General features: G+C 61.7%; 39 protein-coding genes (1 of these 39 cut by a window edge). 18 read left to right on the top strand and 21 right to left on the bottom strand.

What is annotated here, in order from left to right:
- Positions 1-89 precede the first annotated feature (89 nt).
- From QM600_RS00545 to QM600_RS00570, 6 genes are all read right to left on the bottom strand, one after another.
- Positions 90-245, bottom strand: a complete 156-nt coding sequence (locus QM600_RS00545; RefSeq protein WP_283259536.1) for a DUF6131 family protein — start codon at positions 243-245, stop codon at positions 90-92.
- Between the two features lie 107 nt (positions 246-352).
- Positions 353-550 (bottom strand): CsbD family protein, encoded by a 198-nt coding sequence (locus tag QM600_RS00550; RefSeq protein ID WP_283259537.1) that lies wholly within the window; start codon positions 548-550, stop codon positions 353-355.
- 117 nt (positions 551-667) lie between these two features.
- The gene (locus QM600_RS00555) at positions 668-931 is read right to left on the bottom strand and encodes a GlsB/YeaQ/YmgE family stress response membrane protein (protein ID WP_283259538.1); all 264 of its coding nucleotides are present in this window, start codon (positions 929-931) and stop codon (positions 668-670) included.
- A gap of 81 nt (positions 932-1012) precedes the next feature.
- A complete protein-coding gene (locus QM600_RS00560) occupies positions 1013-1282 on the bottom strand; it encodes a DUF4235 domain-containing protein (RefSeq protein ID WP_283259539.1) in 270 nt (89 codons plus the stop codon).
- Between the two features lie 167 nt (positions 1283-1449).
- Entirely contained in the window at positions 1450-1995 is a 546-nt protein-coding gene (locus QM600_RS00565; RefSeq protein ID WP_283259540.1) for a Dps family protein, read from the bottom strand.
- A gap of 98 nt (positions 1996-2093) precedes the next feature.
- Complete coding sequence (locus QM600_RS00570; RefSeq protein WP_283259541.1) at positions 2094-2237, bottom strand: hypothetical protein; 144 nt, start codon at positions 2235-2237, stop codon at positions 2094-2096.
- Positions 2238-2601: 364 nt separating this feature from the next.
- On the opposite strand from QM600_RS00570, the gene QM600_RS00575 reads away from it, so the two are divergent.
- Complete coding sequence (locus QM600_RS00575; protein ID WP_283259542.1) at positions 2602-2913, top strand: MerR family transcriptional regulator; 312 nt, start codon at positions 2602-2604, stop codon at positions 2911-2913.
- On the opposite strand, the gene QM600_RS00580 is transcribed toward QM600_RS00575, so the two are convergent.
- Together QM600_RS00580 and QM600_RS00585 are read right to left on the bottom strand one after the other, a co-directional pair.
- Positions 2904-3290 carry a hypothetical protein gene (locus tag QM600_RS00580; RefSeq protein ID WP_502942832.1) on the bottom strand — a complete coding sequence of 129 codons (387 nt, stop codon included), beginning with the start codon at positions 3288-3290 and terminating at the stop codon, positions 2904-2906. The two genes, QM600_RS00575 and QM600_RS00580, sit on opposite strands and share 10 nt — an antisense overlap.
- A gap of 272 nt (positions 3291-3562) precedes the next feature.
- Entirely contained in the window at positions 3563-4252 is a 690-nt protein-coding gene (locus QM600_RS00585; RefSeq protein WP_283259544.1) for a HemK2/MTQ2 family protein methyltransferase, read from the bottom strand.
- Between the two features lie 139 nt (positions 4253-4391).
- Here QM600_RS00585 and QM600_RS00590 point away from each other — a divergent pair, with 139 nt between their 5' ends.
- Entirely contained in the window at positions 4392-4910 is a 519-nt protein-coding gene (locus QM600_RS00590) for a flavin reductase family protein (protein WP_283259545.1), read from the top strand.
- A gap of 101 nt (positions 4911-5011) precedes the next feature.
- A complete protein-coding gene (locus QM600_RS00595) occupies positions 5012-5671 on the top strand; it encodes a response regulator (protein ID WP_283259546.1) in 660 nt (219 codons plus the stop codon).
- Between the two features lie 12 nt (positions 5672-5683).
- On the opposite strand, the gene QM600_RS00600 is transcribed toward QM600_RS00595, so the two are convergent.
- Positions 5684-6334: a hypothetical protein gene (locus QM600_RS00600; protein WP_283259547.1), complete on the bottom strand. Its 651-nt coding sequence runs from the start codon at positions 6332-6334 to the stop codon at positions 5684-5686.
- A gap of 240 nt (positions 6335-6574) precedes the next feature.
- On the opposite strand from QM600_RS00600, the gene QM600_RS00605 reads away from it, so the two are divergent.
- The 5 genes from QM600_RS00605 (at position 6575) to QM600_RS00625 (ending at position 12852) form a co-directional block, all read left to right on the top strand.
- Positions 6575-7135: an FxsA family protein gene (locus tag QM600_RS00605; RefSeq protein ID WP_283259548.1), complete on the top strand. Its 561-nt coding sequence runs from the start codon at positions 6575-6577 to the stop codon at positions 7133-7135.
- A 21-nt stretch (positions 7136-7156) separates the two neighbouring features.
- The gene (locus tag QM600_RS00610) at positions 7157-8755 is read left to right on the top strand and encodes an amidohydrolase (protein WP_283259549.1); all 1599 of its coding nucleotides are present in this window, start codon (positions 7157-7159) and stop codon (positions 8753-8755) included.
- A 49-nt stretch (positions 8756-8804) separates the two neighbouring features.
- A complete protein-coding gene (lnt, locus tag QM600_RS00615; protein ID WP_283259664.1) occupies positions 8805-10343 on the top strand; it encodes an apolipoprotein N-acyltransferase in 1539 nt (512 codons plus the stop codon).
- A gap of 73 nt (positions 10344-10416) precedes the next feature.
- The gene (locus tag QM600_RS00620; RefSeq protein WP_283259550.1) at positions 10417-11637 is read left to right on the top strand and encodes a TerD family protein; all 1221 of its coding nucleotides are present in this window, start codon (positions 10417-10419) and stop codon (positions 11635-11637) included.
- 390 nt (positions 11638-12027) lie between these two features.
- Positions 12028-12852, top strand: a complete 825-nt coding sequence (locus tag QM600_RS00625) for a hypothetical protein (protein WP_283259551.1) — start codon at positions 12028-12030, stop codon at positions 12850-12852.
- A 144-nt stretch (positions 12853-12996) separates the two neighbouring features.
- Here QM600_RS00625 and QM600_RS00630 read toward each other — a convergent pair whose 3' ends face one another.
- A complete protein-coding gene (locus QM600_RS00630; RefSeq protein ID WP_283259552.1) occupies positions 12997-13389 on the bottom strand; it encodes a hypothetical protein in 393 nt (130 codons plus the stop codon).
- Between the two features lie 314 nt (positions 13390-13703).
- On the opposite strand from QM600_RS00630, the gene QM600_RS00635 reads away from it, so the two are divergent.
- Positions 13704-14441 carry a dienelactone hydrolase family protein gene (locus QM600_RS00635; RefSeq protein ID WP_283259553.1) on the top strand — a complete coding sequence of 246 codons (738 nt, stop codon included), beginning with the start codon at positions 13704-13706 and terminating at the stop codon, positions 14439-14441.
- 392 nt (positions 14442-14833) lie between these two features.
- Here the strand turns inward: QM600_RS00635 and QM600_RS00640 are convergent, their stop codons facing one another.
- Complete coding sequence (locus tag QM600_RS00640) at positions 14834-15172, bottom strand: RNA polymerase-binding protein RbpA (protein WP_094272953.1); 339 nt, start codon at positions 15170-15172, stop codon at positions 14834-14836.
- A gap of 201 nt (positions 15173-15373) precedes the next feature.
- On the opposite strand from QM600_RS00640, the gene QM600_RS00645 reads away from it, so the two are divergent.
- The 4 genes from QM600_RS00645 to QM600_RS00660 all read left to right on the top strand — a co-directional run bounded on the left by QM600_RS00645 (position 15374) and on the right by QM600_RS00660 (position 44484).
- Positions 15374-15703 carry a hypothetical protein gene (locus QM600_RS00645; RefSeq protein WP_502942838.1) on the top strand — a complete coding sequence of 110 codons (330 nt, stop codon included), beginning with the start codon at positions 15374-15376 and terminating at the stop codon, positions 15701-15703.
- Positions 15704-15988: 285 nt separating this feature from the next.
- Positions 15989-42664, top strand: coding sequence for a non-ribosomal peptide synthase/polyketide synthase (locus tag QM600_RS00650; RefSeq protein ID WP_283259555.1), 26676 nt, complete (start codon positions 15989-15991; stop codon positions 42662-42664).
- A gap of 144 nt (positions 42665-42808) precedes the next feature.
- Positions 42809-43990 carry a lipase family protein gene (locus tag QM600_RS00655; protein WP_283259556.1) on the top strand — a complete coding sequence of 394 codons (1182 nt, stop codon included), beginning with the start codon at positions 42809-42811 and terminating at the stop codon, positions 43988-43990.
- A 50-nt stretch (positions 43991-44040) separates the two neighbouring features.
- Positions 44041-44484 carry a DUF5709 domain-containing protein gene (locus tag QM600_RS00660; RefSeq protein ID WP_283259557.1) on the top strand — a complete coding sequence of 148 codons (444 nt, stop codon included), beginning with the start codon at positions 44041-44043 and terminating at the stop codon, positions 44482-44484.
- 27 nt (positions 44485-44511) lie between these two features.
- Here the strand turns inward: QM600_RS00660 and QM600_RS00665 are convergent, their stop codons facing one another.
- From QM600_RS00665 to QM600_RS00675, 3 genes are all read right to left on the bottom strand, one after another.
- Positions 44512-45612 (bottom strand): GGDEF domain-containing protein, encoded by a 1101-nt coding sequence (locus QM600_RS00665; protein WP_283259558.1) that lies wholly within the window; start codon positions 45610-45612, stop codon positions 44512-44514.
- A gap of 489 nt (positions 45613-46101) precedes the next feature.
- Complete coding sequence (locus QM600_RS00670; protein WP_283259559.1) at positions 46102-46434, bottom strand: hypothetical protein; 333 nt, start codon at positions 46432-46434, stop codon at positions 46102-46104.
- A 147-nt stretch (positions 46435-46581) separates the two neighbouring features.
- Positions 46582-47043, bottom strand: a complete 462-nt coding sequence (locus QM600_RS00675; RefSeq protein ID WP_283259560.1) for an antitoxin Xre/MbcA/ParS toxin-binding domain-containing protein — start codon at positions 47041-47043, stop codon at positions 46582-46584.
- 109 nt (positions 47044-47152) lie between these two features.
- On the opposite strand from QM600_RS00675, the gene QM600_RS00680 reads away from it, so the two are divergent.
- Both QM600_RS00680 and QM600_RS00685 read left to right on the top strand, forming a co-directional pair.
- A complete protein-coding gene (locus tag QM600_RS00680; protein ID WP_283259561.1) occupies positions 47153-48217 on the top strand; it encodes a hypothetical protein in 1065 nt (354 codons plus the stop codon).
- Between the two features lie 137 nt (positions 48218-48354).
- Positions 48355-49206 carry a hypothetical protein gene (locus QM600_RS00685; protein ID WP_283259562.1) on the top strand — a complete coding sequence of 284 codons (852 nt, stop codon included), beginning with the start codon at positions 48355-48357 and terminating at the stop codon, positions 49204-49206.
- Here QM600_RS00685 and QM600_RS00690 read toward each other — a convergent pair.
- Complete coding sequence (locus QM600_RS00690; RefSeq protein ID WP_283259671.1) at positions 49173-49373, bottom strand: hypothetical protein; 201 nt, start codon at positions 49371-49373, stop codon at positions 49173-49175. The genes QM600_RS00685 and QM600_RS00690 overlap by 34 nt on opposite strands.
- A gap of 4 nt (positions 49374-49377) precedes the next feature.
- Between QM600_RS00690 and QM600_RS00695 the strand changes: the two genes are divergently transcribed.
- From QM600_RS00695 to QM600_RS00705, 3 genes are all read left to right on the top strand, one after another.
- Positions 49378-50166 carry an alpha/beta fold hydrolase gene (locus QM600_RS00695; RefSeq protein WP_283259665.1) on the top strand — a complete coding sequence of 263 codons (789 nt, stop codon included), beginning with the start codon at positions 49378-49380 and terminating at the stop codon, positions 50164-50166.
- A gap of 65 nt (positions 50167-50231) precedes the next feature.
- Positions 50232-50828, top strand: coding sequence for a hypothetical protein (locus QM600_RS00700; RefSeq protein WP_283259563.1), 597 nt, complete (start codon positions 50232-50234; stop codon positions 50826-50828).
- On the top strand, positions 50829-51476 hold the full coding sequence (locus tag QM600_RS00705) for an RES family NAD+ phosphorylase (protein WP_283259564.1): 648 nt from the start codon (positions 50829-50831) through the stop codon (positions 51474-51476).
- Between the two features lie 652 nt (positions 51477-52128).
- Here the strand turns inward: QM600_RS00705 and QM600_RS00710 are convergent.
- The 6 genes in view from QM600_RS00710 to QM600_RS00735 are tightly spaced (at most 29 nt apart) and all read right to left on the bottom strand, a layout consistent with a single transcriptional unit that may run on beyond the window.
- Positions 52129-52494, bottom strand: coding sequence for an SRPBCC domain-containing protein (locus QM600_RS00710; RefSeq protein ID WP_502942839.1), 366 nt, complete (start codon positions 52492-52494; stop codon positions 52129-52131).
- A complete protein-coding gene (galE, locus tag QM600_RS00715; protein WP_283259565.1) occupies positions 52487-53506 on the bottom strand; it encodes a UDP-glucose 4-epimerase GalE in 1020 nt (339 codons plus the stop codon). Before galE ends, QM600_RS00710 begins: the two co-directional genes overlap by 8 nt.
- A complete protein-coding gene (locus QM600_RS00720; protein ID WP_283259566.1) occupies positions 53503-54633 on the bottom strand; it encodes a nucleotidyltransferase family protein in 1131 nt (376 codons plus the stop codon). The genes galE and QM600_RS00720 overlap by 4 nt, the downstream gene beginning before the upstream one ends.
- Entirely contained in the window at positions 54612-55490 is an 879-nt protein-coding gene (locus QM600_RS00725; protein WP_283259567.1) for a hypothetical protein, read from the bottom strand. The genes QM600_RS00720 and QM600_RS00725 overlap by 22 nt, the downstream gene beginning before the upstream one ends.
- 7 nt (positions 55491-55497) lie before the next feature.
- Entirely contained in the window at positions 55498-55770 is a 273-nt protein-coding gene (locus QM600_RS00730) for a PqqD family protein (protein WP_283259568.1), read from the bottom strand.
- A gap of 29 nt (positions 55771-55799) precedes the next feature.
- Positions 55800-57671 carry the 3' portion of a glycosyltransferase gene (locus QM600_RS00735; RefSeq protein WP_283259569.1) on the bottom strand. The gene runs 225 nt beyond the window's last position, so only the last 1872 of its 2097 coding nucleotides appear in the window; its start codon lies beyond the right edge, outside the window — the gene reads right to left on this strand; it ends in the stop codon at positions 55800-55802.

The following is a 57671-nucleotide window of genomic DNA, read 5'->3' on the forward strand; positions in this document are numbered from 1 at the left end:
GGTGGTTTTTGGTGTGGGTTCGGCCGGGGGGGGCTTGCCCCCCCCCCGGGGGGCCCACCGCCCCACCAGTGAATTATTTACGTGGTGGATCAATACCAGACTTTGCGGCCACCCACCGCGCGGCCAGTGGTGCCGAGGAGCGTCAATACTGCGCCCACGACCACCAGTATGACGCCGATCGTAGTCAGAATGCTGATTGCAGTGAAGTAACCGACTAATGCCAATATGATGCCCAGAACAATCATTGTGAATCCTCGTCTTTCATTGTGCTGGAAGGTTCTCGAACTATGGATTGCAGAAAACGGGGCCGATTTCTTAGTTCACCGGCGTCAGCAAGAGTTTGAGGGGCTACTCAGTTGGTGAACTTGTTCTTGATATCGCTTGCGGCGTCGGAGATTTCGTCGCCGACCTGTTTCGTTTTACCTGAAACCTGATCCTTGGTGCCTTCGGCGGCGAGGTCGTCGTTGTCGGTTTTGTGACCGATCTTCTCTTTTGCTTCGCCGATGAGTTCTTCTGCCTTGTGCTTTGCCTTGTCGATGAAATCAGCCATGGTGATCGTGATCCTTTCGGGAGGGTGTCGATCTATTTGTTCGTGGATCGGTCGGTGATCGATCCACAGCTCACTCCGCTATCGATGCGCCGTGGCGCTTTTCGCCAGTGGTAGGTGTCAGCGTCGGCCGGTGACGGCTTTGACGAGGAAGAGCAAGATCACCGCACCGAGTATGCAGGTGAAGAAACTGAAGATCAGGCCGCCGCCGTTGACGTCGACACCGAACAGTTTGAGCAGGAATCCGCCGATCAGGCCGCCGATGATGCCGACGACGATGTTGAGCACGATTCCCATGGAGGCATCGGTTTTCATGATCTTGCTGCCGATCCAGCCGGCGAGTCCGCCGATGATGATCCATCCGATGATGCCTAGTCCGAGCACGGTGTATCTCCTTTGAGTGGTGTAAACAGCTGGCGAGGTGTGGCGGATCGGCAAGTGTCGACCACGCTGATCGGTCCGACCTCAGGTCGGATTCTCGTGAGCGAGTGCTCGGTAACTCCGTGCGCCTGCCCGGTCCACAGCTGCTTTCACTACGGCAAAAATTGCGCCTTGCAGCGCTGCCGCAATCAGCACCTCTTTGGTCGATCTGCTGAGGTCCTGTGGATCAGGGGCTTTGTCGTTGTGCCCGATGCGCTTCCAAACCTGTTGAAACACCGCGCCCGCGGCGATTCCACCGACAACACTCGTTGCGAGTGAAAGTGGTTTGTACATTGCTTTTGACATTGCGCTCATTGCGTGAATTCCTCTGTCGCTCGAGTAACGTCGTTTTCCGAATACCGGCGTCAAACGATGTGGAAATGAACAACTTTCGGGCGTCACCCAGCCCAGAATGGTGCACTAGGGACAGCAAGCAGTTTTGAGCACATCAGCAGGCTCGAGGCGAGCAAGCTGTGGTGGGCTCAGTTTTGGCGGGCCTTGTCGGCTGCGCCGAGTTCCGTCGAACTTCCTTCGTGCACAAGGCTTCCGCCTGAGTTCTCGAGGTGGGCTCGGACGAACCATTGGAATTTTTCCAACTGAGCACTCTGGCTGATCAACAAATCTTCGGTGATCGGATCGATCGTCCCGACGGAATCTATCGCTGCACGGCAGTCGGTGATGACGCCGGTGTACACGAGGTCCAGTGCGGCGAGGTGTGCGCTTGCGTCGTCACGGCCGACGGAGTAGTCGTCCCAGGTGCGGTCGGCGGCGATGGCGCCGGCGGTGCCCTTGGGGGAGTTGCCCAGTGCAGCAATCCTTTCGGCGACGTCGTCGGCGTATCCACGGACCAACTCAACTTGTGGATCGATCATTTCGTGGACGCCGATGAAGTTCGGGCCCACAACATTCCAGTGAATGTGTTTGAGAGTCAGATGCAGGTCGTTGTATGCGCTCAGGCGTTCCTGAAGAACTGCGGCGACACTCGTGCCGTCTTCAGTGCTCAGTCCCGGTACCGTGAAATTTGGCATGTGTCTTCCTCTCGTTGCAATCGCGAACTGTTCGCACCGATCTAGTGCGGTAGTTGCGGTGTGACTAAAGATCGAGTCTGTCGATTCGGTCGACCGAATCAATCGACGCTGTCGGCCAACTCCTCCGATATGGGATCCCCGAACATCAGCGCGATTCGGAGCTTGAGTTCAGCCGTTGCCAAGGTGGGGCTTGCGAAGTTGATCTCGCCGCTCTGAGCGGGCGGGATGTCGATCGTCGTCATCTTGCTCCCGTGGTGGAGGGGTGTGCGGAGGGAATCGGGTGTACCGCTCCCCTTGGCGTCGTGCTCTGCAGACTCACAGCACCCAAATATGCGTGTGCTTCGGTAGGTATACGTCATTCAAGGCGCCCTAAAATCTATACCAGCAGATGCAGATAATTAGCAACACAGAAAGAGTGAAAATTTGACCTCCAGGGGTGCCTGGACGCCAAATTTTCGGTCTTGATCAGCCAATATGCCGAGGATTCGAGAAACCGAAGTCTGATAATCCTCGTCCGCCGATATGAAACCTATGTCTCGGCGGCTAGATTCAATGCCCTCGGATGCTAAGGTCGTGTGGTCGCCGATTACGCCTGGGAGGTTTGCAGTGACGTTGGAGTCTCAGTCACGTTCGCTGCGCGGCGTTTACGGGATCTCGGTGATGTCTGAACTCTCCGGAGTCGGGCCGCAGACCTTGAGGCTCTATGAGCGGCGAGGGTTGTTGACGCCCACTCGCACTGACGGCGGAACCCGTCGATACAGCGAATCAGATCTGGGCACTCTGGCTCGCATCACGGCGTTGATCGATGACGGCGTGAACTTGGTCGGAATTCGGTTGATTCTCTCGCTCGAGGCCGAGAATTCAATTCTTGCGGCACGGATCGCTCAGTTGAGCGAATCGGCTGACGGTCAGGCTTGATCTCCGAGATCATGGACATCAGCTGATGTCGGGCTGATATCCCCGAAGTGTGCGTCGGCAACGATCTTGTTTCCGTCGGATTCAAGGGATTCGAGCGCGGAATCGAAAGCGTCGATGAGCCATTGATGGTTCGCTTCGGCGAGCAGTTGATCCGTTTCACCGGTGATATTGGCCTGAATGAAGCGAACCCTCCAGGAGTCGCTGGATTCAGGTTCGTCAGACAAGCCAAGGCGTGTGTTGGTGGCGACGACGTAGCGGTTGTATTCCAGATCGACACGGATCGAGTAGTCGCCGGCCACATTGACAACACTGGCGGGGCGATGGGTAGCTGCGGCCAACGCAATCAGTGCATCGTTGTATGTTTCGGAATGTTTCACCGTGAGGGGCATGGCCTGCCTATCTGTTCGACGTGGCCGATGCAGCATCGCATGGCTGGGATGAAGGCAGCCCATCGCCGCTGCTTGACGAAGAACTGAAATTGATCCTATCCCAGACGTGTATTGCCCGATTCCGGCGGTATCGGGTGATCAGGGCTGAATCCGCAGAGGGGCTCTCGAGGCCCTTGGCTACGGGTTATTCGAGCACTCGACAGTGGGTTCGTAGCTGCGATTCGGATGGCAGTGGCCGACGGCGGGATTCCGGGCAGCCTTCATTGCGCAGTACCCGGAGGCAAAGGGTTGACCTCGACAAGTGATCGGACCGCACGAAGGACAACGATCTCTTCTGTGCGTTGCCCCACGGCGATTAGTCCGCGGGCCTCGAACAGTGCTGCGCGTGCGGAAAGTACACGCCCGAAAGGTATTTCAGCTCGGGCAACGATTTCGACTGACAATCCCTGTTCTTCCAGCATGGCTTGGGTCTTTTCGACCCCGCTCAGCACCGACTGTGCGATCAACAAGATGCCCGACGCCGCGAGCACCCCGGGCGCCTCCACACAGATTCGATCCAGAAGCATTCGCCCATCCACTCCTGCATCCCATGCCCGCTTGATACCCCGAGTGGGCAAGACGTCGTCGTGTGCCGGAACGTACGGCGGATTCGACACCACTACATCGAAACGCTGATCTCGAACGGGCGACGTCAGGTCGCCGTGTACGACGCGGATCGACAGCCGGCGCAGACGGGCGTTGATCCAGGTGGTAGCCAATGCGCGGCGGGAAATATCTACCGCAGTGACGCACCCGGCGCCGGCAGACGCGGCACGCACGCTCAACGCACCTGCACCTGTGCAGATGTCGAGAACCCGTGAGCCCGGCCCCAGGCTCTCAGCTGCCAGGGCGTCAGCGAGCAACCATGTGTCTTCTTGCGGTGGGTATACGCCTGGCAGACGAAGCAGCATCGTTACTCCTCGAGGTCATGCGTACTGGTTCAGCATCTATCCGGAGTAGTGATATCGGTATACGTTTCACCTTCTCACACATGCAGTTCGGCGAGGCGTAGCGTCGGAAAACTGCCGAAGAGAACCGAGGAGACACAAGATGCAGGTTCCCGATGAGAACCCAAGACAGGCAGACAGCGGTGCCTTCGACAAGATAGTCGGATTGCTGGATTACCCGATGTTTGTCGTCACTACCTGCGTCGGAGGCCAACAGGCGGGGTGCCTCGTCGGGTTTGCATCTCAGATCAGCATCACGCCGCAGCGTTTTCTCGTTGGTCTGTCGAAAAACAACCGTACGTATCGGACTGCCTTGGACTCGGAATACCTCGCTGTCCAGCTTCTTCCCCGTCGACGAGGCGACATCGCGACGTTGTTCGGAGAATCCACTGGCGACGACATCGACAAGTTCGCTCACTGTACGTGGCTCCGCGGCCCACACGAACTACCGATTCTCGAGTACGCTGCCGCCTGGTTTTCAGGGCGGATCATCGACAAAATTGACATGGGTGATCATGTAGCTTTCATTCTCGAACCCGAAACAGGCTCTGCACCTGAAGAATTAGACGACGTGATCACCTACTCCGATGTTCGAGGGCTCGAGCCCGGACATCGTGCATGACGGTCAACCATGACCCGAAGCAGGTCAGCTGAGGTCCCGAAGTCTCCGTGGGCCCAAGGACGTCGGTGGCCTCGCCGCCGCCCGACCGATAGGTTTACGCCGTGCCTATCTCCGTGCTGATTGTCGACGACCAGGAACTCATGCGGATGGGGCTGAACATGGTCCTCGGTGCGCACGAGGATATTTCTGTCGTCGGCGAAGCGGGGGACGGGGCCGCGGCCGTAACTGCGGCAATTTCACTGAAACCGGATGTCGTCCTAATGGACGTACGGATGCCGATCGTCGACGGCGTCAGTGCGACCGAACAGATCCTGGCGTCGGGAATCGAATCCCGAGTGCTGGTGATGACAACCTTCGACCTGGACGAACATGCGCTCGGGGCATTGCGTGCCGGGGCCAGTGGCTTCCTACTCAAGGACACGCCGCCCGAGGACCTGGTCTCGGCGATCCGCAGTGTCGCCGCCGGAGATGCCGTCGTATCACCGAAGGTGACGCGACGATTGTTGGCGCGATTCATCGTCGACGGACCGGCACCCCGGCGTGATCCGATCATTCTCGACGTCTTGACCGAGCGTGAGCGTGAAGTTCTCGGTCAAGTTGCGACGGGACGATCGAACACAGAAATCGCGCAGCAACTGTTTCTTTCCGAATCGACGATCAAGTCTCATATCGGTCGAATACTGACAAAGCTGGATCTTCGTGACCGCGTTCAAGCGGTGGTGCTGGCCTACGAGACCGGATTGGTGACTCCGAGCGCGTAGGCCAGCTGTCGGTCAAGCGTCGAAGGATCCGACTGTCGGAAGTATCGTGCAGGACTTTCCGTCGATGTAATCCACATTGCCGAACATTGTGGCCAGCACCTTGCCGTCGCCGGTGTCGACCACCTTGGACAGCAGGGGAGTGTTGAGTATGGGGATCATGTCGTCCAGGGGCACGATGCCGCCCTTGAATGTGGTGGTGTTCATCCACGCGACACTCAAACCGGAGGTCTTGGGGATGGACGGGTAGGCGGGAATCGCCTGGAAGCGGAGTTGGTCGGCGTTTACCCACGGTATCGACGGGAAGTTCGGTCCTGCTTGTGCCGTGCCGAGTGTCACTGTCGCGGGAGCGCCGTCGAGTCCGCAACCCAGTGTCGGTGCGGGGTACATGAAGTTCTGCGCTTCGGTTTTCCCGGATGCCGGGAGTCCCAGCGCTGTGTTGATCTGGTCGACGGCTGCCGTGCCGATCAGTTGCTGTATAGCAGTGGTCGCATCGGGGGAAATTGCGGCGGCCTGTGCAATCAGCGCATTGAGGTCGAGAGGTGCTGCTCCGGCGGTTCCAGCACCGAACAGCGTGGATCCTGCGGTCAGGGCTACGACGGCAGCGCCACCGACGAGTGCGGCGGGAATGCGGCGGGCGAGCTTCTTGCCGGGGAGTCGGCTCATGTCGGGCTCCTTCACGTTGACGGCCGACGAAATCCGGCCTGAAGCGACTCCATCACGCACAGAGTCTAAACGTCAACTTGAGGGTTAGAATCGTTAGCGGAGCGTTAGTTAACGGCGAGCACAGTCCACGCCGCAGTGTGTGACCCATGGCATGAAATGGGTGCACGCTCCCACTGCATCTCGGGAGAAAAATCGAGGTCTCGTACGTTGTATCCCTAGACAGTCTGAAAGGGGACGTCCATGATTGCCGCCGTATTCCTGCTTTACGTCATCGTCGAGATCGCCGCACTTGTTCTTGTGGGCAACGCCATTGGCATTGCCTGGACAGTGCTGCTGTTCCTCGCGGGCTCGCTGGTCGGGTTGGTGCTCATGCGTTCGCAGTGGCGAAAAGTCATGGACGGATTCCGCAAAGCAACACGCGGCGAAGGTTCGCCCTCGCTCGCTGTCGCTGACGGGGCCCTGGTCGCAGCCGGATCGGCATTGATGTTCATTCCCGGTCTTGTCACATCAGTCCTGGGTCTACTCCTCCTGATTCCCCCGACGCGTTGGGCTCTGCGTCCACTGGCAGTACTTCTGGCAGGTAAGCGCGCGGCAGCCTTCGCGGCCGGCGGCGACGCCTTTGCCGGAACGGTTGGCTATGCAGCGCAGATGCGCGGCAACGGTGAGGTCATCGACGGCGAAATCATCGTCGAAACACCTACCGCCGCCACCGAATATGTGAGCAGCAACGGCAAGGAACTTGTCCTCGAAGGTGAGATTCTCGACACGGATACACCCACCCGTTCGCGGGGGCCGCAGTAGTAGCAGGCAGACTTGGCGTTTGTGACTACTCGTCTGCTGGTCAACGGCCGGATCTACAGTTCTTTTGCACCTGACGCGACCTCGCTCGCCATCACCGACGGCATCGTCGTCTGGGTGGGCGAAGACCGCGCCGGACGTGCACTTCATCCCGACGCGGAAATCGAGGATCTGGGCGGCGCGTTTGTCACCCCCGGTTTTGTCGACACTCACGTCCACATCACCGCGTTGGGTCTCACCATCGTCGGGCTCGATCTGGTCGGAACTACGTCACTCGACGAATGCCTCTCGCGGGTAACGGCATTCGCCGATGCGAATCCTGACGCCGTTATCTGGGGTCACGGTTGGGACGACACCGAATGGGTGCAGCCGACCGCGCCGTCGACGGTCGAGCTCGATGCCGCAGCGCCCGGCCGCAAGGTGTACCTCTCGCGGATCGACGTGCACTCGGCAGTCTGCTCGAGCGCGTTGCGCGACGGGATCGAGGGACTCGCATCCCAGGCCGGGTACTCCGAAGATGGTCCGCTCACCTTCGACGCCCACCACTTCGCGCGCGCTTCGGCCCGAAATCTCCTCACTGCCGAACAGCGCGCTGACGCACGCACCGCAGCACTCGATCTGTGCGCATCACGTGGAATCGTCGCGGTCCACGAGTGCGGTGGCCCCGACATCTCCGGTCTCACCGACTTCCAGGAACTCCTCGCGCACGACCACGGCGTCGAGGTTCGTGGCTACTGGGGCGAGCACGTCACCACGCAGGAAGATGCACGCGCCCTCCTCGACAAGACCGGTGCTCACGGACTCGGCGGCGACCTCTTTATCGACGGTTCTCTGGGATCCCACACGGCCTGGTTGCTCGAACCCTATGCAGATCAACCGGATTCGACAGGCAATGCCTACCTCGACGTCGACGCGATCGCTGCACACATCCGCGCCTGTACTCTCGCCGGAATCCAAGCGGGTTTCCATGCCATCGGTGACGGGGCGGTCTCCGCGGCCGCGGCAGCATTCCGTCAGGTCGCTGACGAACTCGGCGGACCCAAGGTCGCTGCTCTCGGGCATCGCCTCGAGCACGCCGAGATGATGTCGATCGCCGACGCCGAAACATTTGCGACGGTGGGCGTCATCGCCAGCGTCCAACCGGTCTTCGACGCACTCTGGGGCGGCACCGACGGCCTGTACGCGACGCGTCTGGGCGCCGAGCGCGCCGTCGCTCTCAACCCCTTTGCCCCGGCCGCCGCCAAGGGTGTCTCACTGGCCTTCAGTTCCGACGCTCCCGTCACTCCGGTCGAACCGTGGGCGATGGTCCGAGCCGCAGTGCATCACCGAACCGACGGCAGCGGCATCTCGCCGCGCGCAGCGTTCTCGGCAGCGACCCGAGGCGCGTGGCGCGCCGGGGGAGTCCGCGACGGCGCTGCCGGAACGCTCAATCCGGGTGCGCCGGCGTCGTACGTCATCTGGGAGGCCGGTGACCTCGAAGTGAGCGCGCCCGCCGATTCGGTGCAGCGCTGGTCTACCGATCCGCGGTCTCGGGTTCCGGCGTTGCCGCGACTGAGCGACGACGCTCCGGTCCCGGTGTGCGTTCGATCGGTGCATCGCGGACGCGTCGTCTATGAGCGTTGAGCAGTCGGCTGGTGAACGCACGCGCCTAGTCGAGGTGCTCACCGGTTCGATGTGGTTGCGCTCGCTGTATTCGGTGGCCGGCGGGTATCTGATCTTCGCGGGATTTCCGCCAAGGCCTCTGTGGTTTCTCGCGCCGATCGGCATTGCACTCCTGACCTGTGTGCTGACGAACTTCGGCCGCGGGGGACTGCGACTGCGTGCAGGTTTCGGATACGGCTACCTCGCCGGCCTCGGTTTCCTGGTGCCGCTACTGCCGTGGATCGGCGTGTTTGTCGGCGCCGTGCCGTGGATAGCGCTCGCTGCCGTGGAGTCGTTGTTCATCGGATTGTTCGGGCTGCTGGCCGTACTGGTGTCGCGGTTGCCGTGGGCGCCGCTGTGGATTGCTGCCGTGTGGACATTGACGGAATGGCTCCGATCCAGTGTTCCGTTCGGCGGCTTCCCTTGGGGCAGGCTCGCATTCGGGCAATCCGAAGGATGGCTGCTTCCGCTCGCGAGCATCGGCGGTGCGCCGCTACTCAGTTTTGCGGTGGCGCTGACCGGAACCGGGTTGGCGGCAGTAGCGATTGCGGTTGCTGCCAAACGTTGGGACCGAGGATTTTTCGGCGCTGTTGCGGCTGCGATCGTTCCCGTCATTCTGGCTGGCGTCGTCGCACCGTTTCTCGCCACCATGGATTCCGGTGATCGCACGATTACCGTGGCAGCCATTCAGGGCAGCGTGCCGCGGTTGGGGCTGGACTTCAACTCGCAACGCAAGCAGGTTCTCGACAACCACGTCGCCGAAACTCTGAGGTTGGCGGCGGAAGTCGACGCCGGACGCGTCACACAACCCGACATCGTCATCTGGCCCGAGAATGCGTCGGACATAGATCCGTTGCGCAACATCGATGCCGCAGCCGACATCACCCGCGCGTCCGTATCGATCGGTGCGCCGATTCTGGTCGGTACCGTGCTCGTCAACGCCGACCGCACGACCACGAACTCCGTGATCGTCTGGGACGGAAACAAAGGCCCACAGGAGCAGCACGACAAGAAGATCATCCAACCGTTCGGCGAGTACCTGCCCTACCGAGACTTCTTCCGGAAATTCTCGGAATACGCGGATCGCGCCGGCAACTTCGTCCCCGGTGACGGCAACGGTGTCGTCCAGGCCGCGGGCGTGCCGATCGGTATCGCCACCTGCTACGAAGTGGCATTCGACCGGGCATTCCAGGAATCCGTTCGTAACGGAGCGCAACTCTTGGCCGTACCGACCAATAACGCCACCTTCGGTGACACCGAGATGACGTACCAGCAGTTGGCGATGTCCCGCGTACGGGCCGTCGAACACGGCCGCGCCGTTGTCGTGGCAGCCACCAGTGGCGTCAGCGCGATCATTTCTCCCGACGGTTCCGTAACCTCGCAGACCGATCTTTTTGTCCCCGAATTCCTGGTTGCCGATGTACCGCTGTCGACCGACAAAACTGTGGCGTCGCGCATGGGCCCCGCACCCGAGGTAGTGCTGTGTCTCCTCGCGGCGGGCGCAATCGCGATGGCAGTGATTTCCAGGCGTCGTGAACGCACACTTCCCGAAACACGAGAGCAGCAATGACCGAGGTAGGTAAGGGTTCGAAGACCGATCTGCTCGACCGAGTTACACCATCGCGATCGGCACCGGCGGTGTCGTGGACATTGCGGCAGTTCTCCTCGGCGCAGACGGCAAGGTTCGCACCGACGACGACTTCGTGTTCTTCAACAACCCGAAAGCGCCTGGTGTCGCACTCGTTTCGGATGAGGCAATCACCGTCGACCTGGCCGCACTACCGGCCGATGTCCACCGCATCCTGATCACCGGCAGCACCGAGGCACAGTGCAAGAACTTCTCCGACGTAGCGTCGATTCAAGTGGACACGCGCGGCTCCTCGCAGCAATTATCTTTTGTCCCAACAGGTTTGACAACCGAAACCGTTCTGCAGTTGGTGGCACTTTATCGACGCGGCACCGGGTGGCGTCTCGACGCCGTCGGGCAGGGATACAGTGCCGGGTTGGCTGCGTTTGCCGCCGAACACGGTATCGACGTCGATAACGACGAACCGAGAAGTGCTCCGGTACCGGAAGCGCCCGTACCCAGTCCTGCGCCAACCATCAGCTTCGAAAAAGTGTCCGTCAGTCTCACCAAGGACTCCCCGGACAAGACAGCGCGCATCGACCTGCGTAAAAGTCAGGGCGACCCCAGTTGGGTCTTGACCGTAGGTCTGGAATGGGATGGCCGCGGCGCAAAATACGACGACAGTGGCAAGGTCAAGAAGTACGGCGAAGGTGACCTCGACGTGTACTTCTTCTGCCGCAACGAGGAGACCAACGACTACGTCGTAATCAGTGGCGAGCCGAATCATCGTGGCGGACTGGAAACCTGGCCGCACATCTACCACTACGGCGACAGTGCGGGTCCGGGTAAGGGCAAGAAGGCTGCCGTCGAGCAGGTTCGCGTCATCCCGCACGAGAATGGTGATCTGCTGGTCAACGTGTATCAGAGCGTAGATAACGGTGCGGGTGCCATCGACACCTTCGGCAAACCACGTGTTGCTATCCGGTACGGCAAGGCCGGTAAAGATGGACTGCCTGGTCCTGACGCCGACGAAATTCTTGTTTTCGTCGGCAACGGAAAGAACTCGTTCTGGGCAACGATCGCGCACATCGACGTCCAAGACGGTGTTCTGACCGTTGACGGCGAGACCCGTTACAGCAAAACGCTCAGCGAACGGATGCCTGGTCTGGACACCGACGGCCAGTGGATGCAGCGTCCCAAGTCGGGTCCGAAGGGTCGAAGCAAGAAGGCTAACAAGGGCATCGGACTCGACAAGTACTGCGGGAAATGCGAGCCCGGACCTAAGAAGCGTCGCTGACGCCGCACTCGCTCAGCCAGGAATATCGGTCCACTGAGCTTCTTCTTCGGGCGCGACCGGTATCGGGTGCACGACGCGCTCGGTCGCCGGTAACGCCTTTACGGCCTCGATTGCTTCCCATTTGCACTCACCGCATCGCCCTTGTGGGACGATCGGCCGAATACCGAGCCCCTGATCATCGATGTCGAACTATTTCCCTGTCAGGATCGGACGTAGTACATCCCGCGAGCAATGCCGCCCTGAACAATCCGACCAGTATCCTTGAAGAATCCATTACCCGAACATAGCGTGATTGCGGGTGTGCGCCGATTTTTCTTTGTGGCGGTGACTGTTGCACTTTCTGGGTATTCGGCGGTGGAAGTTCACCCCGAATGAACAGAGGCAACTTCCATGACCGAAGTGCAGAACGCCGTCCGCAAGCCCAGCATTGTCGATTCTGTTCTCAAATCTCCGCTCGCCGGATTGGCGCCCTGGATACTGCTGTCGTTGGTGTCCGGACCAGGACGATTCGAGGCCTCTGCCGCAGCGGCACTCGGGTTGACGCTGCTGATCGTCGCTGCAAGTCACCGGCGGGGCAGCACACTGAAGTTGTTGGGAATGTTCGACATTCTGTACTTTGGGATACTCGCCGCAATTGGTTTGTTCGCATCGGCCGACACCATCCGGTGGTTCGAACTGTGGGGCGGAGAAATGACCAACATCGCCCTGGTTGTCTTCGCATTCGGATCGATGCTTCTCCGCAATCCATTCACTCTGCAATACGCGAAAGAGTCTGCGCCACCGGAAACGTGGACAACACCGCTCTTTCTGCGGATCAACTACACCATCACGTTGGTGTGGGCGCTTTCGTTCACCTGGTCGGCAATCGTCGGGTTGTACGGTGACGCAGTGTTGGGCAACAGTGGCAATTTCTGGACCGGGTGGATTTTGCAGCTGGGCGGCATGATCTTTGCAGTCTCGTTCACCGAGTGGTATCCGGAGTACGCACCGAACAAAGCGCTCCAAGCGCTGGGACTGCCGACTGATCCGCCGCAACCAATCGCTCGACTGTTCGACTTCCTCCCCGTTTTTGTGGTCATCACCGGAATCGCGGGATTGGTGACGGATTCGGTGTCCACTGCAGTGGGTATCGCGCTGATCGTCGTCGGTGCGATTGCCTATGTGATCATGTGGCGCATTGCTGCGCGCGTTCTACCCGAGAGCGATGGAAGCTAGGCCCCTTTTCCTCTAGTGAGCACCGTTTTCAACGTGTTTGAAACGGTGCTCACTGTGCACAAACTGTGCCAGCTTCGTGCCGAGCACGTTGTGGCCGCTCATCCTGCTAAGGGTGAGCGGCCGCTTGTGTGCATCAGGACTGGTTTACCACCCGGAACTCCCCGGTGATCCGAAGTTCTCGAGCAAACCGGTCGGCGCCCCAGCCTGGATCATCGCGAGTGCCGCAATCGAGGCGTTGACCGCTTGAGTGACGTACGCGCTGACTGCGTCGGCAACGTCGCCGAGGGCGCCGGCAGGAGTGATCGTGACCCCGAACGGGCGTTCGGCCGTCGGGAGATCGACGGTGACGGTAGCGGTGACGACGGTGTTGTCGGCGGTGTTGGGCACCGAAATCAAGTTGGTGCTGAAATCGGTGACCGGACTGTCGGCTGACGCGGTACCAACTGCGCCGCCGAGGGTGATCGCAACAGCGAGTGCGCCGGTGCCGAATAGGGCGGCGGTCCGGGACCAAGTTGCAGGCGTTTCGAGACCATTCACAGATGTACCCCTTTTCGTGGTGACTGCATCCGTGTACAGGACGCGGAGCAGCCACGAGATTGCAACCACTATCGAGGAAGATAACGGACATTGACCTCAAAGCGGGGTTGTTCAGCCCAAAGTGTTGCGCCACGAAATAGGTTGGACGGGATTCGGTTCAGGTTGATAGCGTGTCCGAGACCGTGACATCGTGCGAGGAGGTGAGACCCATGAACGCAGTATCCATGTGGGTGCTCCCACTCGTTTCACGGATCGGCGATTGACGTAGGTGTCGCCGGGAGCGCCCGAATAAGGCAATCCCGAAAGGTAACACCATGCATTTCACCTCTGAGACATCGTCGAACGGTGTCATCGAACGTAATTTCACACTGGATGAGATCACTGGCGTGCTCTGGTCTCCTATATCCGGAACCAACGGCTCACCGCTGCTCCTGTCGGGGCACTCCGGCGGTATGCACAAGAAGGCGCCGGGGCTGGTAGCCAGTGCACTCATCAGCGTGACCACCAATGGATTCACCGTCGCCGCTATTGACGCGCCCGGACATGGTGACCGGCCGCGAAACCTTCAGGATCAACGGTGGGCCGAGGCGATTCATCAGGTCCGGGCGGCCGGCCAGTCGATTGTTCCGATCGTCGTCGACTACACCATGTCGTTGGCGGAGCGTGCGGTTCCGGAATGGCAGGCAACCCTGGATGCTCTTCAGGCACTGCCCGAGATTGGCACCGAATCGCCGATCGGCTACGGGGGCGTGTCGTTGGGTGTCGTTACGGGGCTGATGTTGACGGCAGTCGAACCCCGGATCGCTGCCGTGAGTTTCGGTGGGGTTTTTGTGGACGACGCTCTGATCGAGGCGGCGGGAAGACTCACTGTCCCGGTCGAGTACCGGATTCCGTGGGATGACGAGGATTTCGACCGCACGTCCGGGATCGCATTGTTCGATGCCTTCGCATCGAAGGAGAAGACGTTGCACGCCTACTCGGGCAGGCATTACCCAGTGCCAGAGTACGAACGCGACAGCTCGGCTCGGTTCTTCGCCCGCCATCTCGGCTGAATAGTCGACACGGCTTCGGACTGACGTGAATATGGCCGCTCACCCGGAAAATCTGGGTGAGCGGCCATATTCACATTCTGATGAGTCAGGTTGACAGTCAGCTCACCGGCGACTGAGGTGTTTGACTGCGGGTGGACCGGGGGATACAGCAAACACTGGCTCATTCATCCGTGCCGATAGTTGTCTTGCGCGATATTTGCGCCTGTCACCTGCCGGCACGGGTGTATGCCTGATTGGTGAAAGTTGTTGGAATGAAATGGTTTCGGAGTGAGTTCGTATCAGAGAAGGGCTCGCAGATGATGTCGGTATCACAGTACCCCATTCAACGACAAAGACCGCCCGGTAAGCAACCGGACGGTCTTGATCGAAGTGCTCCGGAAAGTGTTAGAGAATCAAGCTCCGCGGCGCTTGGCCTTGAGGAGATCCATACGCTCCTTGAGGAGTTCTTCGAGTTCCTCGACGGAACGACGCTCGAGCAGCATGTCCCAGTGGGTGCGCGGCGGCTTGACCTTCTTGGCTTCGGGAGCAGTTCCCTCCATGAGGGCACCCTCGAGGCCGTTGCGGCACATCCAGACGCCGGGGATCTCGGCTTCGTCGGCGAACGGGATGTCAAAGATCTCACCGTTGTCGCACTTGTATTTCGCCATACGACGGGGGGCGAGGTCATGGTCACGGTCGGTCTCGTAGCTAACAGCTCCGAGACGGCTACCTCGAAGTACGCGATCTGCCATGGTGGTGTCCTCTCTTCGTTCGTCACCGCTGGTGGGCGCCCGGTGTTGGGGCGTAGACGCTCACACTCATCTACAACGCCACGAGTCCCCGATTGGTTCCCGTGTGGCGAGAAGACGCAACCTCCCCATCTTACCGGGTACTGCACGCGCGCATCGAGGGCCTCCGAATCTCGAGTAAAGTGTGCAGACATGACCACGAGCATGCGACCGAGAAGCGCCGGGAATCCCTGCGCCTGGTGCGGTCGTGCGGTTGCGGCGGTCGGAGTTGGACGTCGGCGGCGGTACTGCTGCCAGTCGTGCCGTCAGCGCGCCTATGAGCAGCGCAATGCGGTGAAAGGCACTGCAATCCCAGCTGATGCTGTCATCTTGACGGCCGGCGAGGCATCCGAACTCTTTGATCGGATGTTCGAAGTGCGCTGCGCTGCGGAAGATGTCTCGACTGCGGTCGCGGAAGGTGCCGACACTGCCGAGCTCATTTCGATGTGCGAGCAGTTGACTGCACTTGCCCGCGAAGCGGAACGTTTCCGATGACGCTAGCTTGGGCAACCAGTTTGTAGCTGTGTGCACGGCACCTCGCCAGTGTGGTGTGCCGGACACATGACGAAACACAACTCAAATCCTTACAGTTCGGACCTTCGGGGAGGTTCGAACTCCGAGCCGACCCGTTTTCGCGGTCGATGATCTCACCGGCAGGGCTCACAAGGATCGTTCACATGGTTTCCACTCTCGATATCGAGGCGGTGCGATGTACTTCTTCAATCCCCGAACCACACTTTCTTCACTCCACACCCAGCACACCAGCCGGGGGTGGTTGTGATGAGCACCGAGAATTCGAACAACGAGGTCAGCGCCCGAGAGTCTGCACCGAGAACCCTCCCGGCCGGCGCTTTCCCCTTGTCCGCGGTGCAGCGGAGCATGTGGTTCGCGCAGCAGCTTCATCCGACGGTTCCGTACTTCGTCGCGCAGTACATCGAGATACACGGCGATCTGGACATCGGCTTGTTGTCTCGATCTGCAGCCAAGGCTGCGCGTGAGTTCGAATCGCCGTTTCTGCGGTTGATGTACCCGGACGGGGAGCCCTGCCAGATCGTCGACCCCACGATCAGCACCGCGGTCGACTACTTCGACTTCCGTGACCGCGACGATCCGCGCGTAGCTGCATCGGAGTGGATGGACAACGACCACGCGACCACCCTCGATCTCACCCGGGATCGACTGGTCGAGATGACGATCCTGCAAACGGGGGATCGAGATTACCTGTGGTACACACGAATTCACCATGTGGCGCTCGACGGCTACAGCGGCATGACCATCGTCAACCGGATTGCGGCGCTCTACACGGCTGAACTCGAAGGCAGTGAACCCACCGTCAACAAGGCACTTGATCTGGCGAAGCTCTCCGAATTGGACCAGACGTACCGTGCGTCGAGTCGCTTCGACGCGGACCGCGAGTACTGGGCGGCGCGGGTTGCCGGTGTCGAGCACGGTTCGACGCTTTCGGATCGGGAAGCGCCACCGCAAGCCCACTCACAGGTGGTGGCCGGGGAGCTGTCAGAAGATTCGCTAGCCTCCTTGGATGAGTGGAGTTCACGTTCGGGCGCCACGTCGGCGGCGGTACTGATCGCGGCTTTGGCCTGCTATTTGTCGCGTCGTACGGGTTACGGCGACGTCCTGATCAATCTGCCGGTTTCGGCGAGAACTACTGCGCCGTTGCAGCGGTCCGGCGGCATGCTGGTGAACGTCGCGCCCCTGCACATCGAGGTTCGCCCGGGGGACAGTGTCGACGATCTGGTGGGGCGGGTGCAGTTGGAACTGCTCGGCGCTCTACGGCATCAACGGTGCAGCCTCGAGGACATTCGACGTGACGCCGGATTGTCTGCCGAGGACACCCGGTTGTCCGGCCCGATGATGAACGTGATGCTCTTCCGTCAGGAAATCACGCTGGGGTCGATGACCGGCGAGTACCACATTGTGACGTCGGGTCCGGTCGAGGATCTGCTGGTCAACATCTATCAGAGCGGAACTCCGGTCAAGACGTTGATCGAGTTCCGAGCAAACCCCGATCGCTACACCCGGGAGGAACTCGACGAGCATCAGGCGAACTTCTCGGAGTTGGTCGGTGAACTGATCTCGGCAGCTCCCGGAACACCGCTCGACGAGGTGCATCGCCCCAGTGCCAAAGCCGGCGAGCAGATCACGAGGGACCGTGAACTCGAAGCGTTCTGGGCTTACGAGTTGATGGACGCTCCCGAAGGTGCCTCCGTGGTCCTCGATCGTCCCCGGTCGTCGGAGTCGCGGGCCGATTTCGGCACTGTGCGGACGACGATGTCGCCAGAGGTCTACGACCGTGTGGTGGCAATGACCAGGAGTGCCGAGACCACGGTATTCAGTGTTGTCCACGCCGCACTGGCGGTCATGCTCTCGCGCATCACGAATACCGACGACATCGTGCTCGGCGCTCGGTTCGAGTCGGACTCGCAGTTGGTCCCGGTGCGCATCACGATCACCCCGGATCGGCCCTTCACGGATCTGTTGAATGCTGTTGCCACCCATGACGACGAGATCCGCCGACATGTCAGCCCTGACGCCGTGGATGCGGCAGAGATTCATGTAGCACTGAACGAGGGGAGTCCCGATGTCAGGCGCGACGACCTCAGTCCGGCAATCGACATCAGTCTTGAAATCGACGTCGTGGAGCAAGAAGGAACGCTGACCTTCGCGGTTGCGTTCGACCAGAGCGTTCTCGACGAACAGTCCGCTCACCTGGTGTGCACGCGGATCCAGCGAATACTGGCCGGCGCACTCGAAGCCCCGGGCACCCCGGTCGGTGACCTGCAGATTCTCGACGACACGGAATGTGAACACCTGCGCTCGGTGTCCGGCTCACCCGCGTCGGAAACTCAAACACTTGATCAGTTACTTTGTGCTGCAGCCGAATTGAATCCGGACGCCGACGCGATTGTCATCGGCGACCAGGTTCTGAGTTACCGTGAACTCGACGGACGATCGAACGCCCTGGCCCGGGAACTGATCACGCTCGGTGTCGGACCGGGCACGTATGTGGCACTCGCACTGACCCGTTCGATGGAATCGGTGATTGCGACTTGGGCTGTGGCAAAGGCCGGCGGCGCATTCCTGCCCGTCGATCCCAACTATCCTCCCGGCCGTATCGAGCACATGCTCACCGATTCCGGGACACGCGTCGGGATCTGCCTGCCCGGCGTCGCCGACGGTTGGGGCGCTGACGCCTTGTGGCTTGCACCCGGAGACCTGCAGCATTCGACTGAGCCGATTGCCGAGACGGATCGCATCAGGCCACTGAGAATCGACGACCCCGCCTATCTGATCTACACCTCGGGTTCCACCGGTCTGCCCAAAGGCGTCGTGGTCACTCATCGCGGGTTGAGCAGTTTCGCGGACGAGCAGCGGATCAGGTTCGGCGTCACATCGGATTCACGGACCTTGCACTTCTCGTCCCCGAGCTTCGACGCGTCCGTTCTGGAGCTACTCCTTGCATTCGGCGCCGGCGCCACCATGGTGATCGCGCCGCCCACGGTGTACGGCGGGGAGGAACTGGCGAAAGTCCTGCGCGACGGGCGGGTAACGCACGCCTTCATCACTCCCGCAGCTCTCGCGACGGTTGATCCGGACCACCTGCCGCTTCTGCGGGTGATCGTGACCGGCGGCGACGCGTGCTCGCCGACTCTCGTCGAACAGTGGGCGGGTCACCGGTTGATGTTCAACGCCTACGGACCCACTGAGACGACGGTAGTTGCCACGTTGTCGAGACCGCTCCACAGCGACGTTCCGGTCACGATCGGAGTGCCGATGCGGGGAGCGTCGGCAATGGTGCTGGATTCTCGGCTCCATCCCGTCCTGGTGGGTGTCGCCGGGGAACTGTACGTCAGTGGCGTCGGTCTGGCCCGCGGCTATCACGGCCGCGCCGCCACGACGGCACTACGCTTCGTGCCCGCGCCGAACGGGGTGCCGGGGGAGCGGATGTACCGGACGGGCGATCTGGCTCGCTGGAACCGCGACGGCGAGTTGGAATACCTAGGCCGCAGTGACTTCCAGATCAAGATTCGCGGCTTCCGCGTCGAACTCGGTGAGATCGACGAAGTGGTGCGTCGGCATCCGAGCGTCGACGAGGCAGTGACCGTCGGAGTGACCGGCAACAGTGGTGAGACGCTGCTGGCGTCGTACGTCACGGCTGCGCCCGGGGTGCGCGTCGACGTATCCGAGTTGACGGCGCATGCGGCGGCATTCCTGGCGCCGCACATGGTTCCATCACGCATCGTCGTGTTGGACACGATTCCGTTGACTCCGGCCGGCAAGATCGACCGGAATTCGCTGCCGTCCATCGACACAGCAGCGGGCGCACGCGAGTACCGTGCCCCCGAAAGCTCCACCGAAAAGCGCATTTCCGCCGTGTACTGCGACCTGCTCGGAATTACCCGCGCCGGCGCGGACGACAGTTTCTTCGACCTCGGCGGCGACTCACTGGTTGCGACGCGCGTCGTGGCCCGCGTGAACGGCGCGCTGGGCACCTCGCTCAGTGTGCTTGACCTGTTCGAGGCACCGACGGTCTCCGGATTGGCTGCACGCGCCGATAATTCCGACTCGCGTGAAGTTCATCTGCCGGCATTGACGAGGATTCCGCAACCCGAACCGATTGCGGCGTCGTTGGCGCAGCAGCGGATGTGGTTGATCAACCAACTTGATCCGGCGTCGCCGGCGTACAACATTCCGATCGCGGTGCGGATGACAGGTGATCTTGATTTCTCGGCACTCGAGGTTGCACTACGCGATGTCCTCATTCGGCACGAGTCGCTGCGCACGGTGTTCCCGGCGGCGGCGAACGGACCCGTTCAGCACGTTCTCGACGTGGACGATGTGGCATCCGAACTCACAGTCGAGGTGTGCTCGGCCGGTGCGGTGCGTGCCCGCGCCGACGAAATCGCACGCGCCGGGTTCGACGTCACATCTGCTCCGCCGGTACGGATGGTTCTGTTGGAAGTGTCCGATCAGGATCACGTGCTGGTGATGGTCGTGCACCACATCGCCGCCGACGGATTGTCGATGGCCCCGCTGGCCCGTGACGTCATGGTCGCCTACACAGCCCGGGTATCGGGACGCGTTCCGGCGTGGCTACCGCTCGAAGTCCAGTACAGCGACTTCAGCGAGTGGCAACGCCATGCACTCGGTGATGCGGCGACACCGGATTCGATCCTCGGCTCACAATTGCGTTTCTGGACGAATGAACTTGATGCCCGCGACCAACTGCCGGAACTTCCGATGGATCATCCGCGGCCGGCGCAAGGTGCTCAGCGCGCCCACGATCTCGATTTCACGATCGACACACCGACGCATCAGCGGATAGTGGCAATCGCTGCCGATCACGACGCGAGCGTATTCATGGTCATCCACGCCGCTCTGGCGGTACTCCTTTCCCGAGAATGTGGGGGAAACGACGTCGTCATCGGCACGCCGGTCGCGGGTCGCAGTGAACGCGCACTCGACGACGTCGTCGGCATGTTCGTGAACACACTCGCGCTGCGGACCGTCATCGACGGCGAAGCGAGTTTCGAGGACACCGTCTCGCGTACTCGCGCGACCGATGTGGCGGCGTTGCGGCACAGCGACATTCCCTACGACGTCCTAGTTGACGCCTTGGCTGGTGGGGAGAGCAGCGAATCACCGTTGTTCCAAGTCATGCTGGTGATGCAAGGCGCCCCGCCGACGGAGGTGGCGTTGCCATCGCTGCACGTCGTGGTGGAGGAACTATCGACCGGCGCAGCTAAATTCGATCTTCAGGTCATCATCACCGAGCAGGCCGATCACCTCGACGGCCGATTGACGTACGCCAGTGATCTGTTCGATTCCGACACGATGTCGGGGTTGGCGGATCGATTCGTTTCCCTGCTTGACGAGGTGAGTGCGCACCCGCAATCCGTGGTCGGCGACGTCGATCTGTGTGCGCCGGGCGAGCGAGCTCTGGTGCTCGAGCGGTGGAACGCAACAAGCCGGGACCTGGGCGAACACACTCTCGATGATCTGACCCGCGCTCAGGTAGGGCGGACACCTCATACGCAGGCTCTACAGTTCGGCGACACAGTTCTGACCTATGCACAATTCGACACTCAGGTGAACGCGCTCGCTCGAACGTTGATTTCGCGCGGCGTCGGCCCTGATCAGCGCGTCGCAGTAGCGATACCGCGCTCGTTGGAACTGCTGGTCGCCATTCATGCGGTCATTCGCAGCGGCGGCGCGTACGTCCCGGTGGACCCGGATCATCCGGCCGAGCGGATCGAATACGTCTTCTCCGTCGCCGACCCGGTGTGTGTCCTCGCGATGGCCGGCAGCCACGGAAACCTACCGACGGATATCGAGATCATCGATGTCGCGCTGGCGCCGGAGGAGACTGCGCAACCCGTCACCGACGCTGATCGGATTTCACCGCTCCGACCCGACAACACCGCCTACGTCCTCTTTACCTCCGGCTCGACCGGACGCCCGAAAGGTGTTGCAGTATCGCACCGTTCGATTGTCAATCGTCTGCGGTGGATGCAGGGAACCTACCTTCTCGACGCGTCCGACGTCATTCTTCAGAAAACGCCGATCACCTTCGACGTGTCGGTGTGGGAGTTGTTCTGGCCCCTGCACGCCGGCGCCCGATTGGTAATCGCCGCACCGGACGGTCACCGCGACCCGGGCTACCTGTCCGCTTTGATCGCCGAGCACGCGGTGACTACAGCCCACTTCGTTCCGTCGATGCTCGCGGAGTTCGTTGCCGCAACGTCGCGCGTCGAGTGCGCGAGCCTGCGTCAGGTGTTCAGCAGCGGTGAAGCGCTACCGTCCGCAACTGCCCTGGACTTCACCCGCATCAGCACTGCGCGCCTGTATAACCTGTACGGACCGACCGAAGCGGCCGTGGACGTGACCGCGGCAGAGTTCTTGCACGAACCCGGCGCATCGGTTCCGATCGGCGCGCCGGTCTGGAACACACGGGTGTACGTGTTGGACTCGCGCTTGCATCCGGTTCCCGTCGGGATTCACGGCGAGTTGTACCTCGCAGGCGTGCAGTTGGCCCGCGGGTACTTCGGACGAAGCGATCTCACTGCCGACCGATTTGTTGCCGATCCCTTCACCTCGACGGGTTCGACGCGGATGTACCGCACCGGTGACATCGTGCGCTGGCGCGCCGACGGCCAACTCGACTACATCGGTCGACGCGATTTCCAAGTCAAGCTTCGCGGTTTGCGGATCGAATTGCCCGAGGTGGAAGCGGCGATGCTGCGCGCGCCCGGCGTCATTGCGGCAGCAACTCGCGTGCACCACGACGTCACACTCGGCGATTCACTGGTGGGGTATGTGATCGGGGCGAAGGGGGAGACACTCGATCACGACGAGATCCGACGTGTTCTCCGCTCGGAACTTCCCGCGTACATGGTGCCGCCCGTGATCATCGAGATGGATGCCTTCCCGTTGGGTTCCACCGGCAAACTCGATCGACCGGCCTTGCCGGCCCCCTCGTTCGGCGGCGTCCGCACCTATCTGGCGCCGAGCACACCCGTCGAAACGCAGTTGGCGAACGTCCTCGAGGATCTGTTGGGCATCGACGCGCTCAGTGTGGACGACAATTTCTTCGAGAGAGGCGGCAACAGTCTGATCGCAGCGCGTGCGATTGCCCGCATCAATGACGCTCTCGCACTGAACCTTTCGATCCGCGATCTCTTCGATGCGCCGACGGTCACCGAACTGGCCGCGACCTGCGAACGCTCCCACACCCTGGCGGCCGGGGTTCCGCTCGAATCGATGCCCCGCCCCAGCCGTATCCCGTTGTCGTTGGCACAGAAACGGATGTGGTTCATCAACCAGTTCGACACCACCTCCTCCGCTTACAACGTTGCCATCGCGATCCGGTTGCGCGGCACCCTCGATCGCAGCGCGATGGAGAGCGCGATCGGCGACGTCCTGGCGCGGCACGAGTCGCTGCGCACACAATTCCCGATGATCGACGGAATTCCGGCCCAGGTCGTCGTGGAACCCCAGGACGCGCTGGCGAGCCTTCCGCTCTCGCTCGCCGGGGCCGACGAAGTCTCGGACCGGATAACCCAGCTGACGGAGCGAGGATTCGACGTCACGAGTGCGCCGCCGCTGCGAGCGGAACTGATCCGGGTCTCCGAACGCGAGCACGTCCTCGTCGTGGTGGTTCATCACATTTGCGCCGACGGTTTCTCGATGGCGCCGCTGGCGCTGGACGTCATGTCCGCGTATTCCGCCCGTACCCGCGGAAATACGCCCGATTGGGATCCGATGCCCGTTCAGTACGCAGACTTCGCACTGTGGCAGCAGCGGGCTCTCGGGGAGATCACCGACGGCGCCAGCGTACTGTCCGGTCAACTCGACTACTGGAGCGCACGCCTGACGGGGCTCCCCGAACTGCTCCAGCTTCCTGTCGATCACCCACGCCCCCGGGTGCAGGATCTGTCCGGTGCCGTCGTGCCGTTCGAGATCTCGGCCGATATTCACCGGCGGTTGATCATGACGGCGCAGGACAATCGAAGCAGCCTCTTCATGGCAGCGCACGCTATGTTCGCGCTCCTGCTCTCACGACTGTCCGGGATGGACGACATTGCGATCGGTTCGCCGATCGCAGGGCGCGGTGACGCACTGCTCGACCGCATGGTCGGCATGTTCGTCGGAACCCTGGTGCTGCGCACCGGACTCGACCCGGCACGTTCCTTCGCCGACGTACTCACTCAGGTGCGCGGCGTCGACCTCGACGCTTTCGACAATGCCGACATTCCGTTCGAACGGATCGTGGACGCGTTGGCGCCCGAACGGTCCACGTCGCACTCTCCGCTATTCCAGGTGATGCTCGAGTTCAAGAACACCGAGAATCCGACGCTGAGTTTTGAGGGCCTGGACGTCGAGGTTCTCGATCTGGCGACGGTGGTCTCGAACTTCGACCTCCAGTTGACGCTCGCCGAGAAGTTCGACGAACACGGCGAGCCGGCCGGAATCGACGCCGGTTTCACCTACGCCACCGCGCTGTTCGACCGTTCCAGCGTCGAGCGGTTCGCGCAGTACCTGATCCGCATCGCGGAGGCGGTCACACAATCGCCGCATTCGCCGGTCGGTGACATCGAGTTGGTGGACCGCACCGAGATTTCTCCAAGCGGAAACGTCCCGGAACCCGCTCTGCTGCACCACATCCTCGAAGCGAATTACCGCAGCGATTCCGTCGCCCTCGCCTTCGGTGACACCGAAATTTCGTTCGAGGTTCTCGATCGACAATCCAATCAGCTTGCGCGAGTACTCATCTCGCGCGGGGCAGGACCTGAAACCGTTGTCGCGCTCGCCTTGTCGCGCTCGGTGGAATCGGTCGTGGCAATCTGGGCGCTCGCACGCACTGGTGCCGCGTTTGTTCCCGTCGACCCGGCGTATCCGGCCGATCGCATTCGGCACATGATCACCGATTCCGGTGCCCACACAGTGTTGACCGTCGCCGCCCACGAGGACGCGATTCCGGAAGGTGTGAGCACCGTCGTGCTCGATTCGTTGGATGTCCGCGCGGAATGCGCCGCCACATCCGGCGGCGCCATCGACGACCGCGAACTTCACGCTCCACGTTCCCTCGACCACCCGGCCTACGTCATCTACACCTCTGGTTCGACGGGACTGCCCAAGGGCGTCATGGTCACTCACCGCGGGTTGGCGGCGCTCGCCGAGCAGGAACGCACCACCTTCGGCGTCACCGCACGTTCACGGACACTGCACTTCAGCTCACCGAGCTTCGACGCATCCATCCTGGAATTGCTGATGGCGGTGAGCGGCGGCGCCGCGATGGTGATCGCGCCACCGACAATCCTCGGCGGCGACGAACTCACGGCATTGCTGCGCGATCAGCACGTCACGCACGCCTTCATCACCCCGGCGGCACTGTCGACGGTGAACGCGAGCAGTCTCGACGAACTCGAAGCCGTCGGAACCGGCGGCGACGTGTGCCCTCCGGAACTGGTCGCCGCGTGGGTCCGCCCGGGCCGCATCATGATCAACGCGTACGGACCTACGGAATCGACCGTCGTCGCGAGTATCACCGGGCCGTTGACTCCGGCGCGCACTGTCACGATCGGCCACCCCTCACTCGGAATTGGCTGCTCGGTCCTCGATGCCCGATTGCACCCGGTCCCGATCGGAGTGCCGGGGGAGTTGTACGTGCGCGGCGACGGTGTAGCACGCGGGTACCGAAACCGGGCCGCGACCACCGCCGAACGTTTTGTCGCCGACCCCTCCGGAATTCCCGGCTCGCGCCTGTACCGCACCGGCGACCTCGTGCGTTGGAACACGTCCGGTGAACTCGAATACCTGGGCCGGAGTGACTTCCAGGTCAAGATCCGCGGATTCCGCATCGAACTCGGCGAAATCGAAGCGGCACTCGCCCAGTGCCCCGGTGTGGCGCAATCCGTCGCGACCACCTTCACTCGCGACAACGGGCTCGCCCGCATCGTCGGTTACGTCGTGCCGTCCGAGCCTGCGGCGGCGCCGCTGGACCCGAGCGACATCATCGCGGTGGTCACCTCACATCTCGCGCCGCACATGGTCCCGTCGGCGATCGTGATCCTCGATGAACTGCCCCGCACATCCAACGGAAAGCTTGATCGCCGGGCACTCCCACAACCCGACTTCGCCGCCCAGCACCCACGCTCCCGCAGCGCGGAAACCGAACTGGAAACCACCTTGGCGGCGTTGTTCGCCGACGTCCTGGCCGTAGACACCGTCGGCGTGGACGATTCCTTCTTCGCACTCGGCGGAGATTCGATCATGTCGATCCAACTTGTCGCGCGCGCTCGCAGCGCCGGATTGGTGTTCTCCCCACGTGACGTGTTCGAAGCCAAAACCGTTGCGGGGTTGGCGACGGTCATCGAACTCGACGAAGGCACCGCGCCGATCGTGCTGGACGAGCTCGAAGGTGGCGACATCGGCGCCATGCCGCTGCTCCCGGTCGCGCAGTGGTGGCTCGGTAGGTTCGGCGATACCTTGAGAGACAATCCGGCCGGCCTCGACTCGTTCTCACAAGCCACCGCGCTCAACGCACCGGCCGACCTTCACTCCATCGAACAACTCACAGCGGCAATGCAAGTTGTTCTCGACCGGCACGGCGCACTGCGCGCGCGGCTCGAACTGACACCGACTCGACAGTTGATCGTCGGCGACATCGGCAGCATCGACGCCGCACATGTATGCCGGGAAGTGCGGGTGAACGCCGAACCGGGAACCGGCGACTTCGACGCTGCCATCGCGAACGCACTCAACGACGCCCGTGACGCGCTGGACCCGCGGAACGCGTCGATGATCCGCGTGGCCTGGTTGGTGGGTCCCTCGGGCGCCGGACGCCTACTGCTGGTGATCCACCACCTCGCGGTGGACGGCGTGTCCTGGCGCGTGCTGGTACCCGAACTCGCCGCGGCGTTCCATCAGCTCGACGCCGGTCTCACCCCCGTCGTGACAGACACCCCTGCTGTAATAGCCACTACTGGCGAGACGTCGTTGCGACGGTGGAGTACGGCACTCACCGAGATCGCGCCCTCTCGCCGCGGGGAAATCGGTCTGTGGCGGTCCATGCTCACCGGCGCCGATCCGCAGATCGGTGCACGCATGCTCGATCCGCGCCGCGATACCGCGTCGACGCAGGCCCGAGTGTCGGTGGAAGTCTCCCCGGAGGTGTCCGAGACTGTGCTGACGGCTCTGCCCGCCCTGTACCGGGGATCTGTCAACGACGGACTGCTGGCCGCCCTGGCACTGACGCTGGCGCAGTGGCGTTCCTCGCGGGGAGTGCGCACTCATGACGTGCTCGTTTCGATGGAGGGTCATGGCCGCGAGGCTCACGTTGTTCCCGGCGCCGATATCGTCCATACGCTCGGCTGGTTCACCACGGTGTTCCCGGTGCGGGTCGATCTTTCCGGGATAGACGTCGGTGCTGTCATGGCGGGGAGCGGAAACGCCGGCACCCTACTGAAGTCCGTGAAGGAACTGCTCCGCAGCGTTCCGGACAGCGGCATCGGTTACGGGCTGCTCCGATACCTCGATGACGAAGGGCAGCAGCAACTTTCGGGTCTTCATGCGCCGCAGGTCTCGTTCAACTACCTCGGCCGCTTCGGCGGCGGGGACGCAGATCAGGACACGACGGGCGATTGGGCGTTGACATCCGACATCGATCTCGAGGCGTCCGCACACGGATCGGACATGCCGCTCGCCTCGGTCCTCGACGTCAATGCTGTGGTCACCGATATCGACGGACGCCCACACCTGAGTGCCACGTGGGCATATCCGTCGGAGATGCTCGCCGAAAGCGACGTCCGCGAAATCGCTGACCTGTGGGTGAGCGCCCTCGGAGTGCTCGCCGAGCACACCGAGCGCACCGAACATGGCGGTTTCACCCCGTCCGACCTCACCCTCGTGAACCTCGGGCAAAGTGCGATCGAACGCTTCGAGGAACAGATCCCCGATCTCGCCGGCATCTGGTCACTCTCACCGCTGCAAGCAGGATTGTTGTTCCACGCGCGGTACGCCGAGCACACCGTCGACGCGTACACCGTCCAGTTGACTCTCGAACTCGACGGTGTCGACCCCGCTCGACTTCACCGCGCCACGCAGGCGCTCCTGGACCGCCACGAGAACCTCCGGACGTCGTTTGTCACGGACGACGACGGAAATTCCGTGCAAATCGTGCACAGCGATGCCGTCGTTCCGTGGACCGAGATCGATATCTCCCCACTACCCGCCGGCGATCAACAGGCCGAACTGCAGGACCTCATGCGAGCAGATCGCATCCGCGGATTCGACATGGCCACCGCGCCGTTGCTCCGCTTCCTGCTCCTACGCACCGGCGACGACACCTACCGGCTGATCCTGACCAACCATCACATCCTCCTCGACGGCTGGTCCATGCCGTTGCTGATCCGCGACCTGCTCACGCTGTACGCGACGGATTCCGATACCAGTGCACTCTCACGCGTGCACCCGTACCGGGCGTACCTCGACTGGCTCTCACACCGGGACACCGAAACGGCACTGCGCGCCTGGTCGCAGGCCTTGGACGGACTCGACGAGCCGACCATGCTCACGGAAGCGCGTTCCGTCGGGGAACTGTCCGCAACCTCGCGGTCGACTCTGATCTCGCTCGACGAACACCACACGCACGCATTGCGCGAGTTCATTCGCTCCCGCGGACTGACCATGGCGTCGCTCGTTCAGGTCGGCTGGGGAATTGTGCTCGCGGAACTGCTCGGCCGCGACGACGTCGTCTTCGGTGGCACAGTCTCCGGGCGCCCACATCAGGTGGCCGGTGTGGAGTCGATGGTCGGACTGTTCATCAACACCGTGCCCATTCGCGTTCGGCTGGACGCGCGAGAATCGTTGGCCGACTTGTGTGTTCGAGTCCAGGACGAGCAGAGCGCGTTGCTCGATCATCATTACGTCGGGCTGCCCGACATCTCGACCGCGGTGGGCGCCGCTGCCACCTTCGACACGTTGACGGTGTTCGAGTCGTATCCGGTGGATCGGACGGGACTATCTGCCGGCACCGATATTGCCGGAATGCACGTCCTCGACGTCCACGACGCCGAAGATGCCGCGCACTACCCCCTGGCCGTTATCGCCTCCACCGCGGACGGACAGTTCCGTCTCAAGTTCGAATACTTCCCGGGCGTCCTCGCCGACCGAGACGTCGACGCCATTGCCCATCGGCTGATGCGGACCGTCGAACTGATTGCGGCCCGTCCCGAAACCCCACTGGCGCACCTCTCACTGATGCCCGCCAGTGAAATGCGGGAGTTGGTTCCTGCCCGCGGCCGACCGGGTGGATCGTCGCGTACTCTCGGCCAGATCCTCACCGACACCGCCACGCGGTTCCCGGACCGGATCGCCCTTTCCGCCGGTAGTCGCCGGCTCACCTATGCCCAACTCGACGAGCGATCCGATCAACTCGCGCACGTCCTCATCGCCGACGGTGTGCGCCCCGAGGATCGTGTGGCCATCGGTATCAGCCGATCCGTCGAATCCGTCGTCGCGATGTGGGCTATCACCAAGACCGGCGCCGCGTTTGTACCCGTCGATCCCACATACCCGCGCGAGCGCATCATGTTCATGCTCGACGACTGCGACGCACACGTCGGCCTGACCACCGCCGAGTTCGCCGCGAACCTGCCTACCGGCATCAGGTGGATCATTCTCGACAACGCATCCGTGATGCCCCCTCGCGGTCCCGTTGTGGTCCCGACTCGCCTCGGCAACGCCGCCTACGTCATCTACACCTCCGGATCCACCGGACAACCGAAGGGCGTTGTCGTCACGCACTCCGGACTGGAAAACTTTGCCGACGCACAACGCGAGATGTACGGGGTGGACGAGCACTCCCGCACCGTCGCACTCTCCTCGCCGAGTTTCGACGCGTCCGTCCTGGAATACCTCTTGGCGTTCCCGAACGGCGGAACGATGGTTCTGGTCCCGACAACTGTGTACGGCGGGACGGAACTCGCAACCGTGCTTCGCGACAACGCGGTCACCCACGGCTTCTTCACTCCCGCTGTCCTGAACTCGGTCGACCCGAGCGGAATCGACTCGCTGACATCAGTGATCGTGGGCGGTGAAGCCTGCCCACCGGAACTGCTCCGCACCTGGGCGCAAGGCCGATCCTTCTTCAACCTGTACGGACCCACCGAAACGACGATCGGTGCCAACATCAGCGACCCGATCCCGGCAGACGGCGTTGTGGTGCTGGGTGGACCGATTCGCGGAGTCCGCGAAGTAATCCTGGACCGCAGGCTCCAACCCGTATCCGTGGGAGTACCGGGGGAGTTGTACATCGCCGGCGCCGGGCTTGCCCGGAACTACCATCGGCGCAGCGCTCTGACCAGCGCACGATTTGTCGCAGATCCGTACGGAGACCCCGGCGACCGGATGTACCGGACCGGTGACGTGGTGCGTTGGCGCAGCGACCACACCATCGAATACGTCGGACGCAGCGACTTCCAGGTCAAGATCCGCGGATTCCGCATCGAACTCGGGGAGATCGACACTGCCCTTGCCTCGTTGCCCGGCGTCGAGTTCGCCATCACCGTGGCTGTGGCGGGTCCAGCCGATCAGACCGCACTCGCGTCGTACGTCCTGATCGGCAGCGACGCAGCAGTGACCGTCGACGACATCACGGTGCACGCCCGTGGGCAACTGCCCGCACACATGGTGCCGGCGAGTGTCATGATTCTCGGCGAACTGCCGTTGACCGGAACCGGAAAAGTTGACCGAGCAGCGCTTCCTGAACCCCAGTTCGATTCTGCTGCAACAGAATTCATTGCACCCACTACAGAATTCGAACGATTGGTCGCTGCCGCCTTCGAAGAGGTACTCGAAACAGGTCCGATCGGCATCTCCACCCACTTCTTCGATGCCGGCGGAAACTCGCTCACGGCGACTCGCGTCGTCGCCCGAGTCAACTCTGCCCTCGGTACCGACATCGGCGTGCGCGCGCTGTTCGATTCCCCGACGGTGCGGGCACTCGCCCACCATGTCGAGACCACAGACCCCGACCGCGCGCCGCACCCACCGTTGACCCGACGCAAGTACCCCGACCCGATTCCGGTCTCGGTCGCCCAGAAACGGATGTGGTTCCTCAACCAGTTCGACACCACCTCACCCGCGTACAACATTCCGCTCGCTGTCCGGCTGACCGGGCACCTCGATCAGGACGCTCTAGCCGGTGCCATCGAGGATGTCCTCGCACGGCACGAAAGCTTGCGCACAGTGTTCCCATCCATCGACGGAACCCCCACGCAGCGCATTCTCGCCGTCGCCGACGTCACTCTGAACCTCGATCCCGAGCACATCGAGGAACGGGAACTGATCAACCGGATCCTGGAGTTCGGATCTGCCGGCTTCGACGTCTCACAATCGGTGCCGCTGCGCAGCGGCGTCTTCGAACTGGCTCCGGACCAACACGTCCTCGTGATCGTGGCGCACCACATCATCGCCGACGGCTTCTCCATGAACCCTCTCGCCGTCGACGTCGCCACCGCCTACGCAGCCCGCAGCGCCGGCTCAGCACCGACGTGGGCGGAACTACCGATCCAGTACGCAGACTTCACGCTGTGGCAGCTCGAACACCTCGGCAGCGAGGACGACGACAACTCGGAAATCACGCGGCAACTCGGGTACTGGACGCGTCAACTCGCGGACCTGCCCGAACCAATCACCCTCCCCGCCTCATTTGCCCGGCCGGCTCAGCAGTCGATGAGGGGAGGCGTCGCATCATTCGACATCCCCGCGAGCACACACCGCCTCCTCGCCGACGTCGCCCGTCGGCACGGTGTCACCATGTTCATGGTCATGCACAGCGCGTTGGCGACCCTCGCAGCACGCTTGTCCGGGACCGACGACATCGTCATCGGCACCCCCATCGCCGGACGAGGTGAAGCCGAACTGGACCACCTTGTCGGAATGTTCGTGAACACACTGGTCCTGCGAACTCACCTCGCGCCCGACTCGTCCTTCGCGGATCTCCTCGATCAAGTTCGTGAGGTGGACCTCGGCGCATTCCACCACGCAGATCTACCCTTCGAACGCCTTGTCGACGCCCTCCATCCCGACCGCTCGACGTCGCAGACTCCGCTGTTCCAGGTGCTACTCGAATTCCGCAACAACGTGGAACCGACGCTCGCCCTTCCCGGTCTGACCGTCTCCGGAGTGGAGATCGATCTGCCCGTCGCAAAATTCGATCTGCAACTCTCCGTCACCGAACGCTACGGCGAACGCGGTGAACCTGGCGGAATTGCCGCCGAATTCATTTATGCCCGTGATCTTTTCGACGCAGATCTCATGGCCACCTATGCTCACCGCTTTACCTCACTGCTCACGGCGGCGGCGCAGGAACCGACCGTCGCACTCGGCGACATCGAGATCCTCGACGACGCCGAACGCCGGGCGGTCCTGACAGAGTGGAATGCACCGGGATACACCGAACTCACCGGCACCGAAACCATCTCGAGCCGCTTCTCCTCCATGGTGGCTGACCACGGCGCGTCTACCGCGCTCGGCGACGAGCACACCTCCATCACCTACGCAGAACTGGACGCACGCGCCAACCGTCTGGCCCGCTTGCTCATCGTCCAGGGCATCGGTCCCGAGTCCGTCGTCGCCGTGGCGCTGCCGCGCACCGTGGACCTGGTGGTCGGACTCCTCGCCGTCATCAAGAGCGGTGCCGCGTATCTGCCGATCGACGTCACCTACCCCGCCGAGAGGATGCGCTTCCTTTTCGACGACGCCGCGCCGCGATGCTTGATCACCACCGGTGAATTCCGGGGCATGCTGCCCACCGAGGTAGTCGATTCGGTCTTCTCCGTCATCGAACTCGGATCGGGTGAGGTCGCGCTGCAGCTGGATCAACTGTCACCGTCCCCGATCGCCGATGCCGATCGCCTGGCGCCGTTGCACCCCGAGTCGATTGCGTACATCATCTACACCTCGGGATCGACGGGTCAGCCCAAGGGCGTGCTCGTCAGCCATCACAACGTCCTGACCCTGATGGACAACGCATCGCCGACATTCGAGTTCGATCACACCGACGTGTGGACGATGTTCCACTCCTACGCCTTCGACTTCTCCGTCTGGGAACTGTGGGGACCACTCCTGCACGGTGGACGCCTCGTCGTCGTCGACTACTACACCACCCGATCACCGGACATGTTCGACGAACTGCTGCGGCGCGAACGCGTCACCGTCCTCAACCAGACCCCGACAGCGTTCTACCAACTGGCCGAAGCTGATCGCGCACACCGTACGAGCGACCAAGAACCCGATCTGGCCTTGCGTTACGTCATTTTCGGCGGCGAAGCCCTCGACCTCGGCCAACTCCGCAAGTGGTACAGCCGACGACCAACAACGCCGCAGTTGGTCAACATGTACGGCATTACCGAAACAACCGTCCACGTCTCTCGCATCGCACTGACTCGCGACGACGCGGATCACGCCGCCGCCAGCATCATCGGCCGCGGACTGCCCGGGATGAAGGTCTACGTCCTCGACCAGCGGCTACGCCTCGTGCCGCCCGGTGTGGTCGGCGAAATGTACGTTGCGGGTGATCAGGTCACCCGCGGCTACCTCGGGCGGCCGGCATTGACCTCTACGCGGTTCCTACCTGATCCTTTCGGTGGTTCGGGGGATCGAATGTATCGAAGTGGGGACCTGGCGAAGTGGAACGGCGCAGGGCAGCTGGAGTATCTCGGTCGCAGCGATTTCCAGGTGAAGGTGCGCGGTTTCCGCATCGAACTCGGTGAAATCGAAGCGTCCATGCTCCGCTGCCCTGGCGTCGCGCAATCGGTAGCGACAGTGCGAAGTGACGGAGGCAACAGTGCAACCAGCGGCGGAGCCGGCGAGCGGATAGTCGGTTACGTGGTGGCCGAAGCGGGCACCACGATCGATTCGGCCTCGGTGATCAACTCCGTCTCGGCAGAGTTGGCGTCGTACATGGTTCCGACGGTCATCGTCATACTCGACGCGTTGCCGTTGACCGTCAACGGAAAACTTGATCGCCGCGCTCTGCCGGCACCGGATTTCGCGGTCCTCGCCACGAGCTCGGATTCGATCCGAAGTCCTTCCAGCACAGCAGAATCGGTGCTCGCAGATTTGTTCGCCGATGTTCTCGGTTTGCCGAGTGTCGGCATCGACGATTCGTTCTTCGGGCTCGGCGGCGATTCGATCATGTCGATCCAGCTGGTCTCCCGGGCCAAGGCAGCGGGGCTGACGTTCACTCCTCGCGACGTGTTCGAAGCCAAGACCGTCGCCGGTCTGGCGCGTGTCGCTTCGCTGGATCCCACCGATACGGTGCCGACGCTCGAAGAACTCCCCGGCGGCGGCACCGGAAGTATGCCTCTGACACCGATCATGGAATGGCTGCTGCAACGAAGCGGCGGTGATCTCGAACTGATCCGCAGCTACAGCCAAAGCGCATTGCTGTCTTTGCCGCGTCACGTCGTCGGGAGTGCGCTCGAACAGGCCTTGCAATCGCTACTCGATCATCACGACGTATTGCGCAGCCGACTCGACGTCGACGGACCGCATCGCCTGATCGTGGCCGAACCGGGCAGTATCCGGGCCGAAGAGATTGTTCAGCGCGTCGAAATCACCTCCGAGAGCGGACCCGACTTCATCGAAGCCGCCGAACATGCGATGCGCGAAGCGTCGGGTCGGCTCGATCCGACAAACGGCGTGATGATCGCTGCAGTCTGGCTCGATCCCGTCGGGGGACGCGAGCACGGCCGGTTGCTGCTCGTCATTCATCACCTCGCCGTGGACGGGGTGTCCTGGCGGATCCTCGTGCCCGACCTTGCGGTCGCCTACGGCGCCGCGCTCGAGAACACAGCGGCACCGTTGCCGGTCTCGGGGACTTCGGTCCGACGGTGGTCCACCGGACTGGCAGAACACGCACCCACCCGGCGCACGGAACTGGTCCTGTGGAAGAATACCGCCGGCAAAGACGCCCTGCTCGGTTCGCGGCCACTCGACCCCGCCGTCGACGTCGGATCCACGGTCGACCGGATCACCGTGGACATTCCGACGGCAGTCACCGACGCCATCCTGACCGCTGTCCCACGCACTTTCGGGGGATCCGTGAACGACGGACTCCTGGCCGCGCTCGCACTGGCCGTGACGGGATGGCGTCAATCGCACGGCAAACGAGGCACCGATGTCCTGATCAACCTCGAAGGACACGGACGCGAAGAAGATGCCGTGCCGGGCGCAGATCTCTCGCGCACCGTCGGATGGTTCACCACCATCTTCCCGGTGCGTCTGGATCTGGCCGGGATCAGCGTGATCGACGCACTGTCCGGCGGCGATGCCATCGCGTCGGCCGTGAAGTCCGTGAAGGAGACACTGCTCGCGATTCCCGACAACGGCATCGGCTTCGGAATGTCGAAGTATCTCGACCAGTCGACGCCCCTGCCCGCGCTGACCGCACCGCAGATCTCCTTCAACTACCTCGGCCGCTTCACCGGCGCCGACGAAGGGGCCGGGGAAGTACCGTGGTTGCCGGTTCCCGGCGTCACGCTCGACGAAGTCCACAGCGGCGACCTGCCGGCCGCTTCGGTCCTCGACATCAACACCGTCACCACCGACACCGCAGCCGGACCCGTCCTGCGCAGTACCTGGTCATTCCCTCACGGCATCCTGACCTCCGACGACGCGTCGGAACTCGCCGAACTGTGGACTCTGGCCTTGACTGCTCTGGCCGGGTACACCGCGGGCGCCGACCGCCGCGAACTTACACCGTCGGATCTCGACCTCGTGAGCCTCGACCAACCCGCGATCGAACACCTTTCGCGTAGGTTCCCCGATCTGACCGATGTCTGGTCGCTCTCGCCCCTGCAATCGGGATTGCTGTTCCACGCCCGGTTCGACGACACGGGTATCGACCCGTACATGGTGCAGCTGACCCTTGAACTGGGTGGTCGGATCGAGCCGGATCGGATGCGCCGCGCAGCGCAGGCTCTGCTGGATCGACACCCCAGCCTGCGAGCCGGGTTCATCGCGGCGCCGGGGGGACGGGCACTGCAGGTCATTCGGTCAGCCGTCGACGTTCTGTGGACCGAAATGGAACTTTCCGGCATGGGAGCTGCGGAACAAGAATCTGCCTGGACGCGGATACTCGAAGACGATCGCGCACTGCGTTTCGATATGGAAACAGCACCGCTCATCAGATTCATGCTGGCCAGAACCGGACCGGACTCCGCCCGATTGGTCATCACCAACCACCACATCCTCCTCGACGGCTGGTCGACGCCCCTGGTACTGCGTGATCTGCTCACGCTCTACGCCACCGACGGCGATCCCGAAATCCTCCCGCGCGCCCCGCACTATCGCGACTACCTGAGCTGGCTCCGCGGACAAGACGCCGAAGTGTCCCTCACAGCCTGGCGGGCGACTCTGCGCGGTATCGACACACCGACACTGCTCGCCCCCACCACCGACGACGCCGAACGAGTGAGCGAAGTCGTCTCCGTCAGCCTTCCGGCGGACCGAACCGACATACTGCGCGCCTTCGTCCGCTCCCACGGACTGACGATGCCCACAGTCGTCCAGGTCGCCTGGGGGATTGTGCTGGGGGAGTTGCTCGGCCGCGACAACGTCGTCTTCGGCGGCACCGTCTCCGGGCGCCCACCCCAAGTTGCGGGTGTGGAGTCGATGGTCGGACTGTTCATCAACACCGTTCCCGTTCGAATTCAGCTCAATGCGCGAGAATCGCTGGCCGAGTTGTGCATTCGCGTTCAAGGTGAACAGGCAGATGTACTGGACCACCACTACGTCGGGCTCGCCGACATCTCTGCCGCAGTAGGCCCCGCCGCATCCTTCGACACGTTGACGGTCTTCGAGTCGTACCCCGTCGATCGCGCCGGACTCTCCGCCGGCACCGACATCGCGGGTATGCACGTCATGGGGATCGAGGGACGAGACTCCGCGCACTACCCCCTGGCCGTCGTCGCCTCCGAACAAGACACCCTCGACATCAAGATGGAGTACCAACCCACCAAGTTCACCGAACGCGAAGCCGCAACCATCGCCGAACGCATCCTCATCGCCATCGAACACATCGCTGCAACACCCGACGAACCCCTGGCAACAATGTCGATCCTCACCGAATTCGAAACCCGTGACCTCGTCCCCGTCTTCGGTGCCCCCGGCCGCTCGGCCCGAACCCTTCCCGAAATCTTCGCCGACGTCGCCGCAACATTCCCGGATCGAATTGCACTGTCCGCGCCGGACCGATCCGCACTGTCCGCCGGCTCCGACACGCTCACCTATCTCGATCTGGACCGACGCTCCAACCAGATGGCACGGGAACTCGTCAAACGCGGCGCCGGCCCCGAAACATCCGTCGCCATCGGCATTTCCCGCTCGATCGAATCCGTACTCGCAGTCTGGGCTGTCACCAAAACCGGAGCAGCTTTCGTACCCATCGACCCCACTTACCCGGCCGACCGCATCGAACACATGCTCACCGACTCGAACGTGCTGTTCGGCCTCACCGTCAGTGATGCTCTCGACTCACTACCGAACACCGCATCGTGGCTCGTCATCGACGAAGAACCCTTCGATCGGGACGTATCCATCGCCTGCACTCTCCCCATACGCCAAGACGAACGCCTCGGCGCACTCGAGATGAGCAACGCCGCCTACATCGTCTACACCTCCGGTTCGACCGGAAAGCCGAAGGGTGTCGTCGTCACTCACGCAGGCCTCGACAGCTTCGCCCTCGACCAGCAACGACGCTTCCACGCCGACCACACCTCCCGCACACTGCATTTCGCCACCCCCAGCTTCGACGGCGCGATTTTCGAATACCTCCAAGCGTTCGGTGTGGGCGCCACGATGGTCCTCGTACCGACCGACATCTACGGCGGCACCGAACTCGCCAACCTCATCAAACGGGAACACGTCACCCACGCATTCATCACCACCGCAGCCCTCGCCACAGTCAGCCCCGTCGGCCTCGACGAATTCCGGCACGTCGTAGTCGGGGGAGAAGCCTGCCCACCCGACCTCGTCACCCGCTGGGCACCCGGCCGCGAACTGGCCAACGCCTACGGACCCACCGAAACCACCGTCATGGCCGACATCAGTGCCCCCATGACAGTCGGCGCACCGATCACCATCGGTGGACCCATCCGCGGAGTCAGCGAGCTCGTCCTCGACACCCGGTTGCAGCCCGTACCCGTCGGCGCCCACGGCGAGCTCTACATCGCCGGCGTCGGACTCGCCCGCGGATACCACAGCCGCACGCCCCTGACCAGCGAACGGTTTGTCGCCAACCCCTACGGCAAGCCCGGCGACCGGATGTACCGCACCGGCGACATCGTCTGCTGGCGCAGCGACCACACCATCGAATACGTCGGACGCAGCGACTTCCAGATCAAGGTCCGCGGATTCCGCATCGAACTGGGGGAGATCGACACCGCAATCACCACCATCGACGGCGTCACCAACTCCGTCACCCTCGGCGTCGAAGGACCCGGCGGAAGCACCGTGCTGGCCTCGTACCTGACCACAGCGGAAGGCTCCGACCTCAGCCCCGCAGCCGTCGTCTCCCACCTGTCCGGCCGGTTGCCCACACACATGGTCCCCACCAGCATCACCATCGTCGACGAACTACCGCGCAACGCCGTCGGCAAAATCGACAGGCGCGCGCTGCCCGCGCCGGACTTCACCGCGACAGCCCCCGAATTCCGTGCGCCCCGCACACCCTTGGAACGCCAGATCGCAGCCGTCTTCGCCGAAATCCTCGACGTCGACAAGATCGGCATCGACGACAACTTCTTCGAGCGTGGCGGCAACTCCCTGATCGCCACCCGCGTCGTCTCGCGGCTCAACACAGCACTCGAACTGGACCTCGGAGTGCGAACTCTCTTCGAATCACCCACAACAGCGGAACTTGCGGAGCAACTCACCGCAGCACCCACAACCAGCATCCACCTACCCCTCACCCGAGCAGAACGCACCGGAAACATTCCGCTCTCACTCGCGCAGAAGCGGATGTGGTTCCTCAACCAATTCGACACCAGCTCAGCGGCATACAACATTCCGTTTGCCGTCCGCCTCACCGGTGACCTCGACGTCGACGCCATGAAAGCCGCCATCGTCGACGTCGTCGGCCGACACGAAAGCCTGCGAACGGTATTCCCGACCGTCAACGGTGAACCGGTACAGCGAGTCCTGACCGTCGACGATGCCTTGCCCACGATCAGTACCGTTCCCGTCACCGACTCCGAACTGTTCCCACGCATGACCACCCTCGCGCAGGAAGGGTTCGACGTCGCCAACGAACTTCCGCTACGGGTGTCGCTGTATCAACTCGATACCCCACCGGAGCAGGCCCCGACACACGTGCTGTTCGTCGTCGTCCACCACATCTGCGCTGACGGCGCATCCATGGCGCCCCTCGCTCGCGACGTCATGATCGCCTACCTGGCCCGCACCGCCGGCACCCCGCCCGCCTGGGAACCCCTACCGGTCCAGTACGCAGACTTCACCCTGTGGCAACAGCAAGTCCTCGGCTCCGAAACAGATCCGACGTCGATCATCAGCAGTCAACTGCACTACTGGAGCGAACAACTCGCCGGACTCGACGACGTCATCGCACTACCTACCGATCACCCACGCCCACTCCAACAAACCTTCCACGGCGACCGCTTCGACTTCCGAATCGACGCCGACACGCACCGAGCGCTCACCGCATTGACCCGTGAACAGGGCGTCACCATGTTCATGGCACTGCACGGTGCGCTGGCAGTCCTCCTCGCCAAGCTCTCCGGCGCCGACGAAGTCAGCATCGGCACCCCCATCGCCGGCCGCGGCAAGGAAGAACTCGAGAACCTCGTCGGAATGTTCGTCAACACGCTGGTCCTACGCACCGCAGTCGACCCGGATAAGACATTCACCGACTTACTGCGGGGGATACGAGAGACGGACCTCGCCGCCTACCAGCACGCCGACCTGCCGTTCGAAAGGCTCGTCGACGTCATCAACCCCACCCGGTCCACCTCGTACTCACCGCTCTTCCAGGTGGCACTCGAACTGCAGAACAACGAAAAGGTCGTACTCGAACTGCCCGGCCTGACCGTCGAAGCTATGGGAACCGACTCCAAAACCGCCAAGGAAGACCTCGAACTCGTCGTCAGTGAATCCTTCGACACCGACGGACAACCGGACGGAATATCAGCAGCATTCATCTACTCGGTAGACCTTTTCGAACCCGGCACCATCGAAGAGTTCTCGCAGCGCCTGCGTCTGATCCTCGAATCCGTCGGGGCCGACACCGAGATTCAACTCGCCGACATCGACATCCTCGGTACCGAGGAATCCGCCGCACTCGTCCCTGCCTTGGGGGAGCGCGCAACCCGAGCACGGACCTGGCCGGAAATCCTCGCCGCCTCCGTCGAACTCAATTCGAGCGGCCAAGCAGTGTCCAGCCAAGACTGGAACCTGACATACGAGGAACTCGACACCGAATCGACACGACTCGCCAAGCTATTGCTTGCTCGCGGAATCGGGCCGGAAAACTTTGTAGCACTGGGCCTTCCGCGATCCGCCTGGGAAGTAATCGCAATCTGGGCCGTCACCAAAACCGGTGCCGCATTCCTCCCCGTCGACCCGAACTATCCCGAAGACCGCATCGCGGCAATGCTCGACGACTCCGGAGCCGTCCTCGGACTGACCGTCAACTCCCGGCGTGACCTACTGCCCGAGAGCATCGACTGGATTGTGTTGGACTCGGAGCGCTCGCGGCATACTCTCGACGCCCAGGACACCACGCCCATCACGGACGCCGAACGCACATCCCCACTGCACCTCGAACACCCCGCGTATCTCATCTACACCTCCGGATCGACCGGCAAACCGAAGGGTGTGATCGTCACCCACCTCGGCCTGTCCAACCTCAACGCCGAAGAACACCAACGATTCAACGTCAAGACAACCTCACGCGTCTCCCACCTCGCATCACCGAGCTTCGACGCATCAGTCTTCGAACTCATGATGGCCTTCGGTAGCGGAGCCTGCCTGGTCATCATTCCGCCGGCCGTCTTCGGCGGATCCGAACTCGCCGACATCTTCGCCGACGAACACGTCTCCCACGCCTTCATCACACCCACCGCGCTGAGCTCCATCGAAAGCTCCGCACTACCCGAACTGCGTGTACTCGCAGTCGGCGGTGAAGCCTGCACGCCCGAACTCGTCGACATCTGGGGACGCGACCGCCGCATGTTCAACGGCTACGGACCCACCGAATCCACCATCCAAGCCAGCGTCAGCACACCCATGCGACCAGGGGAGAACATCAACATCGGTCACCCCGCCATCGGATTCGCAGACCTCGTCCTCGACGCACACCTACGCCCCGTACCCGTCGGCGTCATCGGCGAGCTGTACATCACAGGCCCCGGCCTCGCCCGCGGCTACCACCGTCGCCCCGGCCTCACATCGGACCGATTCGTCGCCGACCCGTACGGCGAACCCGGCCACCGCATGTACCGCACCGGAGACCTCGTCCGCTGGCGCGCCGACCACACCCTCGAATACATGGGGCGCAGCGACTTCCAGATCAAGGTCCGCGGGTTCCGTATCGAACTCGGCGAAATCGACTCCGTCCTCATCGCTCACCCGTCAGTCGGCTTCGCCGCGACCCTCGGCCAACAATCACCGGCCGGCGATACCGTCCTCGTCGCCTACGTGCAACCCGTCGAAGGCCACACCGTCGCGGAAGCCGAACTCAGACATCACCTCTCCGCGCGCCTACCCGCGCACATGGTGCCCGCCGCCATCATTGTCGTCGACAAGATTCCGATGACACCCGTCGGAAAACTCGATCGACGAGCACTTCCGTCACCGGACTTCGAACACCGAACCGTGCCCTACAGCCCGCCCACCACCCACACCGAACTTGTCGTCACCGACATCTTCGCCTCCGTACTGGGCCACGACACAGTAGGCATCGACGACAACTTCTTCGACCTCGGCGGCAACTCCATCATCGCCACCCGCATCACCGCCGAACTCGACAAGCGAATCGGCCGACGCGTACGACTGCAATCGATCTTCCTCGACCCCACACCCGCCGGAGTCGCCCGCGCAGCCGACCTGATCGAACACGAGAACCAGCCGACGGACATCTCCGCCGTGCTCGCCCCCGTCATCACCCTGCGCGCCGACGGAACACAGCCGCCACTGTTCTTCATCCACCCCGGCATCGGATTGTCGTGGGGATACTCAGGATTTGTCAGCCACATCGACGCCGGCCGGCCCATCTACGGACTCCAGTTGCCATCGCTCAGCGGCGGACCCACCTTCGACACACTCACCGAACTCGCGAAGAACTACGCCAACCGCATCCTGGAACTCGCACCCGACGGTCCCATCCACCTGGTCGGCTGGTCGCTCGGCGGCGTCATTGCACACGCTGTAGCCCACGAACTCGAGACGCGATCCGTACCGGTATCCACCGTCGCGATCCTCGACAGCTACCCGGCAAGCAGCGACGACCAACCCGAAGAACTGTCGGTCGCCGAACTCATTGCAGGACTGGGACTTCCGACCGACGAAACCAAGATCGAAACATTCGCCGACGCCGCAGCTCTCCTCGAACGGACACTCGGCCCCGGTACCGGAGTCGAAGCGCAGCACCTCGAACGCATCAGCGCCGGATACTCACGTTCCGTCGCACTCACCAACGCACATCGGCCGACGCGTTACGACGGAGACATCCAGTTCTTCGTCGCCCGGCAATCCGCCGACAACGGCCACGACGTCACCGAATGGCGTGAATTTGTCGGAGGCGACATCGCAGTCGACGACGTGGACTGCCGGCACAACCAGATGATCGAACCCGGACCCATTGCCCATGTCTCCGCAGCAATCAAGCGCCACCTGCTCACGGAAGATGTCTGAAACCCGACCCACGGGGTATGAGACAACAGGTAGGTGCCGGAAGGCACCTATCGGAGTTCATGTGTCGATGTCCATCAGGTGGAGGGGAAACCATTGCAATCCAGAACTCGGATATTCAGAACTCGGCGTAGGTTCACCGGAGCAATGCTGACAACCGCATTGCTATCGCTGGCACTCACTACCGGACACGGAATAGCAAACGCAGTCCCCGCGTACCCAGCCCCGGACCCCGACCCGTTCTACGCGCAAACCGAAGCCGCAACCGGTCCCGTCGGAACCCCGATTTCGGTACGCCGAGCTCCCGACCTCCCCACCTTCCCCGGCGCCTCGTTCTGGCAGGTCAGCTTCCGCTCGACCAACTCCGAGAACAATCCGATCGTTGCAGTAACCACAGTGCTCGTGCCCGCCAACCAGCAACCTGACGGCCCACTGCTGTCCTACCAGCACATCGTCAACGCACTCGGATCAGAATGCGCACCATCGCGCACCCTCTACACCTCCGACCCCAACAAGGTCTTCCGAGAAGCCCCGGCATTGAACGTCGCACTACAACGAGGCTGGACCGTCGCACTACCCGACCATCTGGGCCCCAACAGCGCCTACGGCGCAGCACGCCTCGGCGGCCAAATCACCCTCGACGGCATCCGGGCCGCCCAGAAAGTACCCGAACTGCATGTCGCGTCCAGCCCCGTCGCGATCGCCGGATACTCCGGCGGCGGCATGGCAACAGCGTGGGCAGCTGCTCTTGCACCCACCTACGCCCCCGAGATCAACCTCGTCGGCGTAGCCCAAGGCGGCGTACCGATGAACATCGCAAAAATGGCCAACGCACTCGGCCAAGACCCCCATCCCGCATTCGGCCTCGCATTCGCCGCCGCGATGGGACTCGAACGTGAATACCCGAGCGAACTGCCACTGAGCAACGAACTCAATGCCGCCGGCCGCGCCATGGAAGTACAACTGGCTAATGCCTGCACCAACGACATCCTGCTCGCCGGAGCCGGTCGAAGCGCCCGCCAAGTTACCGACTCGATAGCGATGCTGACCAGCCCCCAAGCAGTCAGCGTCATGAACGCCAACAGCGTCGAACTCTACCCCGGCATCCCCACCGCGCCGATATTCGAATGGCACAGTCCCACAGACGCTTTGATTCCCGTCGATTCGGTCCTCAACACCAACGCCCGGTACTGCGCCGCGGGCGCAACCGTCGAATCCCAGCTCTATCCCAGCCCGGATCACCTCACCACCGCAGTCCTCGGCCTACCCGATGCATTCGACTACCTCCAAGATCGATTCGACGGCAAACCAGCACCGAGCAACTGCTGATATGGCTCTCTCACATGGCGCAAGACCCCGACGCGTGGAATTGTGGAGTCATGAACGATGCGGATGACACCGGTGCGGCATTCGAAGGCAGTTACAGCCTCGATCCCGACGATCAACTACAACCCGAAGACACTCTGATCGACCGAGGCGTCGACGACATCCTCGACGAGGGAATCTCACCGCCCGAGCGTCCGTACCTGCTCGGCGATACGGATGTGGGGGAGACCCTTGACCAACGCCTCGCCGAGGAAGAGCCCGATCCAGCGGCCAAACTCGGCGATCCGTTGTACGAGCCCGCCGTTGATGACGATCCCGTCCGGGAAGCGGAATTTCCATCCCAACGCGAGGTCGGTAACCGCCGCGCCGGCCGACTCGTCGCCGAGGACGAAGGCCGCTACGAGGACGAGGAAAGTGAACTCGTCGCCGAGGATGTCGGTGTCGACGGTGCGGCCGCATCCGCAGAAGAAGCTGCCGTTCACATCATCGAGGACTAGGCCTGCTCGACTCGAGGGCTGCGCCGCTCAGGGCGACGTCATCACAATTGTGTGGACGTGATCTCCGCCGAGCCGTTTACTCTCGTACATCGCGGAATCCGCCAGACGGTGAAGTTCGTCAACTCCAGCGTCCATCGCATCAGTATCGGACCACAGACCGTTGTGGATCGCGATTCCGATACTCGTGGTCGAGCGCGGCTCAAGCAACGAACCGTTCATGACACCATGAATCCGGGAAAGAAGATCGCCGACCGCAGGCAACGGCATGATCTGAACGACGACAAATTCATCGCCACCAACTCTGGCAATGGCAGCGTCCGGTCGCGCCCACTCGGTCAGTCGATTTGCTGTGCGGAGGATGACGCGATCGCCGACATCATGACCGTACGTGTCATTGAAATGCTTGAAACTATCGATATCGACAACAACGACCAGCAATGACTGGCCGACCTTGGATTTGGACCGCACCAATTCCGACGTACGACGCGTAAGGCCCCGCCGATTAAGCAGATCGGTCAATGGATCGAGTTCGGAACTGTGTGCGTCGTTGCTGAGAAGTGCCAGCGCAATTTGAGTCAGCAACGGCATCACCGTGATGAGACTGATCGCAAAAATGATTCGCCCGAAAACATCGAAAGCGGTTGTCGGCGCATCCGTGAACACACCGATGCTGGCAACGACGATGACGACAGTTGAGAACGATAGGTGCCAAATCTGAGCTCGCATGTTGTGAAAGAACGCGATGTACGAGCCGACAAGCCCGAACACGAGTGAACCCATCAGTCGCTGTTCAAGATTCGCTTCGGTGAGCACGATGATTGCAATGGCGAGATCGCCGGCAACGACAAACTGATACGAGCGTTCCCGAGTAGTTGCGAGTACCGGCAATGCAACCCCGCCGATGATTGCGAGGACACCGATGATCAGGTCCAACGGAAGACTGATTACCTGCGACGATTGAGTTCCCAGCCGTTTGAGAAGAATCGTCAGGCCCATGGAAATCACCATGAGGCCGATGACATTTCGAGTTATCGCCAAGAGTCCGTTGTCACGAAGAAATCGGGTAAATCGATCAAATTGGTCAGGTACTGCCAGCCATCGTTCGACCACGTCGCGTAGGGGTTTCACTGAGGTCGCAAACCTAATGAACAGGCGGGCCGAAAACAAAGCATGTCGCCGATTCTAGTCGGTATTACGAATTGTTCGATGACGCGCGCCGGTATTCACACCTCAATTTGTCACAGTGACGTATTGAGGCAAGGGGATTGAGTATCCGATCCTGATTCGGGTCACTGCCGTATCGGGATGTGCCGGGTGCCCGTATCGGCTCGTCCATACCTGCCGGTTCGACGAGCCAGGGACACGCGGCGGGATCACCTGGCCCCGAATCCGGCTCGGCAGAAGTTCTGGGGCGGGTGCGGACGTCGCCCGCCGCCGGGCTAGATATCCACGGAAGCCGGCTGGGCGAATCTGTGCGCGTGGGTATATAGGCGGGCCGGTACGGGTGCGCGTACGTCGATGGACAGGAATGGAACTTGGCACCTATATCCACAGGTCGGAAATTTGCCGATAATCTACATTATGTCAAGTAATGGCAATCTGGCGCTTCCCTGAGGTTCAGTGACAGCTCGCGCAGGCCGATTCCGGAATCGTGTCGACATTGATCCGTCGTCTCCACATCTCGACTTGCAGTCGACGCAACAACGCCGGGTGCTGCAGCGGACGATCCAGGATATTGCCGGTGGCGTCCCGGCGAATCTGCACTGACGAATCGCAATCCCAGAGCGCAAGCGCATCGCCGTCGCCGTACGCGGTCCGGTAATGAATCCCGCTGACCGAGTGTCCAGCTGGTTGATCTTCGAATATTGCCCGAGCCCATTCCTGCGTCGATGCCCGAGGTTCTGCGCCTTGCGCCAATGACGGCAAAGCGCAGATCGCCGCCGGCTTCACCGGAGACCTCACTTGTAACTGTTGCGAGATTGTCCGCAACGTATAGGGCCGCATCACTGCCACGGCTCCCCTGGCCTCGATGCGAGTGGAATCCGCTGCCAGAGAACGCCGCCCGTGGACAGGGTTCGTTGCGGCGACCTCAGCGATTCACCATCCTGCAGCAGTGAGACGCTGCGCATGTACGACGACTCCGCCCGGGCCGTGCGCGAGTAGCTCCTGCAGTGGGGTGCGCCCGTCGAACTCGTTGCTCGGTTTGTTCATCCAGGCAGACAAGCTCACCGGCCCACCAGGAAAGGCGGCTTGCAGCGCGTCCAGGCGTGGAACGATTTCGGAGGCACTGTCCGGCACGAATTGCCATGCCGGTAAACGCCATTCGCGTCCCTGCTTGAGTCCGATCAACTTGCCCTCGTCGATTTTGGCTGTGATTGCCTGTTTGCGGATACCCAACTGGTGTGCGGCTTGTTTACACGTCAGGCTAGTGGCAGCGAGAGCCTGCCGAGCGGCGTACTGGTTGGCTAAATTCCCAACGACCGCTTCGAACACTTCAGCTCGAGTGGGCACAGTCCCCCACGATTCTTCGTCCAGGTCGTCGTTCCCACTCAATGTCATCAGACTTCCTCCATGCACGATGGACCATGACCAGGTACCCACACTATGTCGCTGACCCCGAAATGCAGGACCGTACGGTTACCTTTGACTCATGGATACAGTCTCGCTGATGTTGAACTCGCCGCGTGGTCGGGACTTCTGCGCGAACATCGGCTTCGCTTGCAGCAATGACGAGCGGAAGTCTGGCTACAACCGACAACGCACGCCGAGTGATGTTCTTGACGACCTCGCCAACGTCGACGTTCGAGCGATTGCGCAGTTGTCTGAAATCGAGATGCTCGACGAATTGGCGGGTGCAGTGGATGTTGCACGCTACTGGCAGCCGCCTGACGAAGACGATCTGATCTTCGCTGCCCCCGAGGTCATTACGGTCTTGCGACCGATTGCCCAAGCAATCTTGGAGTCACCGCACACCAGTTGGTGGACTGAGTCAGTCGACCTCGTCAACCAGCGAGTGGTGCAGAAATTCGAATCGATTCCTGACTCGCCCGCGGAGCCTCTGCGCATTCGTCATTTCGGCGACGGCCTCGAACGCTGGCACGAACACATGTTGGATTACGAAGCACAGTTCGTCGAGTATGTGAAAGCAGATCCTGATAGGAATATCGGCGGCGAATGGTGGTCGATCCCGGCGGCTGACGGCGTATATGACACGACGCGAGAACGCGACGGCGTCGGCGCGATGGAACTGATGCTTGAAGAGGACAGCCCCGGATGGGGCTATCCACGTGTCTGGCCTGTGCGTGTCCATGGAGCGCCCCGTGTCTACGAGATCACTTGTCCCGCGGACTGGGCTCACCTCGTCGATGCCTATCCCCTCGCTGTACCGGCATCGCGTCGTTTTGTCTGGCACGACACCACTGGTGAGCATCACAACTGGTTCGTTCCGGATTGGACCGCTGTGGTCACCGATTACGATGCGGTGCATCTCACGATGGTCGGCTATCTTACGACTCCCGGAATCGCGATCCCTCTGACCGAACACTCAGGTGCCACGGTGCTTGCCGGCTGGAATCCCGATGTCACGTACTGGCTGTGCAGCGACTTCATCACTATCGGCGACACCATGACGGAATGGCGTCGTTCGCTTGATGGTCCTTGGGTAGAGGCATCGTCAACTCCGTCGCCGCAGAAGCCACCAGCTAGCGTTGGCACCTGGATGCCGTTTCGCTGATGTTGAATTCGCCGCGTGGCCGGCACTTTTGCGCGAACATTGGCTATGCGTGCATCAACGGCGATGGTTCGTATCGTAGTCTTCGACGCGATGTTCTTGATGTCCTCGCGAAAGTTGATGTTCAAGCGGTTGAACAGTTGCCAGAAATCGAGATCCTCAACGCGTTGGCGTATGCCGTCGATTGCGCGCACTACTGGCAGCCGCCGGACGAAGAAGACTTCGTGTTTGCGCGTCCGGAGACCGTCGCAGTCTTACGCCCGATTGCTCAGGCCCTGTTGGCGTCGGCAAGCACTGGTTGGTGGAGCGAGCCAGTCGATCTTGCCAACCAGCGATTGATCCAGAAGTTCAACTCGACCAGTGATTTGGCTGAGTTAGCCCTGCCCATTCAACCGGTGGGCGACGGACTGCAGCGGTGGCGAGAACGTGCACTCGCGCAGGAAGCGAAGTTTGTCGAGTATCTGATCGAGGATCCTGACAGCGATGTCGGCAGTGAATGGTGGTCAATACCTCTCGCTGACGGGATTTATCGCACGACCCGATCACGGGACTGCATCGAAGCGATGGACCTCATGCTTGAAGAGGACGGCTTCGGATGGGGTTATGCACGGATCTGGCCAATGCGGGTACCGGGAACACCCCGGGTGTACGAGATCACCTGTCCGGCAGACTGGGCTCACCTCGTTGATACCTATCCCCTCGCTGTGCCGGCATCGCGTCGTTCAGAGTGGCATTACACCACTGGTGAGTATCACGACTGGTTCATTCCAGATTGGACCGGAGTTGTCGCCGATTACGATGCCGTGCACCTTACGATGATGGGTTATCTCTCGACGCCGGGGATTACGATCCCTCACGCTGAGCACTCCGGTGCGACCGTGCTCGCCGGCTGGGATCCCGACACAACCTATTGGTTGAACAGTGACTTCCTGGCTCTCGGCGACATGAGAATTTGGTGTCAGTCCCCCGACGGTTCGTGGGCGCCGGCCTGATCTGCGCGAGTGGTCTCCACAGCCATACTCATCTTGGTCAGGAACTCACCGATCGTCTTCAACTGCTGCGCCGTAAAGGTTTCCAAGACATCGACGGCGTGCCCGATGAGGGGGCCGAAGAATGACCCTCCCAGTTCCTTCGCGCTGTCGGTAACACCGAGAAGCACCCGTCTGCGATCGTTCTCATCTCGTTCGTCCGATTACGGCACAACCCATGTCAATGTTTGCGGACCGCGGGATGGTGCACCGGTCATTCTGCTCCCAGGTGGTGGAGCGACTTCGGCGGTGTGGTTCGGCAATGTAAGTGCGCTCAGTGCACACAACAGGGTCTACGCGGTGGATCTGATCGGAGACGTCGGCCGCAGTATCGCCCGCGGCAAACCCGTGAAGACTATCGATGACCTTCTTGATTGGCTCGGGACCGTCGTCGGCGGCCTGGGACTCGACTCCCCCAGCCTGATCAGCCACTCGTACGGCGCAATGATCGCCTTGGCCTACGCCATACGTAACCCTGACGCCGTGAATCGACTGGTGCTGATTGACCCAAACTCGTGTTTCACCGGCATGAAGCCGCAGTACCTCCTGCACGCGCTGCCAATCCTCTTGCGTCCGAACGAAAAGCGCGAACGCGCCTTCATCGAATGGGAAACCGATGGCGCGTCACTGGACGAAGACTGGTTCTCGCTGCTCGCTCGCGGTGCAGCTAGCTTCCCGAAGTCGAAAACAATCGTGCCGAAGCGCCCGGGCAAGAAGGCTCTTGCTTCGTTGTCCGTCGCTACCACCGTCATCCTTGCCGGTCGAAGCAAGGTTCATGACAGTCGACGAGTAGAAGGGTCGATACGTGTTTCGATTCCCCATGCTCGTACGGTGATTCTTGATTCAGCGACGCACCACACCCTTCCGATGCAGCCGGCTGCCGAACTCAACGCAGCGCTCAGCTCTGTTGTCGGATCGCAGTAAGTCCTCTCCTGCATGCCGACACGGCAGGTACGCGGTACGCTGATGGCACAACTGGAGGTGGTGACATGCTCGTCGACCGGGACCGCGTACGTGATTCGATTCATGCCTTGTCGGATCAGGACCTTGTGGTGCTACTTGCCGAGGAGTTCTCACGGCGACCCAATCTGCGACCAGTGCGCGACGATGTGACTGCACTTCTAGCTATGGGACCTGCACTGGCATTGCAGCACGAGTCTGCAGTTGCGAATCCTGCCGCCGCCGCAGTTGCCCGAACCCGCATCGTTGCCTCTGCACTCAATTCGATTGTCGAAGAGCACGAAATGCTCGACTCGACTGCAGTCAGTCGCGTCCTGGGCAAATCTGCGACAAGTCGAAATACAGCAAGCCGACTCACTTCGACCGGTACCGTCATCGCCTTACCCGCGTCGGGTCAGAAGCTTTATCCGGCTTTCCAATTCGACTCCACACATCAGAAGGTGCGACCGATCGTCGCTCAGATCAACCGGATCCTAGGCGCTAAGGATGATCCGTGGGGCGTCGCATCGTGGTGGCTGAATCCGACTACGTTTGCCGACGACCCTCGTTCGCCCGCCGAACTCGCGGTCGCGGGAGGACATGAGCAGGACCTGCTGGATATGGTCGACGATCTGACGCAAGGCTGAGTGGATTTGGATTACACCGATCCACCCTCGTCGCTACCTCCTGCATTGATCACCACAATCCCTGTCGGTACGTCGCTCTGGCGTATTCACAGCGCATCACGTGGCGCTGCGGATCTCAACCCCATCGCGAGGCCTCGGGTACGTGTGGGTGGCCGCTTCGACAGTGTCGACGGTTCGTACTCTTATCTCTATCTCGGCGACAGTCCGGCCGCAGCAGTGGCAGAGACGCTGTGCCGCAATCTACCGGTGAACCACTCCCCTCGCCTCATCCCGCGCGCACAGATTGTCGATCGAGTGCTGAGTGAGCTTCGGACTGTTCGACCGGCGCGCGTGGTTGATCTGACGGGTGCTGGTGCAGCGCGAATCAATGCGGGCGTCTGGCTGACCAAATGCGATCCGTCGGGGTACCTCCACACACGACGATGGACTGCGGCAATACTCGCAGCGAATCCTGATGTCGACGGAATTCAGTATCGGCCCCGACACGATGAGAACACGCTGTCGTGGATGCTATCCGACTCCCCCAGCGTTTCTTCTCATCCTGCCGTCGAGGCTGTCGGTGGGCTGATTCCACTCGACTGTGCCGACGGGCACTACCTACTCGGCACGCTCCTGACCACTCATAATGCAGCGCTCGGGCCGATCTGAACACCCCGAGCTTCGGGGTCGATGATTTGTGCAGTCATTAGTGGTGGCAAAGGTGGAGTTGATGCTGAGACTTGAGTTCCGTTGGTCTTTGCAGATGCGTGGTCATGAATTCGGAAAATTCTATGATTCCGTCACCTGCTGATATTGATCACTCGGAATGTCGACCCCATTGGGGTCGACCGCTACTTTTTTGATCGCGGTTCGACTGCGCAAGGAGGCTACTCTCGCACCAGAATTGCCAACCGCGCCGGCTGGCGTGTCCGAGGCCCCTCGCGGGACGGCATCGAAGGCACCCAAGTCCCCCAATGTCAACGAAGTAAACGAAAAGCGCCGCTTCTCCCCTTGCCGCAGTTCCATACCAGCGGCATATTTACCCTTCTTATAGGGACACCCCCGGTGTGTCGTGAGCATGGTTCGTCACACGACTCCCCGATCTCCCTGCGGTAGCGGTTATTTGGCTTGGAGGGCGTGAGGTTGTGAGTGTCTGTTTTGCAATGGTGCGAACTAAGGCCCCCTCCTAATGTTCGGGAAACTTCAGGTTTCCGTAGTTGACTGATGTTTGACACCCCGAATGTGGAAAGGGTTTCTCGGCGTTCGGACAGACTTTCGTTCTACTTCGAACGCGGGATGACCCTACACCGCTGTTCGCTCATCAGTTCGAAGGCATCTTCCAAGGGGTGTCGGGTAGTACGTGCCCGGTTTCGAGGAGTGACTTCAAATTGGACAGAACTGCCGGCCAACCCTGGGAAATATCGTTGTACTCCCCCTCGTCGACGAGGTTTTCGTGCGTCACGCTGAGTCGCACTATCGCGCCGAAGGGCTCGATCGTGAAGGTCACTTGCGACGAAGTGTCGCCGCTACCGTCGGGTACTGCCCAGGTCGGGACCAGTCGGTGTGGTGGTTCGCTCTCGATTACTGTGCCGACGATATCGGCACTACCGGAATCGTCGTGCGCGGTGGCACGCTGGCCGAGGTAGATCGTGCGACGGTCTCGGAATTGCTCGCCGATCTCACGGATTTCGCGCTGTGAACGTGCTCCAACTCAATCGACTCTCACGTACGGCCAACCACCGTGAGGTGTCCTCGATCCCCGCTTCGAGGGTGCGCGACGGCACCCATCCGAGTAGCTGGGCAGCGAGGGTTTTCGACGCGTAGGCGCCGGCAGTGTCTCCCGGTCGCCTCGATGACGTCCTTACGACGACGTCGTGTCCGAGCACCTCCTCGAAGGCTCGGACCAGTTCCCATACCGTGGTCCCCCGTCCACTTCCCAGATTGACGACGGTGGTGCGGGTCGAGTCGGCTGTAATCCGATCGAACCGTTCCAATGCGCGGATATGCGCGTCGGCGAGGTCCCAGACATGGACGTAGTCGCGCAATCCAGAGCCATCTCGCGTCGGCCAGTCCGTTCCCGCTACAGCGAAAGGTGTTCCGGTCGAATGCGCTTCGAAGAGTTTCCCCAGAGCATGAGTTGGATGCGCGGATTGCAATCCGCTGCGCAATTCCGGGTCTGTCCCTACCGGGTTGAAGTAGCGAAGCGACACAGCCGACAGGTTGGTTGCTGCAACGATGTCCGCGAGCATCGATTCGAAGTGTGCCTTGCTGCGTGCGTAGGGACTCTGCGGGGCAATGATCGAGCGTTCGTCGACACACCCTCCGTGGTCGGCGGCATACACCGCGGCCGACGAGCTGAACAGCAATCGTCTGCACCCGTTGCGGAGCAAGCTCGACACCAGCATCAGCGCTTTGGAGACGTTGTTGTCGTAGTACTGCACCGGACTGGTCACGGAGTCGCCGACAACGATCAGCGCTGCGCAGTGAACGGTTGCCTCGATATCGGGGTGCTCGGCAAAAATGGTGTCGAGCAGGGCATCATCGGCGATGTCTCCCCGGTAGAACGGGAAGCGCTGGGCAAATTCGAATCGCCCCGTCACCAGGTTGTCGAGGATCACGACATCGATCCCGGCGTCAGCACACCTCGACGCAATGGTGCTTCCGATGAATCCGGCTCCGCCGGTAATCAGCACTTTCATGCCGCTCCCCCGGCATCACCGAGCGCAGTGCGCGCCCGCCTGGTGAAATGTGACAGGCGGGCGCGTGCCAACGCCAGTCCGTGTAAGTCGCGGCCTTCTCGGATGGAGAGCCTCTCGCGATCCAGGAACAGCGGAACCATCACCACGTCGCGATAGAGCGAATGTAGGCGAGGTCGATCTGCCAACCACAGTGTCCATCGCCACCACATCCGCGCCGACGCCGTGGTACCGAGGTCATCGAGGCCGAACACCGATTCCACGGCCGCCAGATGCACGTTCACTGCCCGGCGCACATCACGCGGCAATGGGAGCCTCGCCAATTGGGGGGCGAGCGCCGGTTTGAAAGCAATGAGGTAGCCGACGTCGAAGACGCTGTTCAGGGCGGGGTCTGCGCGTATCAGTGCGCGATCGGCAAGCCGAGCGTGCGCGATGATGTGCAGTGCCGCATCGCTGATTGCCAACGTGGGTGGCTCAAATGTGGCGGGAATGCCGTGGACTGCACGCTCTCGTGTCAGTGCATGACGAGCGAAGCGCGGGAGAAGATGTGAGTGGATCTCGACAGAGCCGTGACGGTCGTCGCGGAGCAGTGCCGGTTCCTGGTGATCGTCATGATCGATGGAATCACTCGCTACTTCGTCGGGGAGAACCATCCGATAGCCGAAGTCGATGATCGCGTCGTTGGCGGAGACTGCGTGAGCGGGGTCGATGACCAGGAGGTCGATGTCGGTCATCCGCCTCGCCGCGGGATTAGGCCAGACCTTCCATTCGAGAAGCGCCGCGCCTTTGAGTGCGACTGTCGGAAATCCCTTGCCTCGCAGCATCTCCTGCAGCTCAGCTCGCTGGGATTCCAGGTCCGCGATACGGAGCGCATTGCGGTGGTGGACCAAACTCAAGGTCAATTCAGGACTCGACACGGGGGCCGTGGATTCCGCGAGTACCTTCGCGAAACTTGCCGGCAGGATCGACGCGAATCCGGCGTCGACAGCTGCGGCGGCCAGCAGTGGTAGCACCTTGTGCCGGGCGGCGGTGTCGATGATCCGCGGCCATTCCTGCGCCGAACACAACCGGATCAGGTCTGGCCCACCAGCAGGATCGAGCATCGCAATCAGGTACCGCGTGTCACGCATGACGCCACCAATTCGTCGACGGAAGCAACCCCGGTATCGGCATGGTGCCGAGTAAGGCTGTAACAGGCGGTGTTCGAGAGCAATGTGGCGATGTTTCGCAGAGTGAGTCCGTGGTCGTCGGACCACAATGCGGACTGCTCGGCGAGCGAGCGCAAAGCCACCGCGGTGGGCATCGGCTGGATGGATGTCTTGGTCTCCCCCCACCCGTCGAGAATCAACAACACGTCGATGCCGCGCGCCGCCGACGCGGAAGCTGGTGGATTCGGCAGTGTTGTGGGATCGAGCGCCCATACCGGCGGTTCGTACGGCAGAGGAAGTAAGTCAAGCGCACGGATCTCGGGGAGAACGTCGAAAGTTCCGGTCTTGATGTGTATCCGACGCGGAAGCCCCACTGCGTCTTGCCCTCGAATGAAGATCCCTTCGTCTGAGTGAAGCTGGGCGCCCCGTAGAGCCAGTGCCAGAGCCAAGGTGGTCTTACCGGCACCCGAATGCCCGGCAATCGCCACTCGCACCCCGCCGCAATCAACCAGCGCCGCATGCAAGCGCGTCCACTGTTCGGTGTGAGCCGCCGACATGACGTCCCGGTGAACCGTGCGATAGATACTCTCCGCGATATGCAGTCCGTCGAGACCGGTCAGGGTTTCTTCAGCGGCTTCCATCGTGGAATCAATCGTCACGTCCCACCGATCCGGGCAGGATTCGTCCGGCATGATGTGAGCGTTCACCCGGTGCTCGGCAGACCACGGGCTCGCGACCTTGTGTTCGACGACGCCGACCTCCGGCATCAACACCCCAGTGACGACGGCGTCGACCCATAGGTAGTGCGCGCGGATATCCTCAGCGCCCTGCGCGTTCACCAACGTTTCACACCAGTAAACGAGAAGTGGTCAATTGTCCGAGCGTTTCATTGACAATGGACTCTGCTTCGATCACGGGGATCTCCAAGACCTCCATAACCGCATTGACGATGTCGCTGACGGTCCGCCCGTCACACAACTCCCACACCAACGTCGCGACAGGATTGAGATGATGCGCAATCTCGACGGAACTGTCGTACAACACAACTCCGTCGGTGAGGTCGTTACTTTCGACGCTCGATGAGCGTTGTGGTTTCGTATCTACCAGCAACTCGGTCACGGAATCTCCCTGCATATGTCGGTGAACTGTCAATGGCCGAGTGTGAATCGTTGTGAATAGTCGGACTCGACCGCGCCGGCGCGGAGCAAGTCACGGTTGGTGGCGATTCCCGGTGAAAGCGAGCAGCACGTCAACCTACCGGCGACGCTGCCGTCAACCAAGAAGTCGCCGATGGTGCGGTAGCGACCCGCCCATGTCGCAAATCCCTCGAGATCCGAATTCGGGTCGGGAATGGAGTCGAGAATCCGTTCGAACGCACGCGAGTGGACCAGAGCGGCGTGAACTCCACGGTTTCCGGAACCGGTACGTATCAGCGACGAACCGTCGATCAATGTGCCACTGCGAGATTTTGCATCGTGCCCCAACTGCACCACATCCCACGAACTGTGTTCGAGTTCAGTACGCGCCGATTCCAGGATCGAACTGGAGGCGTCGAGCAAGTCGACGTCGTCGGCGGTGACGAGAACCGAACCCCATTCCTTCTCAGCTGCCAAAGCAATCGCACGGCGCCAGGACGCTGCAAATCCGACGTCCGGGCTCGCACGGTCTTCGAACGCCGAAAGTCGCACTACCTCAGCAAGATTCGGAAGTCGATTGAATGTCCGCCACGACGAATTCCACCTGTCGATATCGATATCGAGGTTGACCACGACCACGCCCAGCGTCGCGATTGACTCTGTCGACGTCGACGTTTCATCGGTCGACAGAACAGTTCTCGCCGGCGCCAGAGGCTGATTCAGTTCGATGTCGACGGCGTCTTCAGCGAGTAACCATGCTGGCAGGCCGAGTTTCGAAATGCCAGTACCCGAGATCATCTCGGACAGCTGATCACGCAGACGCCGGTAGGCCATCTCACGCACGATCAACGCATAGCTTGCATGGTCATCGCCCCACGAGTGGATGACGGCGCTGTCTACGCCGCTTGCAAGATCGTCAGCGACATTTCTGAGCTTGTATGCGAGCGCACCGTCAATCACGGTGTCCTCCGTCAGGAACACCACCGACTTCCAACCCAACAGAATCGCTTTGTCGATACCGGAGACGAATGCACTGGCAACCCGCCACGTATCCGGCGTTTCGTCTGCCGGCAGCACGCGGTGGATCGACAACTCGATCGACTCGGCTTCTCCCAGGCACGAACGCCACGGAGCGATTCGACGGTCGTCACTGAGTACCAGGATTCCGCCGAAAGCCAGTTCAGGCTTCTGCAGACTCAACTCAGCCTGCCGACGAATGCCGGGATAGGAGCCTGCCAGATACATCGAGAATTGGCGGTGGATGGATTCGACGTCCCAACCGATCTCTTGCCAGCCCAGCAGGTAGTTGTGAATCCGATCCGGCCAATTGATGCGGTATGGGACGCCCAACGGCCGTTCGAATCGATGCAGCCAACGGAAACTCGGCAGGCAGATTACTTTTCCACCATTGATGCGGAACTTCTCGTGAATGTAGCCCTCTTCACCCCCGAAGCCGGTGAAGTGCGCGTTCAACCCCGGCCACGCGCCGCGACGACACGCAAACGAACCCAACCCTTGCATGTCGATCTCAAAGGGAACCTCGGGGTTTTCCTTGGCCCGTGGGTCTACACCCCAGGCACCGAACATGCCTCGGTTCCACCGAGGTTCCATGTGGGTAGCCGCGATGTGTGAAGAATCCTGCGACAGCATCGGACCTTGAATCAGATCGTCGGTGTCGGGGTCGGCATCGAAATGGGCCAACAACGACGCCAGCGATCCGGGAGCCAAAATCACATGAGAGTCGAGAACGAGTACATATTTTCCAGTTGCCTTGCGGAACATGATATCTCGGACCGCGGTGGACCGAACATCCGTGAACGGAATATAACGAAACCGCGGAATGTACTTCGCGAACGATTCCAGCATCGGTGCCGGCAGTCCCTC

Source organism: Rhodococcus sp. IEGM 1379 (assembly GCF_030056815.1).
Lineage (GTDB): Bacteria > Actinomycetota > Actinomycetes > Mycobacteriales > Mycobacteriaceae > Rhodococcus_F.

Excerpts from the sequence above, each read along its gene's own strand:
- lnt (WP_283259664.1), top strand. The coding sequence starts at position 8,805 with ATGTGGTTGCGCTCGCTGTATTCGGTGGCCGGCGGGTATCTGATCTTC.
- QM600_RS00550 (WP_283259537.1), bottom strand. The coding sequence starts at position 550 with ATGGCTGATTTCATCGACAAGGCAAAGCACAAGGCAGAAGAACTCATC.
- QM600_RS00590 (WP_283259545.1), top strand. The coding sequence starts at position 4,392 with ATGCAGGTTCCCGATGAGAACCCAAGACAGGCAGACAGCGGTGCCTTC.
- QM600_RS00605 (WP_283259548.1), top strand. The coding sequence starts at position 6,575 with ATGATTGCCGCCGTATTCCTGCTTTACGTCATCGTCGAGATCGCCGCA.
- QM600_RS00720 (WP_283259566.1), bottom strand. The coding sequence starts at position 54,633 with ATGCGTGACACGCGGTACCTGATTGCGATGCTCGATCCTGCTGGTGGG.
- QM600_RS00625 (WP_283259551.1), top strand. The coding sequence starts at position 12,028 with ATGACCGAAGTGCAGAACGCCGTCCGCAAGCCCAGCATTGTCGATTCT.
- QM600_RS00560 (WP_283259539.1), bottom strand. The coding sequence starts at position 1,282 with ATGAGCGCAATGTCAAAAGCAATGTACAAACCACTTTCACTCGCAACG.
- QM600_RS00655 (WP_283259556.1), top strand. The coding sequence starts at position 42,809 with ATGCTGACAACCGCATTGCTATCGCTGGCACTCACTACCGGACACGGA.
- QM600_RS00645 (WP_502942838.1), top strand. The coding sequence starts at position 15,374 with ATGCGACCGAGAAGCGCCGGGAATCCCTGCGCCTGGTGCGGTCGTGCG.
- QM600_RS00545 (WP_283259536.1), bottom strand. The coding sequence starts at position 245 with ATGATTGTTCTGGGCATCATATTGGCATTAGTCGGTTACTTCACTGCA.
- QM600_RS00650 (WP_283259555.1), top strand. The coding sequence starts at position 15,989 with ATGAGCACCGAGAATTCGAACAACGAGGTCAGCGCCCGAGAGTCTGCA.
- QM600_RS00660 (WP_283259557.1), top strand. The coding sequence starts at position 44,041 with ATGAACGATGCGGATGACACCGGTGCGGCATTCGAAGGCAGTTACAGC.
- QM600_RS00635 (WP_283259553.1), top strand. The coding sequence starts at position 13,704 with ATGCATTTCACCTCTGAGACATCGTCGAACGGTGTCATCGAACGTAAT.
- QM600_RS00565 (WP_283259540.1), bottom strand. The coding sequence starts at position 1,995 with ATGCCAAATTTCACGGTACCGGGACTGAGCACTGAAGACGGCACGAGT.
- QM600_RS00600 (WP_283259547.1), bottom strand. The coding sequence starts at position 6,334 with ATGAGCCGACTCCCCGGCAAGAAGCTCGCCCGCCGCATTCCCGCCGCA.
- galE (WP_283259565.1), bottom strand. The coding sequence starts at position 53,506 with ATGAAAGTGCTGATTACCGGCGGAGCCGGATTCATCGGAAGCACCATT.
- QM600_RS00675 (WP_283259560.1), bottom strand. The coding sequence starts at position 47,043 with ATGACATTGAGTGGGAACGACGACCTGGACGAAGAATCGTGGGGGACT.
- QM600_RS00680 (WP_283259561.1), top strand. The coding sequence starts at position 47,153 with ATGTTGAACTCGCCGCGTGGTCGGGACTTCTGCGCGAACATCGGCTTC.
- QM600_RS00570 (WP_283259541.1), bottom strand. The coding sequence starts at position 2,237 with ATGACGACGATCGACATCCCGCCCGCTCAGAGCGGCGAGATCAACTTC.
- QM600_RS00640 (WP_094272953.1), bottom strand. The coding sequence starts at position 15,172 with ATGGCAGATCGCGTACTTCGAGGTAGCCGTCTCGGAGCTGTTAGCTAC.
- QM600_RS00700 (WP_283259563.1), top strand. The coding sequence starts at position 50,232 with ATGCTCGTCGACCGGGACCGCGTACGTGATTCGATTCATGCCTTGTCG.
- QM600_RS00585 (WP_283259544.1), bottom strand. The coding sequence starts at position 4,252 with ATGCTGCTTCGTCTGCCAGGCGTATACCCACCGCAAGAAGACACATGG.